This is a genomic window from Bacillus sp. NPDC094077 (assembly GCF_050279465.1).
Taxonomy (GTDB): Bacteria; Bacillota; Bacilli; order Bacillales; family Bacillaceae_G; genus Bacillus_A.
In genome coordinates, this window is record NZ_JBNNUF010000008.1 from 114591 (window position 1) to 172261 (window position 57671).

The 57671-nt window shown below is 34.7% G+C and carries 65 protein-coding genes and 1 pseudogene (2 of these 66 cut by a window edge); 51 read left to right on the forward strand and 15 right to left on the reverse strand.

What is annotated here, in order from left to right; genetic code table 11:
* Positions 1–341: the 5' portion of a GNAT family N-acetyltransferase gene (locus ACQKNR_RS19285; RefSeq protein WP_427319696.1), read on the reverse strand. 130 nt of this gene lie to the left of the window's left edge; only the first 341 of its 471 coding nucleotides appear in the window; it begins with the start codon at positions 339–341; its stop codon lies off the left edge, out of view.
* Between the two features lie 137 nt (positions 342–478).
* The gene (locus tag ACQKNR_RS19290; protein ID WP_427319698.1) at positions 479–1429 is read right to left on the reverse strand and encodes a metal ABC transporter substrate-binding protein; all 951 of its coding nucleotides are present in this window, start codon (positions 1427–1429) and stop codon (positions 479–481) included.
* A gap of 266 nt (positions 1430–1695) precedes the next feature.
* On the opposite strand from ACQKNR_RS19290, the gene ACQKNR_RS19295 reads away from it, so the two are divergent.
* Both ACQKNR_RS19295 and ACQKNR_RS19300 read left to right on the forward strand, forming a co-directional pair.
* Positions 1696–1845, forward strand: a complete 150-nt coding sequence (locus ACQKNR_RS19295; protein ID WP_427319700.1) for a hypothetical protein — start codon at positions 1696–1698, stop codon at positions 1843–1845.
* A 115-nt stretch (positions 1846–1960) separates the two neighbouring features.
* Positions 1961–2620: an oxidoreductase gene (locus tag ACQKNR_RS19300; RefSeq protein ID WP_427319702.1), complete on the forward strand. Its 660-nt coding sequence runs from the start codon at positions 1961–1963 to the stop codon at positions 2618–2620.
* Positions 2621–2649: 29 nt separating this feature from the next.
* On the opposite strand, the gene namA is transcribed toward ACQKNR_RS19300, so the two are convergent.
* Positions 2650–3687, reverse strand: a complete 1038-nt coding sequence (namA, locus tag ACQKNR_RS19305; RefSeq protein WP_427319704.1) for an NADPH dehydrogenase NamA — start codon at positions 3685–3687, stop codon at positions 2650–2652.
* Positions 3688–3820: 133 nt separating this feature from the next.
* On the opposite strand from namA, the gene ACQKNR_RS19310 reads away from it, so the two are divergent.
* The 6 genes and pseudogenes from ACQKNR_RS19310 (at position 3821) to ACQKNR_RS19335 (ending at position 8689) form a co-directional block, all read left to right on the forward strand.
* Positions 3821–4273: a methylated-DNA--[protein]-cysteine S-methyltransferase gene (locus ACQKNR_RS19310; RefSeq protein ID WP_427319706.1), complete on the forward strand. Its 453-nt coding sequence runs from the start codon at positions 3821–3823 to the stop codon at positions 4271–4273.
* A gap of 25 nt (positions 4274–4298) precedes the next feature.
* Positions 4299–5296, forward strand: a pseudogene (locus ACQKNR_RS19315) (DUF2628 domain-containing protein).
* A 71-nt stretch (positions 5297–5367) separates the two neighbouring features.
* Positions 5368–7029: a peptide ABC transporter substrate-binding protein gene (locus ACQKNR_RS19320; protein WP_427319708.1), complete on the forward strand. Its 1662-nt coding sequence runs from the start codon at positions 5368–5370 to the stop codon at positions 7027–7029.
* A 59-nt stretch (positions 7030–7088) separates the two neighbouring features.
* On the forward strand, positions 7089–7505 hold the full coding sequence (fosB, locus tag ACQKNR_RS19325) for a FosBx1 family fosfomycin resistance bacillithiol transferase (protein ID WP_427319710.1): 417 nt from the start codon (positions 7089–7091) through the stop codon (positions 7503–7505).
* Positions 7506–7518: 13 nt separating this feature from the next.
* Complete coding sequence (locus tag ACQKNR_RS19330) at positions 7519–8064, forward strand: short-chain dehydrogenase (protein ID WP_427319712.1); 546 nt, start codon at positions 7519–7521, stop codon at positions 8062–8064.
* Positions 8065–8077: 13 nt separating this feature from the next.
* Positions 8078–8689: a phosphoserine phosphatase 1 gene (locus tag ACQKNR_RS19335; protein ID WP_427319714.1), complete on the forward strand. Its 612-nt coding sequence runs from the start codon at positions 8078–8080 to the stop codon at positions 8687–8689.
* 47 nt (positions 8690–8736) lie between these two features.
* Here ACQKNR_RS19335 and exsB read toward each other — a convergent pair whose 3' ends face one another.
* Positions 8737–9315 (reverse strand): exosporium protein ExsB, encoded by a 579-nt coding sequence (gene exsB, locus ACQKNR_RS19340; protein WP_427319716.1) that lies wholly within the window; start codon positions 9313–9315, stop codon positions 8737–8739.
* 181 nt (positions 9316–9496) lie between these two features.
* Here exsB and cotH point away from each other — a divergent pair, with 181 nt between their 5' ends.
* The 8 genes from cotH (at position 9497) to ACQKNR_RS19380 (ending at position 17268) form a co-directional block, all read left to right on the forward strand.
* Entirely contained in the window at positions 9497–10573 is a 1077-nt protein-coding gene (gene cotH / locus ACQKNR_RS19345) for a spore coat protein CotH (protein ID WP_427319718.1), read from the forward strand.
* 94 nt (positions 10574–10667) lie between these two features.
* The gene (locus ACQKNR_RS19350; RefSeq protein WP_427319720.1) at positions 10668–11285 is read left to right on the forward strand and encodes an NUDIX hydrolase N-terminal domain-containing protein; all 618 of its coding nucleotides are present in this window, start codon (positions 10668–10670) and stop codon (positions 11283–11285) included.
* Between the two features lie 104 nt (positions 11286–11389).
* Positions 11390–11992, forward strand: coding sequence for a DedA family protein (locus tag ACQKNR_RS19355; RefSeq protein ID WP_427319722.1), 603 nt, complete (start codon positions 11390–11392; stop codon positions 11990–11992).
* 96 nt (positions 11993–12088) lie between these two features.
* Positions 12089–13468 (forward strand): putative polysaccharide biosynthesis protein, encoded by a 1380-nt coding sequence (locus ACQKNR_RS19360; protein ID WP_427319724.1) that lies wholly within the window; start codon positions 12089–12091, stop codon positions 13466–13468.
* A gap of 184 nt (positions 13469–13652) precedes the next feature.
* Entirely contained in the window at positions 13653–14594 is a 942-nt protein-coding gene (locus ACQKNR_RS19365; RefSeq protein ID WP_000932389.1) for a magnesium transporter CorA family protein, read from the forward strand.
* Between the two features lie 198 nt (positions 14595–14792).
* On the forward strand, positions 14793–15689 hold the full coding sequence (locus tag ACQKNR_RS19370) for a permease (RefSeq protein WP_002171532.1): 897 nt from the start codon (positions 14793–14795) through the stop codon (positions 15687–15689).
* Between the two features lie 3 nt (positions 15690–15692).
* Positions 15693–16562, forward strand: coding sequence for a TIGR03943 family putative permease subunit (locus tag ACQKNR_RS19375; protein ID WP_427319725.1), 870 nt, complete (start codon positions 15693–15695; stop codon positions 16560–16562).
* A gap of 199 nt (positions 16563–16761) precedes the next feature.
* Positions 16762–17268, forward strand: coding sequence for an acyl-CoA thioesterase (locus ACQKNR_RS19380; protein ID WP_375809921.1), 507 nt, complete (start codon positions 16762–16764; stop codon positions 17266–17268).
* A gap of 126 nt (positions 17269–17394) precedes the next feature.
* Here ACQKNR_RS19380 and ACQKNR_RS19385 read toward each other — a convergent pair whose 3' ends face one another.
* Positions 17395–17481: a YjcZ family sporulation protein gene (locus tag ACQKNR_RS19385; RefSeq protein WP_000505094.1), complete on the reverse strand. Its 87-nt coding sequence runs from the start codon at positions 17479–17481 to the stop codon at positions 17395–17397.
* A 160-nt stretch (positions 17482–17641) separates the two neighbouring features.
* Between ACQKNR_RS19385 and cls the strand changes: the two genes are divergently transcribed.
* From cls to ACQKNR_RS19405, 4 genes are all read left to right on the forward strand, one after another.
* A complete protein-coding gene (gene cls / locus ACQKNR_RS19390; RefSeq protein WP_427319727.1) occupies positions 17642–18826 on the forward strand; it encodes a cardiolipin synthase in 1185 nt (394 codons plus the stop codon).
* Between the two features lie 31 nt (positions 18827–18857).
* Positions 18858–19316 (forward strand): spore coat protein, encoded by a 459-nt coding sequence (locus ACQKNR_RS19395; protein WP_427319728.1) that lies wholly within the window; start codon positions 18858–18860, stop codon positions 19314–19316.
* Between the two features lie 182 nt (positions 19317–19498).
* Positions 19499–19678: a hypothetical protein gene (locus ACQKNR_RS19400; RefSeq protein WP_427319729.1), complete on the forward strand. Its 180-nt coding sequence runs from the start codon at positions 19499–19501 to the stop codon at positions 19676–19678.
* A 101-nt stretch (positions 19679–19779) separates the two neighbouring features.
* Positions 19780–20400 (forward strand): NAD(P)-dependent oxidoreductase, encoded by a 621-nt coding sequence (locus tag ACQKNR_RS19405; protein ID WP_427319731.1) that lies wholly within the window; start codon positions 19780–19782, stop codon positions 20398–20400.
* Between the two features lie 24 nt (positions 20401–20424).
* On the opposite strand, the gene ACQKNR_RS19410 is transcribed toward ACQKNR_RS19405, so the two are convergent.
* From ACQKNR_RS19410 to ACQKNR_RS19420, 3 genes are all read right to left on the reverse strand, one after another.
* Entirely contained in the window at positions 20425–20907 is a 483-nt protein-coding gene (locus ACQKNR_RS19410; protein ID WP_427319733.1) for a DUF456 domain-containing protein, read from the reverse strand.
* Position 20908: 1 nt separating this feature from the next.
* On the reverse strand, positions 20909–22216 hold the full coding sequence (locus ACQKNR_RS19415) for a hemolysin family protein (RefSeq protein ID WP_427319735.1): 1308 nt from the start codon (positions 22214–22216) through the stop codon (positions 20909–20911).
* 208 nt (positions 22217–22424) lie between these two features.
* Positions 22425–23294, reverse strand: a complete 870-nt coding sequence (locus tag ACQKNR_RS19420; RefSeq protein WP_427319737.1) for a hypothetical protein — start codon at positions 23292–23294, stop codon at positions 22425–22427.
* Positions 23295–23549: 255 nt separating this feature from the next.
* Between ACQKNR_RS19420 and cbpA the strand changes: the two genes are divergently transcribed.
* The 4 genes from cbpA to ACQKNR_RS19440 all read left to right on the forward strand — a co-directional run bounded on the left by cbpA (position 23550) and on the right by ACQKNR_RS19440 (position 26913).
* On the forward strand, positions 23550–24197 hold the full coding sequence (cbpA, locus tag ACQKNR_RS19425; protein ID WP_193410974.1) for a cyclic di-AMP binding protein CbpA: 648 nt from the start codon (positions 23550–23552) through the stop codon (positions 24195–24197).
* A gap of 436 nt (positions 24198–24633) precedes the next feature.
* Entirely contained in the window at positions 24634–25971 is a 1338-nt protein-coding gene (gene brnQ4 / locus ACQKNR_RS19430) for a branched-chain amino acid transport system II carrier protein BrnQ4 (protein ID WP_427319915.1), read from the forward strand.
* 66 nt (positions 25972–26037) lie between these two features.
* Positions 26038–26367, forward strand: a complete 330-nt coding sequence (csaA, locus tag ACQKNR_RS19435; protein ID WP_427319739.1) for a chaperone CsaA — start codon at positions 26038–26040, stop codon at positions 26365–26367.
* 18 nt (positions 26368–26385) lie between these two features.
* Entirely contained in the window at positions 26386–26913 is a 528-nt protein-coding gene (locus ACQKNR_RS19440; protein WP_427319741.1) for a DUF1572 domain-containing protein, read from the forward strand.
* Here the strand turns inward: ACQKNR_RS19440 and ACQKNR_RS19445 are convergent.
* Both ACQKNR_RS19445 and ACQKNR_RS19450 read right to left on the reverse strand, forming a co-directional pair.
* Positions 26886–27191 carry a permease gene (locus ACQKNR_RS19445; protein WP_427319742.1) on the reverse strand — a complete coding sequence of 102 codons (306 nt, stop codon included), beginning with the start codon at positions 27189–27191 and terminating at the stop codon, positions 26886–26888. The two genes, ACQKNR_RS19440 and ACQKNR_RS19445, sit on opposite strands and share 28 nt — an antisense overlap.
* A gap of 4 nt (positions 27192–27195) precedes the next feature.
* Positions 27196–27501 (reverse strand): hypothetical protein, encoded by a 306-nt coding sequence (locus ACQKNR_RS19450; RefSeq protein ID WP_427319744.1) that lies wholly within the window; start codon positions 27499–27501, stop codon positions 27196–27198.
* Positions 27502–27590: 89 nt separating this feature from the next.
* Here ACQKNR_RS19450 and spoIIP (ACQKNR_RS19455) point away from each other — a divergent pair, with 89 nt between their 5' ends.
* From spoIIP (ACQKNR_RS19455) to ACQKNR_RS19475, 5 genes are all read left to right on the forward strand, one after another.
* Complete coding sequence (gene spoIIP / locus ACQKNR_RS19455; RefSeq protein ID WP_427319746.1) at positions 27591–28745, forward strand: stage II sporulation protein SpoIIP; 1155 nt, start codon at positions 27591–27593, stop codon at positions 28743–28745.
* Between the two features lie 194 nt (positions 28746–28939).
* Entirely contained in the window at positions 28940–29437 is a 498-nt protein-coding gene (locus ACQKNR_RS19460; RefSeq protein WP_427319748.1) for an N-acetyltransferase family protein, read from the forward strand.
* A gap of 11 nt (positions 29438–29448) precedes the next feature.
* Positions 29449–30189 (forward strand): M15 family metallopeptidase, encoded by a 741-nt coding sequence (locus ACQKNR_RS19465; RefSeq protein ID WP_427319750.1) that lies wholly within the window; start codon positions 29449–29451, stop codon positions 30187–30189.
* A 23-nt stretch (positions 30190–30212) separates the two neighbouring features.
* A complete protein-coding gene (locus ACQKNR_RS19470) occupies positions 30213–30659 on the forward strand; it encodes an NUDIX hydrolase (protein ID WP_427319752.1) in 447 nt (148 codons plus the stop codon).
* Between the two features lie 183 nt (positions 30660–30842).
* A complete protein-coding gene (locus tag ACQKNR_RS19475) occupies positions 30843–32318 on the forward strand; it encodes an amidase family protein (protein ID WP_427319754.1) in 1476 nt (491 codons plus the stop codon).
* A 50-nt stretch (positions 32319–32368) separates the two neighbouring features.
* Here ACQKNR_RS19475 and ACQKNR_RS19480 read toward each other — a convergent pair whose 3' ends face one another.
* Positions 32369–33586 carry an MFS transporter gene (locus ACQKNR_RS19480; RefSeq protein ID WP_427319756.1) on the reverse strand — a complete coding sequence of 406 codons (1218 nt, stop codon included), beginning with the start codon at positions 33584–33586 and terminating at the stop codon, positions 32369–32371.
* Positions 33587–33874: 288 nt separating this feature from the next.
* On the opposite strand from ACQKNR_RS19480, the gene ACQKNR_RS19485 reads away from it, so the two are divergent.
* From ACQKNR_RS19485 to ACQKNR_RS19575, 19 genes are all read left to right on the forward strand, one after another.
* Positions 33875–34303, forward strand: a complete 429-nt coding sequence (locus ACQKNR_RS19485; RefSeq protein ID WP_427319758.1) for an NfeD family protein — start codon at positions 33875–33877, stop codon at positions 34301–34303.
* A gap of 2 nt (positions 34304–34305) precedes the next feature.
* The gene (locus tag ACQKNR_RS19490; protein WP_427319760.1) at positions 34306–35274 is read left to right on the forward strand and encodes an SPFH domain-containing protein; all 969 of its coding nucleotides are present in this window, start codon (positions 34306–34308) and stop codon (positions 35272–35274) included.
* A complete protein-coding gene (gene spoIIP, locus ACQKNR_RS19495) occupies positions 35252–36499 on the forward strand; it encodes a stage II sporulation protein P (RefSeq protein WP_427319762.1) in 1248 nt (415 codons plus the stop codon). Before ACQKNR_RS19490 ends, spoIIP (ACQKNR_RS19495) begins: the two co-directional genes overlap by 23 nt.
* A gap of 172 nt (positions 36500–36671) precedes the next feature.
* Positions 36672–38144 carry a 4-hydroxyphenylacetate 3-hydroxylase family protein gene (locus ACQKNR_RS19500; RefSeq protein ID WP_427319764.1) on the forward strand — a complete coding sequence of 491 codons (1473 nt, stop codon included), beginning with the start codon at positions 36672–36674 and terminating at the stop codon, positions 38142–38144.
* A 149-nt stretch (positions 38145–38293) separates the two neighbouring features.
* Positions 38294–39040 carry an IclR family transcriptional regulator gene (locus ACQKNR_RS19505; RefSeq protein WP_427319766.1) on the forward strand — a complete coding sequence of 249 codons (747 nt, stop codon included), beginning with the start codon at positions 38294–38296 and terminating at the stop codon, positions 39038–39040.
* A 16-nt stretch (positions 39041–39056) separates the two neighbouring features.
* On the forward strand, positions 39057–39587 hold the full coding sequence (locus ACQKNR_RS19510) for an FAD synthetase (protein WP_427319768.1): 531 nt from the start codon (positions 39057–39059) through the stop codon (positions 39585–39587).
* Between the two features lie 46 nt (positions 39588–39633).
* Positions 39634–40173, forward strand: coding sequence for a 3-hydroxyanthranilate 3,4-dioxygenase (gene nbaC, locus ACQKNR_RS19515; protein ID WP_193410961.1), 540 nt, complete (start codon positions 39634–39636; stop codon positions 40171–40173).
* Positions 40158–41195 (forward strand): amidohydrolase family protein, encoded by a 1038-nt coding sequence (locus ACQKNR_RS19520; RefSeq protein WP_427319770.1) that lies wholly within the window; start codon positions 40158–40160, stop codon positions 41193–41195. Before nbaC ends, ACQKNR_RS19520 begins: the two co-directional genes overlap by 16 nt.
* The gene (locus ACQKNR_RS19525; protein ID WP_427319772.1) at positions 41173–41631 is read left to right on the forward strand and encodes a RidA family protein; all 459 of its coding nucleotides are present in this window, start codon (positions 41173–41175) and stop codon (positions 41629–41631) included. Before ACQKNR_RS19520 ends, ACQKNR_RS19525 begins: the two co-directional genes overlap by 23 nt.
* A 12-nt stretch (positions 41632–41643) precedes the next feature.
* On the forward strand, positions 41644–43113 hold the full coding sequence (locus ACQKNR_RS19530; protein ID WP_427319774.1) for an aldehyde dehydrogenase: 1470 nt from the start codon (positions 41644–41646) through the stop codon (positions 43111–43113).
* Positions 43114–43255: 142 nt separating this feature from the next.
* Positions 43256–44035 carry a 2-keto-4-pentenoate hydratase gene (locus tag ACQKNR_RS19535; RefSeq protein WP_427319776.1) on the forward strand — a complete coding sequence of 260 codons (780 nt, stop codon included), beginning with the start codon at positions 43256–43258 and terminating at the stop codon, positions 44033–44035.
* A gap of 30 nt (positions 44036–44065) precedes the next feature.
* The gene (locus ACQKNR_RS19540; protein WP_427319778.1) at positions 44066–44965 is read left to right on the forward strand and encodes an acetaldehyde dehydrogenase (acetylating); all 900 of its coding nucleotides are present in this window, start codon (positions 44066–44068) and stop codon (positions 44963–44965) included.
* Positions 44952–45977, forward strand: coding sequence for a 4-hydroxy-2-oxovalerate aldolase (gene dmpG / locus ACQKNR_RS19545; RefSeq protein ID WP_427319780.1), 1026 nt, complete (start codon positions 44952–44954; stop codon positions 45975–45977). The genes ACQKNR_RS19540 and dmpG overlap by 14 nt, the downstream gene beginning before the upstream one ends.
* A 3-nt stretch (positions 45978–45980) precedes the next feature.
* Positions 45981–46769, forward strand: coding sequence for a 2-keto-4-pentenoate hydratase (locus ACQKNR_RS19550; RefSeq protein ID WP_427319782.1), 789 nt, complete (start codon positions 45981–45983; stop codon positions 46767–46769).
* Between the two features lie 19 nt (positions 46770–46788).
* On the forward strand, positions 46789–46983 hold the full coding sequence (locus tag ACQKNR_RS19555; protein WP_427319784.1) for a 4-oxalocrotonate tautomerase: 195 nt from the start codon (positions 46789–46791) through the stop codon (positions 46981–46983).
* 118 nt (positions 46984–47101) lie between these two features.
* The gene (locus ACQKNR_RS19560) at positions 47102–47692 is read left to right on the forward strand and encodes a histidine phosphatase family protein (RefSeq protein WP_427319786.1); all 591 of its coding nucleotides are present in this window, start codon (positions 47102–47104) and stop codon (positions 47690–47692) included.
* 6 nt (positions 47693–47698) lie between these two features.
* Positions 47699–48475 carry a Cof-type HAD-IIB family hydrolase gene (locus tag ACQKNR_RS19565; RefSeq protein ID WP_427319788.1) on the forward strand — a complete coding sequence of 259 codons (777 nt, stop codon included), beginning with the start codon at positions 47699–47701 and terminating at the stop codon, positions 48473–48475.
* A gap of 142 nt (positions 48476–48617) precedes the next feature.
* Positions 48618–49163 (forward strand): MarR family winged helix-turn-helix transcriptional regulator, encoded by a 546-nt coding sequence (locus tag ACQKNR_RS19570; RefSeq protein ID WP_427319790.1) that lies wholly within the window; start codon positions 48618–48620, stop codon positions 49161–49163.
* Positions 49164–49366: 203 nt separating this feature from the next.
* Entirely contained in the window at positions 49367–50563 is a 1197-nt protein-coding gene (locus ACQKNR_RS19575; protein ID WP_427319917.1) for an MFS transporter, read from the forward strand.
* On the opposite strand, the gene ACQKNR_RS19580 is transcribed toward ACQKNR_RS19575, so the two are convergent.
* Entirely contained in the window at positions 50532–50993 is a 462-nt protein-coding gene (locus tag ACQKNR_RS19580; RefSeq protein WP_427319792.1) for a DinB family protein, read from the reverse strand. The two genes, ACQKNR_RS19575 and ACQKNR_RS19580, sit on opposite strands and share 32 nt — an antisense overlap.
* Before the next feature lie 171 nt (positions 50994–51164).
* Between ACQKNR_RS19580 and alr the strand changes: the two genes are divergently transcribed.
* On the forward strand, positions 51165–52340 hold the full coding sequence (alr, locus tag ACQKNR_RS19585; protein WP_427319794.1) for an alanine racemase: 1176 nt from the start codon (positions 51165–51167) through the stop codon (positions 52338–52340).
* A gap of 49 nt (positions 52341–52389) precedes the next feature.
* Here the strand turns inward: alr and ACQKNR_RS19590 are convergent, their stop codons facing one another.
* Positions 52390–53265 carry a GNAT family N-acetyltransferase gene (locus tag ACQKNR_RS19590; RefSeq protein WP_427319796.1) on the reverse strand — a complete coding sequence of 292 codons (876 nt, stop codon included), beginning with the start codon at positions 53263–53265 and terminating at the stop codon, positions 52390–52392.
* A 23-nt stretch (positions 53266–53288) separates the two neighbouring features.
* Positions 53289–54167 carry a phosphotransferase gene (locus tag ACQKNR_RS19595; RefSeq protein ID WP_427319798.1) on the reverse strand — a complete coding sequence of 293 codons (879 nt, stop codon included), beginning with the start codon at positions 54165–54167 and terminating at the stop codon, positions 53289–53291.
* Between the two features lie 417 nt (positions 54168–54584).
* Between ACQKNR_RS19595 and ACQKNR_RS19600 the strand changes: the two genes are divergently transcribed.
* Positions 54585–55793 carry a macrolide family glycosyltransferase gene (locus tag ACQKNR_RS19600; RefSeq protein ID WP_427319800.1) on the forward strand — a complete coding sequence of 403 codons (1209 nt, stop codon included), beginning with the start codon at positions 54585–54587 and terminating at the stop codon, positions 55791–55793.
* Between the two features lie 179 nt (positions 55794–55972).
* A complete protein-coding gene (locus tag ACQKNR_RS19605) occupies positions 55973–56818 on the forward strand; it encodes a YitT family protein (RefSeq protein ID WP_427319802.1) in 846 nt (281 codons plus the stop codon).
* A gap of 103 nt (positions 56819–56921) precedes the next feature.
* Here ACQKNR_RS19605 and ACQKNR_RS19610 read toward each other — a convergent pair whose 3' ends face one another.
* On the reverse strand, positions 56922–57671 hold the 3' portion of the coding sequence (locus ACQKNR_RS19610) for a PLP-dependent aminotransferase family protein (RefSeq protein WP_427319804.1). Its footprint extends 651 nt past the window's final position; only the last 750 of its 1401 coding nucleotides appear in the window; its start codon lies beyond the right edge, outside the window; it ends in the stop codon at positions 56922–56924.

The window sequence follows — 57671 nt, forward strand, 5'->3', positions numbered from 1 at the left end:
TGTAAACTTAAGTAAATTATTTTACATTTAAATTGTTGTTGCAAAAATTGAAGGAGTAAGCGCAGGAAACGTTTTGCGTATCCTTTTCCTTGATACTGTTGATCAATCATAAAGCGATCTAACCATATGCTTTTATATTTTTTCGAATACCATCCATACATTGCATATCCAACAAGTGCTTCTCCATTATATAAACCTACTGACGTCCCGTTCTCTTCATATAATGACTCGGCTAAAGAAAACGCATTACTTTCAATAAATTGCTGCTGGTCTTTTACGACGTTTAAAGCAGCCACTGAACGCCAGTTTTTTGCTGTTACTTCACAAATGTGAAGATTCATAATTCCAACTCACCTTCTAAAATAGTATAGCTGAAAGCTAATATGGATAATTTTACTTGTTATTTTGGTCAAGTCAAGGATAAATACATAAAAAGGCAGCTGAATGACATATTCAGCTGCCTGGAAAATATAGTTAATTAGTTTGTTGCTTCTTTCAATGTATTTACGTTTTCTTCCATTAAAGTGAAGTAATCTTTATTATTTTTCGCATCGTCTTCAGAAATAGTAGCTAAGTGATTTAAGCGTAAAATCTTTGTGCCTGTTTCTTTTTGAATAACGGACGCTACTTTTGGAGTAGAGAATGTTTCAAATAAAATATATTTTAAGTTATGTTCTTTTGCTGTTTTTGCAATATCAGCAAGTTGCTTTTGAGATGGCTCATCAGAAGCTGAAATTCCAGCGATAGGAATTTGTTTCAGGCCATAGCGTTGTTCCCAGTATCCATAAGCAGCATGAGAAACTAAAATTTCTTTCGTTTTCGCATTCGCTACAGCAGCTTTAAATTGATCGTCTAAATCAGTAAATTTTGTTTGCAGTGCTGCAAAGTTCTTTTCGAATTCTTGTTTATGATCAGGTTGTAATTCTACAAGAGCATTTTTAATTTTTTCTGCTTGTTTCATCGCAAGTGTAGGATCTAACCATACGTGTGGGTCTTTGTCGTGATGATGTTCTTCTTCTTTATGGCTATCTCCATGGTCGTGATGTTCCTCTTCAGTCGAAGTACGAAGTTCGATACCTTTTGATGCATTTACAATTTTAACATTTTCTTTTTGTAATGTTTTTTCCATTTTCTCAGCAAATGGTTCTAATTCAGCACCGTTATAAACGAATAAATCAGCTTTTGCAACTTGTACTGTTTGTTTTTGACTTGGTTCAAATGTATGTGAATCGGCACCAGGTGGGTAGATTGCTTCAACCGTTACATAGTCGCCACCAATTTTTTTTGCGAAATCAGCAAGAGGGAAAATGGTTGTATAAACAGTTAGCTTTCCATCTTTCTTGGCAGTACCTTCTTTTTTATTTGAGCAGCCAGTAAAAATTAAAGTGAAAATAAGTAAGAATGAAAATATAGTCAATCTTTTAGGCATGAAGTTCTCCTCTTTTCTTTTTATACGGATATATTTTCCCCAATTATAGAAAAAAATATCATTTTAATACAAAACGGAATAATTACGTTTTAGTTTGCGAACTTAGTATAATACATCTTTAATAAAGTTGCAATAAATAATAATCATTACGATTTGTTTTTGTTATAAAGTTTTCAAATATAGATGTATTATTTTTGTAAATGCATGCATATGTGACAATGCTTTTTTCATATATTTGAAAGGAGGATGAAGAGGGGGCTGAGTGCTTGGATTACTTAATGGAAGCTATTTTATTGATATTAGCAGTAGTATTGCCATTATCTTTTGTATTAATATTTTTAAGAAGATTAATAAGTAATTTAGGAGACGCTACAACAATAACGAAATTGCCAGAGAAAGATGAGAAAAAAGAGTAAGTAAAGCACTATGCATACGCATAGTGCTTTACTTATGGTAAAATAAGAAAAGGAAACTCCTAAAAGTTGTATTTTGCTGAAGGAGAGAAAAGTAAAATAAGAGGTATATGCATATATGAATAAGCGAACAGCGTTAGTACTTGGTGCAAGTGGTTTAGTTGGACAAGAGATAACGCGTCTATTACTTGAATCAGATTACTACGATTCGGTTACTATTTTTGTAAGAGAACCAATGCAATGGCAGCATGAGAAGTTACAGCAAAAGCAAGTAGATTTTTCGTTATTAGAGGAATATAAAGAGTTTTTTGCTGTAGATGATGTTTTTAGTTGCCTAGGAACGACAATAAAAAAAGCAAAAACAAAGGCAAATTTCAAAAAAGTAGATTATGAATATACGTTACGTGCTGCTTGTTTAGCTGAAAAACAAGGGGTGCAAAATTTTCTTGTTGTGTCTTCGATGGGAGCAAATCCAAAATCATTTTTCTTTTATTCCCAAGTAAAAGGAAAAATGGAAGAGGAGTTGCAAAAGTTAGTGATCGGTGGTATTCACATTTTTAGGCCATCATTATTAGTAGGAAATCGACAAGAATTTCGTTTTGGTGAACGAATGGCTGAAAAGGTATCTCGTATTATTCCTTTTATATTTAAAGGTGCTTTTAAAAAATATAAACCTATATCTGCTAAAGATGTGGCAAAAGGGATGTATATAACTGCGCTGCGAGAAGAATCGGGTCACCATATTTATAATTCAAATGAAATCACAACGATAGAATAAATGAAACCGAGAAGAATGACTTCTCGGTTTCATTTATTCATATTGATTTTCCCAGGTGCTCGCTTATATTGATACGGTTCTTGTAATTCAAAGCCAAGTTCATTGGCGGCAATTCTTGGGAAGTACGGATTGCGAAGCAGCTCACGTCCGATAAATATTAAATCTGCTTCGTTATTATTTAAAATTTGCTCTGCTTGTGAACCAGTCGTAATCAATCCAACTGCACCAGTTGCAACCTTAGCATGCTCCTTAATATGCTTGGCATATTGTACTTGGTAACCAGGATACACATCGATATGTGCCGGTACAACTGCACCAGAACTACAATCGATTAAATCTACCCCTTGTTCTCTCATCCAACATGTATACTGCACATAATCTTGAACCATTAACCCGTCAGGATGATAATCATTTGCTGAAATACGAACAAATAACGGTCCGTTCCAAACTTCATTTACAGAGTCAATGATTTCGCGTAAGAAACGATAGCGATTTTCAGATGAGCCCCCGTATTCATCCGTCCGCTTATTGGAAAGCGGGGAAAGGAATTCATTAATAAGATAACCGTGAGCGCCGTGTAATTCAATAACATCAAATCCGGCCCGTTTTGATCGTAACGCGGCCTTTTGAAAAGCTAATACGGTGTCTTTAATTTGCTGTATACTCATTTCTACTGGTATTTTCATTACATCATTAAACGGAATTGCTGATGGAGCGAATGCATCCGTTTCTAATTCAGCTTTTCTTCCGGCATGAGCAAGTTGAATAGCTGCTTTTGCACCGTTATCATGTATAAATGTTGTCGTTTTATGTAAGCCTTCAATTAGGTTATCATCCCAAATTCCTAAGTCTTTGTTAGAAATTCGTCCTTCAGGTAACACAGCTGTTGCTTCAATCATAACTAAACCTACTTGGCCGGCAGCGCGAGTTCCATAATGAATAAGATGAAAATTCGTTACTCGGCCATCCTCATTCTCCGATGAATACATGCACATAGGCGACATAACAATACGGTTTTTTAGCGTAACGTCCTTAATTGTATAAGGTGAAAAAAGTTGGGAATTCATCAAATAGCCTCCTTGATTGAATTTTCTTACATTGTATCATTCTCTTTTTTGTTTCTCTAATAAAACGCTTATACGAAAAATTTTGTCTATTCGTGTTACAATGACTAATATGAAATGAATTGGAGGATGACATATGTACCAGGCCTATTATGAAAGTAAATTAGGTTTGCTGGAAATTACAGCGAACGAAGAAGGAATTATGTCTGTTATATTTGTTGATGAACGACAAGAAGAAAATACTAATGAAATGATAGATCAATGCATAAATGAGCTGGATGAATATTTTAAAGGAAAAAGAAAAGAGTTTACTGTGCTGTTGTCTGCGGAGGGAACACCATTTCAAAAAAATGTATGGGATGCACTTTATACTATTCCGTATGGCGTAAGTGCTTCATATTTAGATATTGCAGAGAAGGTTGGAAATACGAAAGCTGTACGAGCGATTGGAGGAGCAAATAGCCGTAATCCAATTTCAATAATCGTTCCGTGTCACCGGGTAATAGGAAAGAGTGGAAAGCTTGTTGGGTATGCGGGTGGTTTATGGAGGAAAGAGTGGTTGTTAAAACACGAAGGTATTTTGAAATGAAGTATGGGTGGAAAGAGGGATTGTTTTGGAATGTATAAATTGTGGGCAACCTTGCGCGAATGACCAGTTAAACTGTGCAAGTTGTCAGCGTAACTTGCATAATTCACAAGGTGAAGGAAGCTCGCTAATAGACAAAGAATTAGAAGAATATGTAGGGAGACAATATCCGTATTACAAAAGAAAATGGGAGCTTGAGAATAAGCGAATTGCAAGGTGGAGTTGGAATGGTTGGGCTGCTATTTTTAATATAGGTTGGCTTGGATATCGTAAGTATTATTTACCTGCCGCTTTATTTTTGCTGCTATTAGTAGCATGTGATGCGTTTTCTTATTATATGGGGTTCAACGTGGCATTACCCATCATTAATATGGTACCTCTCACGTTTTTATTACTCATTTTTATTTTATTTGGAATGGGGATTTTTGCAAATGGATTGTATTATCAATTTGCAGAAAGGCGTATATACCGGATAAAAGCACGGGGAATTAAAGATAAATCGGTTGAAAATTATCTCATTCGTGATAGTGGCGGAACGAGTAAAATGGGAGCGACAATCGTTACTATTTTAGCAGTTGCCAGTATTTTTTTCAGTCATTTCTTTTTTCCAACTGATCGAGATATTATTCAAAAAGTTCGTACTAGCTCGCTTTATGAATATCCTTTCTTTTCAATTGGTGAATCGTTCGAAAATTATTTTCAAAATTCAGGGTGGATATATTATCGTGGGACGGAAGGGTTAGAATTAGTAGAGTTTCAAGGATATAGCGCCGGGATGCCAAAACAAAAGGTGACGATTCAATTTGTTGTTGATTATAAATTGGGTGAAGTTGAGCCATACTCACTTACGATTAATGGTGAATCTAAAAATGAAGAAGAGTTCTTGAAGATGATGGACGATATATTTAAAGTTCAAAATCCATTTGACGTAGAGGATGGATTACAAGTGAATGCTATACAAAAAGTGGATGGAAAGTAATTTCTGACCGCTTTTTTCTTTTTTATCAAAATAAATATTTAAAATAATCTGAATCTTTTGTATAATGATATGTATTATACAGGCTTTCATTTATACATATAGATTGGGGGAAGGAAGAATGAAGAGGAAGGTAACAATGATTGCTGCACTTGCGTTATCGACTAGTGTATTGGTTGCGGGATGTGGGAATGGGGAGAAGGCCTCGACAACGAAGAAAGAATCAGATAAGGGAGTGGCAGATAAACAAGTTTTAAATTTACTAGAAACAGCCGAAATTCCTTCAATGGATACATCTAAATCAACGGATTCTGTATCTTTCCGTGTATTTGTAAATGCAATGGAAGGATTATATCGTCTAGATAAAGATAATAAACCAACTCCAGGTATGGCAAAAGATGTGAAGATTAGTGAGGATAAAACGACATATACATTTGAATTACGTGATGCAAAGTGGTCAAATGGCGATCCAGTTCGAGCACAAGACTTTGTCTATGCATGGCAACGTACATTAGATAAAGCAACAGCTGCAGAATATGCATTTATTTTATTTGATGTGAAAAATGCACAGAAAGTAAATAAAGGGGAATTACCGTTAGATCAATTAGGTGTAAAAGCGAAGGATGATAAGACGTTAGTTGTAGAATTAGAACAACCAGCACCATATTTCCTTGAGCTTACTTCGTTCCCTTCATTTTTCCCATTAAATGAAAAATATGTGAAAGAACAAGGGGATAAATACGCATTAGAAGCGGATAAATTATTATACAATGGTCCGTTTACTTTAAGTGAATGGAAACATGAGCAAAGCTATCAGTTAAAGAAGAACCCGAATTATTGGGATAAAGATGCTGTAAAGTTACAAGAAATTAATGTAAGTGTTGTAAAAGAAACGAGTACAGGGGTAAATTTATATGACAGTGATCAAGCAGATCGTGTTATTTTAAGTTCTGAGTTTGTTGATAAATATAAAAAGAATAAACCAAATGAATTTAAAACGAAGCTAGATCCGCGTATGTATTTCTTACGCTTTAATCAACAAAATGCAACATTTAAAAATCAAAAGGTTCGTGAAGCAATTGATTTAGCATATGATAAAAAAGGGATTGCGGATGTTATTTTAAATGACGGTTCTCTGCCAGCATATTTCTTAGTACCTGAAAAATTTACGACAGGTCCAGATGGGAAAGACTTCCGCTCTGTAAATAAAAACTTCCGTGACAGTAAAGATAATGCAGCGAAAGCTAAAAAACTATGGGAAGAAGCGAAGAAAGAGCTTGGGCAAGATACAATTACAGTAGAATTACTAAATGATGATAACGGTAGCCGTAAAAAAGTGGGCGACTTTATTAAAGAAGAACTAGAGAAAAACTTACCTGGCATTAAAGTGAATTTGAAACAACAACCGTATAAACAAAAACTAGATTTAGAGAAGAAGTTACAATATGAATTCTCGCTATCTGCATGGAGCCCAGATTATCCAGATCCAATGACTTATATTGACATGTTCGTGACAGGAAGCACATTTAATGAAATGGCGTATTCTAATCCGAAGTATGATGATTTAGTAGCGAAATCCAAAGGAGAACTACTAAAAGATGATACAGCCCGTTGGAAGGCACTTGCAGAAGCTGAAAAGATTTTAATTGGTCAAGATGCTGCTATCTCTCCTACGTATCAACAAAGTACAGCGTATTTAGAGAAGCCATATGTTAAAGGTATTGCTAATCATACGTTTGGTGGGGACTTTAGTTATAAATGGGCATATATTACAAAAAAATAGTATAATGAAAGATGAGTGAATTTTCGCTCATCTTTTGTTTGTATAAGGAGGAACTACAGTTGCTAAAGGGAATCAATCATCTTTGTTTTTCAGTGTCTAATTTAGAAGATTCTATTAAATTTTATGGGAAAGTACTAGAAGGGGAATTATTAGTTAAGGGGAGAAAACTGGCGTATTTTAACATATGCGGAGTGTGGGTAGCGCTTAATGAAGAGGCGCATATTCCGAGAAATGAGATTCATCAATCGTATACGCATCTCGCATTTTCTGTAGAACGAAAAGATTTTGAACGTCTGTTAAAACGATTAGAAGAAAATGATGTTCATATTTTACAAGGAAGGGAACGTGATGTGAGAGATTGTGAGTCTATATATTTTATTGATCCTGATGGTCACAAATTTGAGTTTCATTCAGGAACGCTACAAGACCGTCTAAATTATTATAGGGATGAGAAACCTCATATGACATTTTTTTAAGGAGGGAGAACATTTGCATGCACTTGTAATTGGTGGAACAGGGATGTTAAAGAAAGTTTCTATGTGGCTTTGTGATCAAGGGTTTCATGTCTCTATTATTGGGAGAGATGAAGTGAAATTAGAAAACGTTAAACGAGCGAGTTCTGCACCAGAAAACATTACATGCCTTCCGTTAGATTATCATAATGATGACGATGTAAAGCTAGCTATTAAAAGTGCAATTGAGAGAATTGGTCCAATCATACTAGTGGTCGCATGGGTACACTCAAGTGCAAAGTATGCGTTATCACTCATTTGTAAAGAGTTAGAATTGTCGTTTGGAACATACAGTTTATTTCATATTTTAGGCAGTAAAGCATCGCGTATGACCGCACAAAAAATAGGTGGCACACGATGTAATTATCATAGAATTATATTAGGTTTTATGTTAGAAGGTACATACGGAAGGTGGCTTACCCATGATGAGATAGCTGATGGGGTAATAAAAGGAATTGAAAATAAACGTGCGGAATGGGTTGTAGGGAGCGTAGAACCGTGGGAATTACGGCCAAACTGGTAAGGGGGAATAGGAGATGAAAACAACTGTATATGTAACAAGACATGGCGAAACGGAATGGAATGTAGCGAAGCGAATGCAAGGTCGGAAAAATTCAGCTTTAACTGAAAAGGGTATGTTACAAGCGAAACAATTAGGGGATCGAATGAAAGATTTATCGATCCATGCAATCTATAGTAGTCCGAGTGAAAGAACACTCCATACTGCGGAGTTAATAAAGGGAGAGCGTGATATACCGATAATAGCTGATGAGCATTTCTATGAAATCAACATGGGTATATGGGAAGGACAAACAATCGCTGATATAGAAAAGCAGTATCCAGAAGAAGTACATTTATTTTGGAATGAGCCACATCTTTTTCAGTCAACATCAGGAGAAAATTTTGAGGCCGTTCATAAAAGGGTTATTGAAGGGATGCAGCTGCTTTTAGAAAAGCATAAAGGAGAAAATGTATTAATTGTTTCTCATGCGGCAACGGCGAAATTACTTGTTGGTCATTTCGCTGGTAATGAAATAGAAAATGTGTGGGATGATCCATTTATGCATAGCGCTAGTCTTAGCGTAATAGAATTTGAAGAAGGTAAGGGTAAAGTGAAGCAATTTGCAGATATAAGTCACTTTCAGTAAACATGAAAAAAGGCCGTAAAAACGGCCTTTTTTCTGGACATAAGAAACTAGCAATTACGTTTTTTATGCCAGAAGTGATCGAATTTCTTATTTTTGCAAGATGGGAAATGATGTCTGCCTTTGCAATCATTCCATTTGTGCCCGCAATCGTGACAGTCCTTACCATGATCCCATGAATCATCGCAAGAGCCACCATGACCATGAGGGAAAAATACACATTTTTTACAGAAACATCGTTTTGTCCAGAAACATTTCTTTTCAAAGCGTATGCATTTTGTAACGAAAGTACAATGTTTTCTGCGAGTACGTTTTGTAACTAAAACGCATTCTTTTCTACGCGTCACTTTCGTAACGAACGTCCATTTTTGAACGCGTACACGAGTACATTTTGTAACAAATGTCCATTTTTTCACATGAGTACATTTTGTAACGAAAGTACAATGTTTCACGCGAGTACATCTTGTTCTTGGACATTTATGCCCTGTTGTACATTTACATTCTGTTGTACATTTATGATGAGAGAATTTATCATCATCGCATTCAAAAGTACTTGGATCTTGATGTAAGAAATCCTCCATCCCTGCACTTTTGATTTCTTCAACAGCTTTTCTAATATCACGTTTCATAGAAATCCTCCTTATCAGGTATTAAATTGAAAAGGTCTTCTTTTTCCTTAACATGATATGAGATATGAAGTCTTTCTGAATGGGACAAGAGTGTAATTTTATATAAATAGATGATAGCGGATGTATGGACAAGACAAGGCGCATACATTGAATGAAGAGAACTGAGAAGGGATGAGAAGACATGCTACCTTCATATGATTTTTTTGTTCATCCAATGTACTTAGTGGAATTGAAAAAAGACATTTGGTCAGATAGTCCAGTGCCAGCAAAATTAACTTATGGAAAAAAGAAGTATGACATTGATATTGTCTACCGTGGTGCTCATATTCGTGAATTTGAGAAAAAATCTTATCATGTTATGTTTTATAAACCGAAAAAATTTCAAGGTGCGAAAGAGTTTCATTTAAATTCTGAGTTTATGGATCCGTCTATCATACGAAATAAATTATCTCTAGATTTCTTTCATGATATTGGTGTACTTTCACCAAAGTCACAACATGTATTTATAAAAATTAATGGTCAAATTCAAGGGGTATATTTACAGTTAGAATCAGTTGATGAAAACTTTTTAAAAAGTAGAGGATTACCGGATGGTTCTATTTATTATGCGATCGATGATGATGCGAATTTTTCTTTAATGAGTGAGCGAGATAAAGATGTTAAGACAGAGCTCTTTGCGGGGTATGAATTTAAATATTCGAATGAAAATAGTGAAGAGCAACTGAGTGAATTTATATTTCAAGCGAATACTTTGTTGAGGGAAGATTATGAAAAAGAAATTGGGAAGTTTCTAAATGTAGATAAATATTTACGGTGGTTAGCTGGAGTTATTTTTACGCAAAACTTTGATGGTTTCGTTCATAACTATGCACTATATCATAACGATGAAACAAATTTATTTGAAGTCATACCGTGGGATTATGATGCGACTTGGGGACGAGATGTACAAGGGAGACCGCTTAATCATGAATATATTCGCATTCAAGGGTATAACACGTTAAGCGCAAGGTTGTTAGATATACCTGTATTTAGAAAGCAATATCGAAGTATTTTAGAAGAAATATTAGAAGAACAATTTACAGTTTCGTTTATGAGGCCGAAAGTAGAAGGAATGTGTGAATCGATTCGTCCGTATTTACTACAAGATCCATATATGAAAGAAAAATTAGAAACATTTGACCAAGAAGCGAATATGATTTATGAATATATAAATAAAAGAAGAAAGTATATACAAGACCACTTACATGAATTGGATTAATTTTGAAAGAGATTGAAATATTATCAATCTCTTTTTTGTATAATAAAGATGCAACAATAAAAAGTGATTTGATAAAGAATGGAGTTGTGTAGAGATGACGGTTAAATGGATTGATTGGGCAAAGCAAATACAATCTATAGCTCAAGCGGGTTTAACGTATTCTAAGGATGTATATGATATAGAGCGTTTCCAACAATTAAGGGATATTTCAATTTCAATGATGTCATATTACACAAAAACAGATTGGGAAATCGTGGAGAAATTATTTGCAAGTGAGACAGGCTATCAAACACCAAAAGTTGATATACGAGCAGTTATTTTTCAAAATGAAAAACTATTATTTGTGAAAGAAAAAAGTGATGGAAAATGGGCATTGCCAGGTGGATGGGCTGATGTCGGTTATACACCAACAGAAGTCGCATCGAAAGAGGTTTTAGAAGAGACAGGTTATGAAGTAGATGATTTTAAGTTACTAGCTATATTTGATAAAGAAAAACATCAACCATCTCCTTCAGCAACACATGTATATAAGATTTTTATTGGATGTGAGATTGTGGGTGGAGAAAAGAAAACTAGCATTGAAACAGAAGAAATAGAGTTTTTTGGTGAGAATGAATTACCGGATTTATCAATTGCTAGAAATACAGAGGCGCAAATTAAAGAAATGTTTGCCTACATGAAAGATCCACAAAAAGAAAAACTAATAGACTAGTAATGCTTATGCTGTACATATTGTTAAAATGAAGATATTGGCAGATTGCAACCTTTATGTAATAATGGGATGGTATGTGAAGAAAAAAGGAGATAGAAAAGAATATGTTAGCAAATATAATAGAGCAGTTATTGCAATTTTTTGCAAGCTTAGGATACTTTGGAGTAGCACTAGGTTTAATGATTGAAATTATCCCAAGTGAAATTGTACTTTCATATGCTGGTTTTTTAGTGGCAGAAGAGAAAATTAGTTTTGTAGGTGCTGTTATTGCGGGAACAATCGGTGGTACGCTAGCACAGATCTTTTTATACTGGCTTGGATACTACGGAGGGCGTCCGGTTGTCGAGAAATACGGAAAATATCTGCTTATTAATAAACACCATTTAGACATAGCAGAAAATTGGTTTAAGCGTTATGGAGCTGGAGTTATATTTTCTGCGCGCTTTATCCCAGTAGTACGTCATGCCATTTCTATTCCAGCAGGGTTAGCTAAGATGCCATTAAAACTTTTTACACTGTATACAGTTGTAGCGATCATTCCATGGTCAATCCTATTTATTTACTTAGGTGAAAAGCTTGGCGGAAATTGGCGACACATTAAAGAGTATGCATCTGATTACACACATTACATAATTATAGGAGCTGTTTTCTTTATTGCTCTATACTTCGGTTTAAAGTATTTGAAAAAGAAAAAAACAACGCGTTAAAGTCAATGGTTTTCATTGGCTTTTTTTTATTGTTTCGGTTCTAAATAAAGGGAGTTGTCCATAATGTGTAATAATAAAGCGTAGCGGAGGAATGTGATGAAAGGGTCACCGTTTATACGTGGAACGATATTTTTAACGATGGCAACGATGATATCTAAAATGTTAGGGTTTATATATGTTATACCATTTACAGCAATGGTCGGTACGAGTGGGTACGTTCTATACACATATGCATACCGTCCTTATACCATTATGCTTAGCATAGCAACGATGGGATTACCACTTGCTGTTTCAAAGATGGTATCAAAATATGATCAACTAAATGATTATCATACGGTTAAGAGAGTACTAAAGAGTGGTATCGTTTTTATGTTAATAATGGGAGTTATATCGTGTTTTACGCTATATATATTAGCTCCGCATTTAGCTGAACTTGTAATCGATGGAACTGATCAAACGGGGAATAGTGTAACGGCGGTCACTATTAACATTCAAATTGTAAGTTTTGCGTTAATACTTGTACCAGTAATGAGTTTATTAAGAGGGTTTTTTCAAGGGTTTCAATCGATGGGACCTTCTGCGCTAAGTGTAGTTGTGGAACAGTTTTTTCGGGTATTAACCATTTTGATAGGAAGTTTTTTCGTTTTATATATTTTAAAAGCTTCCGTGTCTTTAGCAGTTGGTATTTCAACGTTTGGTGCATTTATGGGAGCTATAGGTGGGTTAAGTGTTTTAAGTGCGTATTATGTAAGAAGGAGAAGGCACTTAAAGAAAAAAGAGATGGCAAGTATACCACAAACAACGAAATCTTTTTTCTCATTGTATAAGGAGCTCTTTACATATTCAATACCGTTTGTTGTGGTTGGCTTAGCGATACCGTTGTATCAGACAATTGATACTTTTACAATTAATAAACTACTTATACAAATTGGATATATGCAAGGGGAAGCGGAAAAAATCAATGCGATCATTGGTCTTGTCCAAATGGTTGTGCTTATCCCAGTTTCCGTTGCGACCGCTTTTAGTATGTCCCTTGTTCCAGAGATGACAAAAGCTTATACAGCAGGAAATGCGAAGTTGCTGTACAAACATTTTACGAGGACGAATGTATTAGTAGTAGGGATTACGGTACCAGCGGCAATTGGGATGATGTTGTTAGCAAAGCCGGTATATACTCTTTTATTTGGTTCTGGAAATGATCCGGAAATGGGGAGTGTTGTTTTACAGTATTATGCTCCAGCTTGTATACTATTTTCTCTCTTTACAGTAACGGCCGCGATGCTACAAGGAATAAATCAGCAGCAGAAAACAGTACTAGGGTTAGTAATGGGAATTGTTGTTAAGATAATTTTGAATATTGTATTGCTTCCTTATTTCGATTATGTAAGTTTTATCATTTCAACATACGCTGGCTATACGATTTCAGTTGGTTTTAACTTGTGGATGCTTTCTAAATATGTTATAAAGGCAACATAAGCTTTTTAAGGCAGAGAACACTCTGTCTTTTTCTATGTTTTTAAGATTTTTCTTATAAAAACGTTTTCAAAATAATTTTTCTATTGAAATTTAAACGTATGTTTCATATGCTGAGAATGGCGGTTCAAAAACTGTTATTTAAGAGAGGTAGATTCCTACATGTAAAAAGAATCGGGGTGATAGTATGTTAAATATTTATTTAACAGACCGAAACGGAAAACTACAAGAGATTGAGGAAATGCAAAAGGGTTGCTGGATTAATGTACTTCATCCAACGGAAGAAGAAATTCAGTATTTAGTACAAACTTTAAATGTAGACTTAGATTTCATTAAAGACCCTTTGGATGATGAAGAACGCTCTCGTATTGAAAAGGAAGACAATAATACTTTAATCATCGTGGATATTCCGACAGTTAGACATGATGAAGAAGGAAATTCGATTTATGACACGATTCCAATAGGTATGATTGTAATGCCAGATTGTTTTGTTACAATTTGTCTAGAAGAGAATCCAATTTTTGAACGTTTTATTAATCAACGTATTAAAGAATTTTATACGTTTAAAAAGACGCGTTTTGCACTTCAGCTCTTATATACGATTTCTACTTATTATTTAAGATACTTAAAGCAAATAAATCGAAAAACAATCGATTTGGAGCATCAATTAAATCAGTCAATGAAAAATAAAGAGATTTTTACATTGTTAGGCCTTGAAAAAAGTTTAGTATACTTTACAACATCGTTAAAGGCTAATAAAATTGTAATTCAAAAATTAATGCGTAATAGTACATTTTTAAAAATGTATGAAGACGATCAAGATTTATTAGAAGATGTATTAATTGAAAATAAGCAGGCTATTGAAATGGCGGAAATATATAGTCACATTTTAAGTGGAATGATGAATACTTTTAGCTCCGTTATATCAAATAATTTAAATAGTGTTATGAAACTGTTGACGTCTATTACAATCATCTTATCTTTACCAACGATGGTTTCGAGTTTCTTTGGAATGAACGTAAAGGTTCCGTTTGAAGGTGAGGCTCATGGTTTTGTAATTGTATTAATAATATGTGTAACATTATCTTTCACTTTAGCATTTGTTTTTTGGAAGAAACGTTACTTTTAACGTTAAGAAAGCTGCTCTAGCATAGTTATAAAACTGCGCTAGAACAGCTTTTTTGCTATAAAATCTCAATTTTGAAATAGAATATAGCTTATAAAATGTAAAGTGTATAGAGGTTATGAATTCTCTATAAGCCTTGTCCAATTAATAAAATAGGGTTAAAATTACATATTGTTAATGAAAAGTTGGAGGAAATACATCATGGAATTGTTTCAATTACCGAAAGCATTCCTGCAAATGAATACAATATTTATCTCAATATTAATCGAAGCACTTCCTTTTGTGCTAATTGGTGTATTTATTTCAGGATTCATTCAAATGTTTGTGACAGAAGATATGGTGGCAAAATGGATGCCAAAGAACCGATTTCTGTCTGTTTTATTAGCTACTTTTTTAGGTATGATGTTTCCAGGGTGTGAATGTGGAATTGTTCCGATTGTAAGAAGGTTAATCGGAAAAGGCGTTCCACCATACGCAGGAATTGCATTCATGCTAACTGGACCAATTATTAATCCAGTTGTATTATTTGCAACATATGTTGCCTTTGGGAGTAGTATGCACATGGTATGGTATCGCTCTATTGTAGCGATTGTCGTAGCAATTATTGTTGGAGTTATATTATCATTTATGTTTAAAGAGCATCAATTAAGAGATGACCACTTCCCAGAAGTGAACCATAAACGTCCATTACGTAAAAAAATGTGGGATGTATGTACACATGCTGTTGAGGAATTTTTCTCAATGGGTAAATATTTAGTGTTAGGAGCGTTAATTGCTGCCGCAGTTCAAACGTTTGTACAAACTTCAACGTTGCTTGCTATTGGGCAAGGTCCGTTTTCTTCATCAGCTGTAATGATGGGACTTGCTTATATATTATCACTTTGTTCAGAGGCAGATGCATTTATTGCTTCTTCGTTCCAAAGTACATTTTCAACAGCGTCACTTGTCGCGTTCCTCGTTTATGGACCGATGGTGGATATTAAAAATATGTTTATGATGCTTGCGACATTTAAAACAAGATTTGTAATTGTTGTGATAGTTACAGTTACACTTGTTGTTTATGCAAGCTCACTACTCATTTATGCGATGGGGTGGTAGGTTATGTTTCGGGTATATATCTTACTAGGTTTCACAATTTTAATTGGGCAGCTTCATATTTCCGGTAACATTACGAAATATATAAATATGAAGTATGCTTATTTATCAAAAACTGCAGCTATTATTTTAGGTTTCTTAACGCTTGTACAAATTATTATCGTTTTCCAGAAAGAGCATCAAAAGGAAAAAGAGAAACAAGATTGTAGTTGTGATCATAGCCATTGTGGGCACGATCATTCGAAAGATGAAAATACATGGTGGAAAAAAGCATTTTCGTACACATTGTTCTGTTTCCCGATTATTTCAGGATTATTTTTCCCAATTGCAACATTAGATTCGGACATTGTTAAAGCGAAGGGGTTTCATTTTCCTGTTGCACAAGCGGAAAGTAAAGATCCATTTATGACAAGACAATTCTTAAGACCAGATACGAGTATTTATTACGGAAAAGAAGGATATCGTGGTGTAATGGAAAAAGGGAAGAAAGAGTTTGTTACAAAAGACAATATTGCATTAAAAGATGAGGATTTCCTCAAGGGTATGGAGACAATTTATAATTATCCTGGTGAGTTTACTGGAAAGACTTTATCATTTAAAGGGTTTGTTTTCCGAGATGATTCTTCTAAAAAAGATCAATACTTCTTATTCCGCTTTGGTATTATACACTGTGTAGCAGATTCTGGCGTATACGGTATGTTAGTGAAAAAGCCAGAAGGTGTAGAATGGAATAATGATGACTGGATTCAAGTAGAGGGAGAAATTTCAACTGAGTTTTATCAACCGTTCCATGCAAATATTCCTGTTTTAGAAGTAACGAAATGGAATAAAGTTGAACAGCCGAAAGAACAATATGTATTTAGAGGAGCCGATTGATAACATCGGTTCTTTTTTATGGACTAAAAGTTCTGAATGTTGTTAATATTAAGCGTGTAGTTCACTTAGTGTAGTGATTATTGGGATATTTTTGGAACCAATCGGGCGTATACGGGTAGCCCGACTCCCGCCTAACTTCTTTGTTTGGGAGTATTGCTACTCGCAAATAGCGGGATAAATAATCAAAGGGGCGATAACAATGACTGAAGTAAAGGGAAAAACAGTTAATGAGTCAAGAGTGTTTAAAACGAGCCGAGTATTTCCAACAGATTTGAATGATCATAATACGTTATTTGGTGGAAAGATATTAGCGGAGATGGATATGGTTGCTTCTATTTCAGCAACGAGACACGCAAGAAAAGAATGTGTCACAGCGTCTATGGATTGGGTTGATTTCTTACACCCTGTTCGTTCTTCAGATTGTGTTAGTTATGAATCTTTCGTAATTTGGACGGGGAGAACTTCTATGGAAGTATTTGTGAAGGTAGTAGCAGAAGACTTAATTTCAGGTGAGAAACGTATAGCAGCAACGTCATTTGTTACTTTTGTTGCACTGAGTAAGGAAAATAATCCGGTTCCTGTGCCGCGTGTAATCCCTGAAACAGAAGAAGAGAAAGAATTACATCGTATTGCTGTGTTACGTGCAGAACAACGTCATATTCGTAAGGCGGAGAGTAAGAAAGTAGCCACATTGCTAACTTTTTGAAGTAAATACTTAGCCATTAATGTTACCATGATAGACAGGAATGGTTTTAATATGAAAAGCGGACACCTAAAATTAGGTGTCCGCTTTTATAGTTTTTTCATCCACTTATCGCGTGACAATAACTACTTAGCAGAAGCAAGCAGCACCGACGATGATTAAGAGGATAAATAATACGACTAATAGCGCAAATCCATTACCATGTGCGAAGCCCATTGTTATTTCCTCCTTTTATTTTAAGATACAACATACAATATGCAAATGGGCTCTTGTTTGATATGGACATATATCATGTAAGGACATATTTTCTTGAATCATAATGTATTAAAAAAGGAAAGATATAGGAATAACAGTAAGTGGAGAAAGGAAAGTATTCATGAAGTACTTTTTCACTGTAATCTTTTGCTTAATAGGTGTATTCATTTGGATGAACATCGATGTGGAAATGGGGAAAAAAATGGCTAGTGAATATGAAGTGGGACAAGTTCGATTAGGCGAATTTCAACTATATACGAACGGAGAAGAGTTATATAGGAATTTATTTGTGGATATAAAGCATGCAGAAAAGTATATATATATTCATTTTTATATTGTAGGTAAAGATGAAATAAGCCAAGAATTTCTACAGTTATTAGAGAAAAAAGCATCTAGTGGAGTAGAGGTGAAACTATCAGTCGATCGAATAGGTGGATTTAAGCTGAAGAAAAAGATAATTAATCAATTAAAAAGTAATGGTGTTAAGTTTACATTTAGTAAAAAACCAAAACTGAAAAATGTATTCTATTCTTTGCATCAGCGGAATCATAGACGCATTGTTACGATAGATGGAAAGGTATCATACATCGGTGGCTTTAATATTGGAAAGGAGTATCTTGGACAAGATCCGAAATTTGGTCCATGGCGTGATTATCATGCACGCATCGATGGGAACGGTGCAACGGATATGGAAAGAAGGTTTGCTAAAGATTGGGAAGAAGATACTGGAGAAAAAATACCTGTACATGAAAGCCTACCTGCACAAGGAAATGTAAAGTATCAATATTTATTTTCAGATGGAAAAGGTTTATGGCAGAAATATGGGGCGCTTTTAAAACAGGCTAAAAAGTCTTTAATCATCGCCACACCATATTTTGTACCAAGTAAAGAAATGATAAAAGAGTTAAAAGATGCATTAAATCGTGGTGTCAATGTGAAAATTCTCGTGCCATTTAAAAGCGATGCCGTATTATTAAAACAAGCTGCCTATCCGTATTTAAAAGACATGTTACATGCTGGAGCGGAAATTTATCAATATCGAAATGGATTTTTTCACGGGAAAGTAACAATCATTGATGGAGAAATTGTTGATATTGGTACAGCGAATTTTGATAATAGAAGCTTTTATTTAAATTGCGAATCTAACTGTGTTATATATGACAAAACAGTTGTTGCTAACGTATGGAGTCGATTAAAGGAAGACTTTCATAAATCAAAACGATTTTTTGAAGAAGATTTTGAGAAAATTAGTAGATGGGATTGGTTTTTAGCAAGAATATCGAATGTTATTGCATCATACTTATAGCATATAGACAATAGAGAAGGGAGGCACTTTAATGGACTGTATGAAAGATTTAATGAGATATAGTTACATGCTCATAAATAAGGTTGGAGAATATACTGGAAAAGTCAGAGATGAAGAATTAAAGAAGCTATTACAGCAGCATTTACCGTATATGTTACAAGCATATAATGAACAAGTGAATTTTCAAGAAGGAGAGAATATACAGCATATAACTTGTGAACCGATATCGTTTCATTTGCCTGAAGTGGAGAAGGAAACAGATAGTACATATACAGAAGATATCCATATTGCAATCTGTTATATTTCACATTTGAAACGATTAGCATTAAAGTTTGCTCAAGTTGCAGTGGAAGTTGCAAATCCAGAATTTCGCTCGTTTTTGGAAAATTGTTTCCTGAAAATGAACCGTTACGTTTATAGTGTGTGGCAATATGTTGTAAAGAAGGAATATAAAATTACACATGTATATGAAAATGAGAAGTTTGCATAAGAAACTAAGGCGGAACGAGAGGCGCCTTAGTTTTTTTATTTCATGGAGAGAAAAGAACTACGTGTATCTATTATCAGTAAATTTACAAATATTTACCGTATATTTACTATTTTTCAATTTCTCCTTTAAAAATAGAGAGTAATATGGGATTGTACATATTCTATCAAAAGGAGGAAGCGCAAATGAACAAATGGGTTAAATCATTAACTGCTATGGCACTTGCAAGTTCTTTATTAATGGTAGGTTGTAGTAAAGGTGAGGACAAGAAGAAAGAGGACGATAAAACAACACAACAAGATGAAAAAAAGGATAAAGAAACAAGCGGAACTGAACAGTCTTCTGATTCTAAAGAAAAAAAATAAAGTGAAAATAGAGCTTCCTCAAGTATATGGGGAAGCTTTTTTGTTGAATATTAATTAATTTTACGGAAAAATAGAAAGAAAGAATGAAAGAGGAGAAAATAATGAAAGTATGTATATTAGGAGCGACAGGTCGAGTAGGTTCAAACATAATAAAATTAGCATTAAAGGATTCAGCTGAAGTGACGGCACTAGTTCGTGATTTGAATAGAATGGAAATAAAGCATGAAAGGTTACAAGTTATAGAAGGAAATGTATTAAACAGAAACGGTATAAAGGAAGCGATAAAAGGATGTGATATTGTAATTAGTGCTCTTGGAACTGATCGGAATGGGACATTAGCGAAGAGTATGCCAAACATTATAAAGTATATGGAAGAAGAAGGCATTAAGAAAATCATTACAATAGGAACAGCTGGTATTTTACAAGCAAGAACAAATCCAAGTATATATCGTTTCCAATCAACAGAATCAAGAAGGAAAACAACAACAGCAGCAGAGGATCATTTAGCTGCATATGAGGCACTTAGTCATAGTGAATTATGTTGGACAGTTGTTTGCCCGACACATTTAATAGACGGTGATATGACAGGGATATATCGAACTGAAAAAGATATATTGCCAGAAGGTGGAGTGAAAATTACAGTTGGTGATACAGCACATTTCACATGGGATTTGTGTAATAAAAACATATATGAAAATAGTCGGGTAGGTATTTCGTATTAAAAAACCATCCCAAAATCGGGATGGTTAAAAGATGATATAACATACGAAGATGATAATCATAATGATTTGGAGAATTGCTTTCGCTACTGTACTACTTAAAAAACCAACTACAGTAGCGACTCCTACTAGAAAGGCGTCTTTTGGCGCCTTTTTATGCATGAGCTCTGTTATAAATACCGATAAGAACGGTATAATAATTAAACCAAATGGTGGGAAGAAGAACGATCCGACAATGATAGAAATCATACCAACACGTTCTCCCCACTTAGAACTTCCATATTTTTTTAAGAAATATCCATTTGCAATAAAATCAGCAACGAAAATGAATAATGTGAAAATGACTTGAATAATCCAAAAAGAAGTTGTCAACTCTCCTCCATTTATACCAAAATGGTAAATGAGATATCCAGCCCATACAGCTAGAATGCCTGGGATAATAGGGTAAATGAAGGCGAGAAATGAAACAATGAAACAGGCAATGATACAGAGTGTTAATAAAACCGTCACTTTATAACTCCTTTTTTGTATCTAATTTATGTACAGCAATTTTCTTGATTTGATGTCCATCAAGTTCTATTGCTTTAAATTGAAAACCGGCATATTCAATGGAATAACCAACTTCAATATTTAAGTCAATCGCTTGAGAGAGAAGCCAGCCTCCAATTGTATCTAAGTCGCTATCATCAATATGCAGGCCAAACATATCATTTACTTCAGAAATTAGTACTTTGCCATCTAAAACAGTAAGCTTAGGAGTTCGCTTTTCAATCATTGGTGATTCATCCGCATCAAATTCATCTTGAATCTCTCCAATGATTTCTTCAAGAATATCCTCCATTGTTAAAAGTCCAGCAGTACCACCATATTCATCCACAACAATTGCCATCTGAACGCGATTCTTTTGAAGATGTACTAACGTTTTGCGAATTGGAACTGTTTCAAACACAGTTAGAACGGGATGTATATAGGATTCAAGTGGTTTATAAATCCCTTTAGTTTGATCGTGAAATACTTCTTTCGTATTTATCATGCCGATAATGTCATCTTTATCTTTTTCAATTATAGGATAGCGTGTATACTTTTCAGTTGCGACGATAGTCATATTTTCTTCTAACGTATTTTCGATAGATAAGCAAATCATTTCAGTACGAGGAACCATGATTTCTTTCGCAACTCGGTCATCAAATTCGAAAATATTATTTACATATTTATATTCTGTTTGGTTGATTTCACCGCTTTTAAAACTTTCACCTAAAATGAGTCGTAATTCTTCTTCAGAATGAGCAAGTTCATTTTCTTTCGCAGGCTCTAAACCAAATAACTTTGTGAAAAATACAGCTGTACTATTAAGTGACCAAATGAATGGATACATGATTTTATCAAACAAAATAAGCGGTTTAGCAAACTTAAGTGTAATTGCTTCTGCTTTTTGAATTGCGAAAGACTTTGGAACTAATTCACCTAATACGACATGGAAAAAAGTAATAACACTAAAAGCAATAATAAATGATAACGTGTTCGCCATTGCTCCAGTAATATTAATTTTTTCAAAAAGCGGTCGTAATATATGCTCCACTGTTGGTTCACCAAGCCAACCAAGCCCTAAAGATGTAATAGTAATCCCAAGCTGACAAGCTGATAAATAAACATCTAAATTAGATAGGACACTTCTTGCAGCTAAAGCTTGTTTATTACCTTCATTTGCAAGTTGGTCAATTCGACTTTTTCGTACTTTTACAACAGCGAATTCTGATGCAACGAAAAAGCCGGAAATAAGGATAAGTACAAAGATGAGAAAAATATTTAATATGTCCAAGTGTGTTCTCTATTCCGAAGTTTGGAATAAAGATGTCACCTCCTGCAATTATGTTATACTTTTATAATAAATCCAAATGAAAAGAATAGTCAAAGAAAAAGGGCAAATATTGGTATGTTTCTATAGTAGTTTTTGAATTTGCTGTTATTTTGTCCGCTATACAAAAGGAATAACCCCCTACTTTCGGAATATAGGGGGTTATTTTAAATTACGGTTTTGAAATACTTCTCGTTAAAGTATATGTTTGCTGTTTGAAGTAGTTTGTCGTCCATAGTGTTTGAAGAAAAGAGAGTATACTGTAAGGGATGTACAATAGTAATAAACCAATTGTAACAATTACAGGTGTACTTCCGCCATATTGAACGATAAATTGTAATAGTCCATTCGCATGAAAGACGCATTCCATAAAAACGAATGAAAGAATAACGGAACCTAAAATGGATTTATGATTCGAAGTAAGCGCCAAAAATAATGTATCCACAAGAAAAGAAAAGTTTTTTATTTCATATTCATTTGTGTTGTTTAAGAAAGGAATCCATTTTTTTATTGCTTGCATAACGATAATCATGGAAGTACTACATACGATGATAAAAGAAGAGTAGTAAGGAATTTTGATGAATTTTGCGCTGTATAGGAGTAGTAATAAGGCTGAGCATTGTAATAATACAGTGCAAAAAGAATAAGGAATCCAGCTTAAAAAAGAAGCAAACCTTTTAAAACAATTAGGAGCTTTAATAAATAAATAGCCGACACCTAAACTTATGAAGAATCCGATTGCAAGAGTAAAGGTAAAACGAACAGTCGATAAAAAATATATTTCCCAAATGTAAGGGAATAACGGTGTATCATGGTTAGAAGTATGTATCATCTGATTTGCTGAGAAAAAAATAGATTCATGCATCCAGTCAATTTTTGGAATAGATATAGAAGAAAGGTGTGAGAAATTCTGAAATATACTTATGAATCCAGTTAAGTATGAGTATTTATGTGTAATGAGTAATGCTGGAATAGGGCTAATAATAAAAATAATGAGAACACCAATGAAAAATTTATATATATGTGAGCGCAACAAAGTCATATAATCACCTACTCTTAGAATATTCAGAAAATTCTTATTCTTATTTTAGCTTTTTTCAGAGTAAGTTACAATATATTTTTCTTAAAGAAACTCAGAGAGTGTTTGAATATATGGGTTATAGAAGTGAATGAATCGTGAATAAATTATGACAAGAAAATGAAAAATTTTCAGAAAAATAAAATAAATTATTTATTTTTTTCTGAAAATATAATATAGTTATGGCACAGAAAGTATTTTAACATAAGGAGGCTTTTTATGAGGATTAAAGGGAATTATGTGCCGAAAAGGGAAGTTTTACTGTGCTCAAGTTCAATTACGATAGGGGAAGCGCTGGAGCATTTGAATAAAACCGGGTATCGTTGTGTACCAGTTTTAGATGAAAAAAAAGAGAAATATTTAGGGAATATATATAAAGTAGATATTTTAGAATATAAAGGTTCACTCGACGAGAGTGTATTACAATTATTGAACGATAAAGATGGATATGTGAGAGAAGATTCTTCCTTCTTTAAAGTATTTTTTACAATAAAAAAATTACCTTATTTATCAGTAGTTGACGAAAAAGGAATTTTCCTTGGAATCTTAACGCATAAAAAAGTATTTGAGTTATTAGAGGATGCTTGGGGAGTTCATTCTAGTAAATACTCTGTCATGATTGGAACACAAGACTATAATGGCGCAATTCAAAAGTTATCGACAGTTTTAAAGAAATATACTGGTATTCAAAGTTTAATGACTTTTGATAATGATGCTCTATTAGTTCGTAGAATTATGTTTACATTAGGAGAAGAGTTTGAAGATATTGAATTAGAAACGTTATTAAAGGATTTAGAAGATCATGGGTTTAGGGTTGTGTATGTAGAAGAGATGAATAATCCACGTGAAGTTGAAACGATAGAGTAACATACAAAAGCCATCTAATTTATGTTGGATGGTTTTTGCTATGTTATCTATATAAAGTTATTGTTAGATAACAATATAGAAAAGATGTAGTGCCTGAATAAAATTTGTGTAAAAGAATAAAAAAGTAGATAATTTTGATTTTCGAAAAAATCAATTTGAAAATATGTTTTTATTTTTCAACTAAATATGTTACTATATGTGTGATAAAAACAAAGAGGTCTGACAACTATACTCCACGTAATAACACTCTAATGATTTAAATATTCAAAAAAATCAAAATTTAATATTTAGAGTAATGAAAAGGGGAATGGAGAAATTATGGAGAAAGACGCTACTTTGTAAGGGGCATATTTTATCATCTTGAGCAGAGAGGAGGGTGCATAGCATATTGTGAAAATAGAGATAAACAATGAGAAAGTGCTATGCAATGAAAAGTATGAAGGGACGTTTAAGGCCAGGTGATACAGTAGCAATTGGTTTAATGCTATTTGCATTATTTTTAGGAGCAGGAAATTTAATTTTTCCGCCAGTTTTAGGTCAACAAGCAGGAGAGAATGTATGGATTGCTACAATTGGATTCCTCGTAACAGGAGTCGGTTTACCCCTATTAGCTGTAACAGCTGTCGCGTTTGTAGAGGGGGACTTGAAAGCGTTATCTTCTAGAGTTCATCCTGTATTCGCGTTTATTTTTCCGCTAGTTAGTTACTTAGCAATTGGGCCATTCTTCGCGATTCCGCGTACTGGAGCTGTTTCGTTTGAAATGGGAATGAAGCCGTTTTTATCAGAAGCAATGGTTTCAGAATGGTACATGCTATTCCTTTACACTGTAGTCTTCTTCGGAATTACGTGGTATTTATCATTAAATCCATCTAAATTAGTCGATTGGTTCGGGAAGTTTCTTACCCCATTATTAGTATTAATTGTTGCTGTTATTGTTGGAAAGGCAATAATTGATCCGATTGGAGCACCAGCTGCGCCGTTAGCTGCTTACAAAGAAAATGCTTTCTTTGGTGGATTTATTCAAGGGTATTTAACGATGGATGCGATTAGTGCGCTTGTATTTGGAATTGTTGTTGTGCAAGTTATTCGCTCTAAAGGAATAAAAGAGAGTGGACAAATTGCAAAAATAACGGTCGTATCAGGTATTATTGCTGTATTAGGTTTAACGTTAATTTATTTATCACTTGCTTATCTTGGCTCAACAAGTACATCACTTGGTGTCTCAGAAAACGGTGGTCTTATTTTAACGAATGTTGTAAATGAGTTATATGGGACGAGCGGAAAAATTTTATTAGGACTTGTAATTACACTTGCATGTTTAACAACTTCTGTTGGATTAACATCTGCTTGTGCAGGGTTCTTTTCAAACTTATTCCCGAAATTTTCGCATAAAACGATTGTAACGTTAGTATGTGGATTTAGTTTAATTGTATCAAATCTAGGATTAACACAATTAATCACAGTAACTTTGCCAGTATTAATGATCATTTATCCAGTTGCAATTGTATTAATCGTTCTTTCGTATTTCCATAAATGGATAGGAAAGCGTAATACAATTTATATTGGAGCTATTTTAGGTGCGTTGTTAATTAGTTTCTTTAATGGTTTAGAAAGTGCGAACATTAAAATTGACGCGATTTCTAACGTTTTACAAATGTTACCATTATATGAAGAAGGAATAGGATGGTTAATCCCATCATGTATTGGAGGGGTTCTCGGTTTCTTCTTCTATAAATCAAATGAATCAAGTGAATTACAAAAGAAAGGTGCTTAGGCATCTTTCTTTTTTTGAAGGGGATTTTTGTATTTTGTCTAAGTAATAATTGGGAGGAATGATAAAATGGCTAATTTTGAAGATTTTTTAAATTTGGATTTACGGATTGGAACTGTAACACATGCAGAGGAATTTAAAGAAGCGAGGGTCCCAGCAATTAAACTAGAAATTGATTTTGGAGAACTTGGAATAAAGCAGTCAAGTGCTCAAATTACGAAGAGATACAATCCTGAATATTTAGTCGGTCAACAAATCGTCGCGATTGTAAACTTTCCGCCGAAGCGTGTAGCTGGATTTAAATCAGAAGTGCTTGTATTAGGCGGAGTCCCTGAGGCGGGTGATGTGGTTTTACTTCAACCGAATATGGAACTGCCAAATGGAACGAAAATTAGTTAGTGGAAAGGTGGAGGGAATTTGGATATCGGACGAGAATATTTACAATGTGCAATTTCGAATTTCAAAGCAACACAAAAACAAGGAGAACGAGTACTTTCTCAATTAACTTATGAACAAATTATATGGTCTTCTCATGAAGAATCAAATAGCATTGCGATTATTATTAAGCATTTACATGGTAATATGCGTTCGAGATGGACAGATTTTTTAACATCTGATGGCGAAAAAATAGATCGTAACCGAGATAGTGAATTCGAAGGTGGCTATAGTTCAAAACAGGAAGCTTTACATGCGTGGCAAGAAGGATGGGAATATGTTTTTAAAACAATGAATACTATAACGCCAGACCACTTATTGAAGCTAGTATACATTCGCGGTGAAGCACTTACTGTCATGCAAGCGATTGAAAGACAAATTTCTCATTATGCTTTACATATTGGACAAATTATTTACATTGGTAAAATGTTAAAAGAAAATGATTGGGAATGTTTAAGTATTCCTAGAGGTCAATCTACCCTTTATTTAGAGAAAAAACGTTCAACATAATAATATGAAAGAAAGCGATAGAAGGTAGGAAGTAAAAAAACAAACCAAATGATAGATGGCTCTGTAATCATAAGAATGCTCCCAACAATAAGTCCATATATAATAAGAAAGAAGCCAAAAAGAGTATTTATAGGGATAAATCGCGAGATGAGCAGTTGCTGCTGTTTAAAACAATTGTTGTGAAATAAATAAAAACGGAAGTACCATGTCGCCGTAATAAGATCTTTCTTTCTTGCAATTCTTTTATTGCATGCATGACAGATGTAAGATGATTGCATTTCATTACGCTCCATTTTTTATAGTAGTTAGTTTTGTAATAATGTGAGACAACAGTAGGTACAAAGTGAATATTCCTATATACGCTCCTGATATAAGGAAAAATGGATTTAGCAAAATTCCATGAATGCTTGTCATGAAAACTAAATCTTGTATTAAAACATCATATATATTAATAGAAATAATTGTACCGAGTACATATAGTGCCAAGTACGCAGAAATATGCAACACAATATAGATTTTAGGATGCTTAGCAACGAAATAAAAAATGAATGATAGAACGATTGGTAATGCTCCTACTAGTAGCTTCAATTCAATTCACCTCGTTAACAATATAGCCGGAATTTAAGCGGTCTATTCTCTAGAGCTTGTACATAACTTGAAATAGAGAGGGTGATAGTATGAATCGAGGCTTTTTTTATGTGAAGTTCACAAGTATGCGTAAGTTCATTTTATTTGTTATTACTACGGTATTAGCGACTTTCTTTCTTATTAGTATGATGGTAACTTCCTTGAAAGAGACGAAGTCAACGTATTTATATAACTGGCTAAATGAGTTATCGATGAATGGATATATGTACGTTCTTGGGAAAGAAAATCATTATTTTACACAGGAGTATCGGAATTTGAATCAAGACTTTTCAATCTCTTCATTCCTCTTTTCTATGGCTACAAATATTCGTTTTGATGATGTGCGTAGTTTTGTAGGGAAAGAACTTCCTGGATTTGGTAAGTATGATACAGAAATCGTTATAGCAGGTGAGGGAACAAATTACTCCAACTTACCGATAGAGTCAAGTGTTCCTCTTGAAGAAGTTGTGAAAGAACGGATTGGAGAAACTGGACAAGTTCCAAAGCCCGATACGAACAAAGAGAAGAAACAACCAGCTCAAACAACGGGGAAGAGGCAAGTTGCATTTATTTATCATACACATAGTTGGGAATCTTATTTGCCGCTACTTAACTTAACGAATGATCCAGATCCGAATAAAGCAACGAGTTCTGCAACGAACATTTCGATAGTCGGCGATCGATTTCGTGAACAGTTAGAAAACGAAGGTATAGGGGCTACTAACGATAAGACTGATGTCGGTCAAAAGTTGATAAGTAAAGGATTAAATAGTAATAGTTCTTATAAAATGTCACGAGAAATTGTACAACAAGCTATGACTGGTAATAAAGAACTCCAATACTTTTTTGACTTGCATCGTGATAGTGCACGGAAAAATGTTACAACAAAAACAATTGGAGATAAATCATACGCGAAGCTTGCATTTGTGGTTGGAAAAGGTAATAAAAATTATGAAAAGAACTTACAATTAGCAACGGCTTTACATGAGACGATTAATAAGAAATATCCAGGGGTGAGCCGAGGAGTAATTCAAAAAGGCTTTCAATCAGGAAATGGAGTTTATAATCAAGATTTATCAGGACAAGCGATATTAATTGAAGTTGGCGGAGTAGATAATACCGAAGAAGAATTAAATCGATCGATTGATGTACTTGCTAAAGCATTTGGTGAATATTTTTGGCAGGCAGAAAAGGTGAATGGCTAAACGTAAGTGTAAAGCTTACGTTTTTTGTTTTGGAATGATAAGACGTCACATAATAGACATAATTTGTCATTGTTATAGTGATATCGAAATTTGTCAATTTATACTGGTAGATTTAGAAAGGAATTTTCGAAATAGTAGAGAAAATCTTTTTACAAGGAAAATTTTTTAAATATGAAATTGGCAGGGTGATTTAGGTGATTAGGGAGATCAGAATAGAAGATGCTGCATCATTTTTGCAATTAAGTAAGCAATTAGATGAAGAAACGAAATTTATGTTATATGAACCAGGAGAAAGAAAAATTACAGTCAAGAAACAAGAACAAATGATTCATCGATTTATAGAGAATGAAACTGCAATCATATTTGTAGCAACTGAAGATGAGAGAATAGTAGGGTTTATTTTAGTGAATGGAAATAACATTCAAAGAAAGAGGCATGTGGCAACCATTGTAATTGGAATTTTGCAAGAGTGTAGTGGGCGAGGTATTGGGACGAGATTGTTTAAAGAGGTTGAGAAGTGGGCAAGATTACATGATGTATGGCGTTTAGAATTGACGGTAATGGCCCACAATACAAGAGCTCAGGCACTATATAAAAAAATTGGATTTGAGAAAGAAGGTGTCAAAAGAGCTGCTCTTATTATCGATGGAAAGGACATCGATGAGTATGAAATGGCCAAATTATTAAAATAAGAGGTCGTTATATGAAAAAAAGATGGACACTACTTGGTATCGTAGCGGCGATACTCATTGTTGGAGTAGCAGGAATCAATTATAAAATGTATAAGGATAAGCAGGCGCGGGAAGTGAATGTAAATAACATATTTCCGAAAGCAAAAGAAACGATTGCTAATATGGATGGGGATATCGCAGTAATTAGTAATCCGAATTCGATGCTTGTACTTGTAAATAAAAGTAGGCGTTTACCTGATGGGTATAGACCGCCAGACTTAGTTGTTCCGAAAGTGCGTTACTCTAGTGAAGGTGATCAAGAAAAGAAAAAAATGAGGAAAGAAGCAGCCGGGGCGCTTGAGGAAATGTTTCAGCAAGCTGATAAGGAGCGTATTTTCCTTTTTGCAGTCTCTGGATTTAGATCCTTTGATCGACAAAAAGCATTAAATACGATGTATAAAAAACAAGATGGAGAAGCGAAAACAGCGATGTCTAGCGCGGTGCCTGGTACGAGTGAACATCAAACTGGACTCGCTATGGATATTACATCTCAATCTGCTAAGTTTCAGCTAGAGACTGTTTTTGGAGAAACGAAAGAAGGTCAGTGGCTTTCTGAAAATGCTCATAAATTTGGTTTTGTGATTCGATATACAAAAGAGAAAGAATCGATTACTGGCTATCGGTATGAGCCTTGGCACGTAAGGTATGTGGGTAATCCACAAGCTACATATTTATATGAAAATCAACTGACGCTTGAAGAAGTAACAGGGTAAACAATTGAGGGGAGAGAAGTACAATGACGATGTTATATAAGAAAAAAGTACATGCGTATGTGACGAGAGAAAAAGAAGGGGTTATGCAATTACTTGTTTTTAAACATCGTGATATACCTGAAGCTGGTGTTCAAGTACCAGGTGGAACAGTTGATGAAGGAGAAACGTTAGAAGCAGCGGTATTGCGTGAAATACAAGAAGAATCTGGATTACGTCATTTATGCATAGAGCGTTTACTAGCAGATTACATCATACATGTGAAGGAAAAAAAGGAGTATCAAAAACGCCACTTTTTCCACGTAACTTTACCTACGGATGTAAAAGATACTTGGGAACATATAGTAAGTGCCGGTGAAGAAGATCAAGGGCTAGTATTTTGCTATGAATGGATTGATATTGCGAAATCCCCTGAATTAGCTGGAAAACAAGGGGAGTTTTTACATCTGTTAGATGAGATATATGTAAAGTGATAAAAGAGTCTGGAGCGGAGGTTAATTCGTTTCAGACTCTTTTTATTTTTCGGGAAATGAAAGGCTTTTTAAATAGATGAGTGGAATTCCTTTAAGGGGATATTAGTGCTTAATGCGAGGGGCGAGGGAAATGAAAAGTTGCTAGATATATGATATGAAAAAAGCTTATGGAGGAGAAGACAAATGGAAATCCAGTTTAGTACAATATTACAAAAAGAATTAACAATTCATGATATACAAACAGCGATGGAAGCTGGGAAATTAACTTCAAAAGAATTAGTCATGTATTATCTTCATAGAATTGCAAAGTATGACCAAGACGATACGAAAATCAATTCAATTTTAGAAATAAATCCAGACGCTATCTTTATTGCAGAAGCGTTAGACCATGAAAGAAAGACAAAAGGTGTAAGAGGACTATTGCATGGTATACCTGTTTTGCTAAAGGACAATATTGAAACGAATGATTCAATGCATACAAGTGCAGGTACGATTGCCCTAGAACAAAATATAAGTAGGGAAGATGCATTTCTCGTTAAAAAACTGCGAGAAGCAGGAGCGGTGATAATAGGAAAAGCAAATATGACAGAGTTAGCAAATGGAATGTCCTTTGAAATGTGGGCTGGATATAGTGCAAGAGGTGGTCAAACAATAAATCCATATGGAACGGGCAAGGATGATATGTTCGTTGGGGGCTCAAGTACAGGGTCTGCCGTAGCGGTTGCCGCTAATTTTACAGTAGTATCTGTTGGGACAGAAACGGATGCTTCTATATTGAGCCCGGCTGTTCAAAACTCTGTAGTAGGTATTAAACCGACTGTTGGTCTAATTAGTCGTAGAGGAATTATTCCGTTCACATATTCACAAGATACGGCTGGACCATTTGCTAGAACGGTGACAGATGCGGCTATTTTGTTAGGGAGCTTAATGGGAGTGGATGAGATGGATGCAGCTACTCACAAAAGTGAAGGAAGGGCAGAGCAGGATTATACAAAATATCTTGATGTTAATGGCTTAAATGGAGCGAAGATTGGTGTATTTAGCAATGCACCAAAAGAATATTATGAATCTGATGAGTACGATGAAAAATTGTTTAAGGAAACAATCCAAGTATTACGTAGTGAGGGAGCGACGGTAGTAGAAGATATTGATATTCCAACTTTTCATAGAGAATGGAGCTGGGGAGTATCGCTTTATGAACTCAAGCATAGTTTGGATAACTATCTTTCTAAATTACCTTCTACTATTCCAGTACATTCTATTTCGGAGTTAATGGAGTTTAATAAAAACATAGCAGAAAGAGCTTTGAAATACGGACAAACTAGGTTAGAAGTAAGAAAAGATTTTCCTAATACGTTAAGTAATCCTGAATATATAAATGCAAGGTTAGAAGATATATATTTTTCACAAGAACAAGGTATTGATTTTGCATTGGAAAAATATAATCTTGATGCGATATTGTTCCCTTCCTATATAGGGTCTACTATATGTGCGAAAGCAGGTTATCCGTCTATAGCAATACCTGCGGGATATATGGAAAGCGGGAGACCTTTTGGAATTACGATTGCAAGTACTGCCTTTTGTGAGGGGGTATTAATTAAACTAGCATATGCTTTTGAACAAGCGACAAAGCATAGAAAAATTCCCAACTTGTCATGAATAGAATATACAAAAAGGACAGGAACTCCCTGTCCTTTTTGCTTTATTGATTAAAGTGAAATATCTTTCTGCTCTGTCTTATGATATTTTAATAAGCTAAAAGATAAACAAGCAGAACATAAAATAAGAAAAGAAGCAATGATATAAATTGTACGAACACCGAACGTATCTGTAAAAATTCCAACGCTTAGCATAGATAATCCAGAGGCTGTTGAAAGAAGAGCGCCATGTGCTGTATACATTTTTGATAATAAAGAAGGGGCAACACTTGATTGTAAAACTGTCGTTTGAGAAATATCTCTAATTTGATAACATGGTCCCATTAGGATGCAAAGAAACAGGGCAATAAATGCATTACTTGTCATACCAAATAAAAATGTAAGAATACTAAATAAAAGAGAGCCAATCGCCATGGAGCGTATTAAATTGTTTTGAATATATGAACTCATCCTCCATGCTAATAGGCCACCCAATAACGTGCCAACATAATAACTTGTATTAATATATCCCCACCATTCCTCTCCTTTATGAAGAATCGTCGTTACATATACCATCGTAATAGCACCGATCCATATTGCCCCTGCAAAAGTTTCAATTAAGTCCATAAATGTAACGGTACGGAGAGATGGATTTTGAAATAAGAGTTTCCAACCTTCTAATAAAGCAGTCCTTTTTGAAGAGGAGGGCTCTATTGCTCGTTCAGTATGTATGAAACGTAATGAAAAGTGTAATGCAACACATCCAAAAATCATCAAAATGTTATTAATCATGAGTGTAGAAGTAGGACCAATGAGAAGAACTATAATACTTGTAAATGAATAAGCGGCCGCTTGTACAATTTGTGTTGAAAAGGAAAAGATACTATTTACTTTTACTAAGTTCTCTTTTGGTGTTAGGCGCGGAAGAATGCCGTATAATAATGGGGCGCTCCAGCCACTACATAATGAAATGAAAAAAATGAAAGTTAATAGGGCTAAAATGTTCGTGGAAAGGACAGGAAATAAAATCATTAATAGTAGTAAAAGAGTTGTTTTAGTCCATTGCAGAGTATATAGCAACGTATAAGATGGAAAACGATTCATTATAAGTGGCGCAGATGTGTTAGCAATCAGATTTGTGATAACTTGCAATAATGGGAAAAGAGCAGTAATTGTAGCTGATTTAGTTGTGATATAGATGTGAGTTGTAATAATCATTATGTATACGATGTCAGCGAGAGTGATGCATATTTTGGAACCTAAATAGTAAGCTAGTGAGCGATTTCGCAATTAGAACACAACCTTCTTAATAAATAATACTTTTGTAGTTAGAATTATTATAGTTTGAAAATTAAATTTTCGAAAGAATTTAATTTTTTGTCACTTTTTTTGTCGCTTTTTGAAAGGGATTTTCATGTATAATGAAGAATATATTAATATAGTATTTTAATAATGCTAATTTGTAATAGCGAATAGGTACAATAGCTTGTAGCAAACGCCCAAGTATGAGAAAGGGCGGATAAACCATTCTTTTCTTCATATACATATAGAAAATGAGAAAGAAAGTGAGGGTTGCATATGGCTGGTTGGGTAATTTGGTTTATAATAGCTGGTATTTTATTTATCGCGGAAATGTTGTCGATTACATTTTATATGCTTTGGCTTGGAATTGGAGCTGTTGTCGGAGGTCTTATTGCTTTATTTGCTCCTGACGCACTATTTTTACAGGTCGTTGCTGGTGCGATTGTAAGTTTAACATTGACATTCTTTACGAAAAGAATTTCAAAAAACTTTCGAGCAGCAAAAGGTTTTACTGATACAGTAGATATGCTTGTCGGTAAAAAAGGAACTGTTATGCAAGCGATTACAAAAGAAGCGAACGGTATTGTGAAAGTGGATGGAGATACTTGGACAGCTATTGCAGATGCTCCAATTGATGCTGGAGAAAAAGTCGTTGTTATAAAGAGGCATAGTACTATATTACAAGTGAAAAAGGAGAGTGAATAAATATGGTAGCATTAACGTTAACGATTATATTCGCACTAATTGTAGTTACATTTATCGCATTAACAATTAAAATTATTCCTCAGCAAAAAGTTGGGGTCGTTGAAAGATTTGGTAAGTTTCAACGTATAATGCACCCAGGATTAAATATTTTAATCCCGATTGTAGATCGCGTTCGTGTATATCATGACTTACGTATTCAACAAACGAATGTACCACCACAAAAGGTAATCACGAAAGATAACGTACAAGTAGAAATTGATACAATTATTTTCTATCAAATTGTTGAACCAGAACTTGCGACATACGGTATTTCAAATTATGAATATGGTGTTCGTAACATTACTTCTGCAACGATGCGTCAAATTATTGGTAAAATGGAACTGGATGAAACGTTATCTGGTCGTGAGAAAATTTCAACAGAAATCCGCTTAGCGCTTGATGAAGCAACAGAAAAATGGGGCGTTCGCATTGAACGTGTTGAAGTTGTCGATATTAACCCGCCGAAAGATGTGCAAGCATCGATGGAAAAACAAATGAAAGCAGAACGTAATAAACGTGCGATTATTTTAGAAGCAGAGGCAGCAAAACAAGATAAAGTCCTTCGTGCGGAAGGGGAAAAACAAAGTAAAATTTTAATGGCTGAAGGGGATAAAGAAGCGCGTATTCGTGAAGCTGAAGGTATAAAAGAAGCAAAAGAATTGGAAGCAAAAGGGGAAGCAAGAGCGATTGAGGAAATCGCAAAAGCAGAACAAAACCGTATTGAATTACTTCGTGCAGCAGATTTAGATGAGCGTGTACTTGCTTACAAATCATTTGAATCATTAGCTGAAGTTGCAAAAGGGCCAGCAAATAAAGTCTTTATACCGTCTAATGCAATTGAAACACTTGGTACACTTGGGGCAATCGGAGAAATTTTTAAAGAAAAACAAACGAAGAAATTACCTTCAAATGATGCAGGAAAAGAACAATAAGGATGATGAAGAGAAATGGGATGCCATTTCTCTTTTTTGTACGTATATTAAGAAAGGCTTGTACATATCCATGTATAAAGAAGGTGATTCAGTGAAAAAGTATGCAACTCGTATACATGGGAAGAAGCTAGTCTCGTTGCTCTTTTTATATGCACTAGTAGTAATTATTATTGCGTCAATTTTGACGTCTCTTTTACATACAATGAAATCGAATTATGCGAATCAATGGTTTGGAAAAGTGTCTATGCAAGGTTTCGTTCAAATGATAGAAAGTGAGAATCATTATTACGGATTTGATTATTTTAAGCAAAATAAACGGGAGTCAGTTGGGAATTTAATGTTCTCTATTGCGACAGACTTGAAAATAAAAGATTTAAGAACATTTGTCGGTAAAGAAGTACCTGGTATGTCAAAGTATTACTCTAATATTATCGTAGCTGGAGAAGGGACAAACTTTACGAATATCCCAAATGAATCTAGTGTACCGATTGAAGAAGTAACGAAAGAGCGAGAAGTAGCAAAAGAAAAAATTACAGAAGCGGAAAAGAATAACCCAGTGCAAAAAAAGAATGGGACAAAAAAAGGAGAAAGCGCGGTGTATATTTACCATACACATAGTTGGGAATCCTTCTTTCCGTTATTACCGGGGGCTACTGATCCATCGAGCCCAGATGTAAATGTGTCTTTACTAGGAGATCGTTTGAAAGAACAGCTAGAAGGACAGGGAATACCAGTAATTCATGATAAAACGAATATGGGAGATTTATTAGCGAGTAAAAAGTGGAAATGGTATCAAGCATATAAAGCGTCTCATGGATATGTAAAAGAAACATTGGCGCAGAATAATAAAATCGCGTTTCCAATTGATATACATCGTGATGATCAGCGGAAGAAGGTAACAACAAAAGTAATTAATGGGAAGTCGTATGCAAGATTATATTTTATTATTGGAATGGAAAATGGAAATCATACAGAGAATGAAAAAATTGCAAGGGCAATCAATAGTTATATAGATGAAAACTATTACGGGTTAAGTAGAGGGATATTCCCCAAATATAAAAAAGACGGCGATGGTGTTTATAATCAAGACTTATCTAAAAATGCAATGCTAATTGAAGTTGGTGGTATCGATAATACGTTAGATGAATTATATAATACGATTGATGTGTTAACGGAAGCGTTTAGTAAGTATTACTGGAATGATGCGGAAAAAGTGAATGGATGAGGGACGGGAAACCGTTCCTTTTTCATGTTCACTAAAAAAAATTAAGATTTCATAATGTGAAATAAAGGAGAAACTGCAAGAATTAAAATTGATATAATGATTGAAAATTCAGTCATCTAATAGAGTTTCTAAACTTTTTAGTATATTATTTTGGGAAATCGGAGGGGGAAGAATGGCAATTAGAACAGGGGAACAGTATATTGAAGGATTACGAAAAAGAAATCCTGAAATTTGGATTGGCGGGAGAAAAGTAACGGATGTAGTAAATGAAGATGTTTTTCGTGAACCTATTTTACAAATTGCGAACTTATATGATATGCAGCACAATCCAGAATATCAAGATAAGATTACTCATATATGCGAAGAGACTGGAGAAAGAGTCTCGAATGCATTTTTAGTTCCAAAAAATTATGAGGACTTAAAAGTACGTCGTGAATTGTTTGAAATATGGGCGAAAGCTACCTTTGGTTTAATGGGAAGAACACCGGATTTTTTAAATGTAACAGTTACTTCAATGGCAAGTAATGCGTGGTTCTTCGAGAAATTTAACCCAGAATGGGGAGCGAATATAAAGAATTATTATAAACATATACGGGATAATGATCTATTTTTAACACATGCGATTATTAATCCGCAAAATGATCGGAGTAAAGCTTCTCACCAACAAGAAGATGAAACGATGCATTTAGGTGTAGTAAGTGAAACAGCGGAGGGGATGTATGTTAGCGGTGCTAAAATGTTAGCGACACTTGCTCCAATTACAGACGAAGTAATTATATACTCTTATCCAAGTTTTAAACCGGGTGATGAACGTCATGCAATTTCTTTTGCAGTTCCAATTGACGCACCAGGCCTAAGAATTCTATGTCGTGAGCCAATGCAAGATGGAAAACGCTCTCTATTTGATCATCCACTTGCATCAAGGTTTGAGGAAATGGATGCATTACTAGTATTTCATAATGTGTTTATCCCATGGGATAAAGTATTTATTTATCAAAGTGTAGAAGCTGGGAATCAATTGTATCCTAAAACGGGAATTGGTCATCAGCCAGCGCATCAATCTGGAGTAAGAGGGTTAGTAAAATTATCATTCGCTGCTGAAGTAGCTATGAAATTAGCAGATTCGATAGGGGTAGATGGATTTTTAAATGTACAAAACCAGTTAGCAGAACTTATGCAAGATGTCGAAACGATACGTGCGCTCTTACAAGTAGCTGAGTATGAATATGAAACGAATCCATATGGAGAAGTTGTTCCTGCAAGGTTGCCGCTTGATACGATACGCAGTTTATTACCTAAAATGTATCCACGAGCTATTGAAATCATTCAAACCATTGGTGCTGGTGGATTATTGATGTCACCGACAGGTGCTGATTTTATGAATCCTGAGATTCAAGATGATATGAATAAATATTATATTGGGCGTGAAGGTGTCTCTTCTGAGGAACGAGTTCGTTTATTTAAATTAGCATGGGATTTATGTGGAGAAGCTTTTGGACAACGATTATTACAATATGAGCGTTATTATTCAGGAGATCCGGTGCGTAAAATGGGAATGTTTTATAATGCGTACAAAAAACAACAAACTTTTTCCCTAGTAAACAATGCTTTGCAATCAAGTTCATCTGAAGGTGCTTTGAGCTAAGCAATAATGTTTACGCTTACATTTTTGCTTGGAAAAGGAAGGAGCAGCAGATGATAACAAGAATTTTACTGATAGGACGTAAATCTTCTAAACTTTTTAGCCACATTTAAAAATAGAGAAATATAACTGAAATAGGGGAGGTAAATGATTTGATCGCTTCTATCAGTAAAATTTGCAAAATTCTAAATTGTTTCACAAGTGATGAACCTGTACTAGGGAATTCTGAAATAGCAGAAAAACTAAATATGAATGCAAGTACGGTTCATCACCTTGTGCGTACGTTATGTGCTGAAGGAATGCTCATACAAGATGAGCAAAGAAAATATAGACTAGGTTGGAAATTGTTAGAGTGGGGAAACCAAGTCATGTTTCAGCAAGAAATTTATAGTGGAGCAATTCCGCTTGTAGAAGAGCTTGTAAGAAATTTTAGTGGAACTGTGCATATTGGCATGTTTGATCGTGGTGATGTTGTATTTATTATGAAAGTTTCATCAAAGGAGTCTGTTCAAATTTCAACACATGTTGGATCTAGAGAACCTGCATATTGTACAAGTACTGGGAAAGTACTGCTTTCATTTCATTCATCTCCCTTAGAATATACTTCAGAAAAAGGACTTTTACCACGAGCCCCCAATACAATTACTTGTATAAAACAATTTCAGACAGAGTTACAGAAGATTCGTAAGCAAGGTTATTCAATTAGTGACAATGAAAATGAGCATGGCCTGTATGGGATTGCAGCTCCTATTCGATCTTATACTGGGAGAACCATTGCGGCACTTAATATTGTTGGACCTATATCGTATATGCAGGGGAGTAATCGTGAAATCATAATTCAAAGTGTGATGAATACGGCAAATTTGATCTCGAAGGAATTTGGCTATTTGGAAATTTAACTCTAGAAGAAGAGAGATGAGAATCATTTATATACATGAGCAGTGTATACCTGAATTAACGAAATCCATTGTCTCAATTGGTGCTTTTGATGGTGTACATAAAGGCCATCAAGCTGTTATTAAAAATGCGATTGAGAAGGCAAAGGAATTAAAGATAGCAAATGTTGTGTATACATTTGATCCACCGCCACGTTCTTATTTTCAAGGGGCGCAAGTATTAACGTCTATTGATGAGAAGGTAAAACGTCTTCAAAATCTTGGTGTTGAACACGTAATTGTAATTCGGTTTGATGAGTCATATGTAACAAAAAGTGCGAGTTGTTTTGTTCAAGAGTTAAAAAGGTTACGTCCTGTAGAAATTTATATTGGACAAGATTTTAGATTCGGAAAAAATAGAGAGGGTAACATAGAGTTGCTAAGAGAACACTTCAATATTTCTATAGTGAAAGATGTTTGCTGTGAAGAAGGGGAGCGAATATCTTCAACGAGAATTAGAAATTATGTATGTCGTGGAGAGTTGCAAAAGTCTAGCGCTTTACTTGGTTGATCTATGAAAACAATTTAAATAGAAGGAAAAATGAGGAGGAAATAATATGTCTAAAACATTACAATCTTTTAATTTAATAAAATGGATTGATGAGAATAAGGAGTTATTGAAGCCGCCAGTAAATAACAAGGTTATTTGGCAAGATTCGGAATTTATCGCCATGATATTAGGTGGTCCAAATAGAAGACGTGATTTCCACGTAGATCCTTCAGATGAATTTTTCTACCAAATTAAAGGTGACTGTTATGTGGAATGTATTACAGAGGAAGGTAAGCGGGAAGTCGTCACAGTAAAAGAAGGGGATGTGTTTATGCTACCAGCTATGGTACCACATTCACCACATCGTGTTGCTAACACATTTGGGCTAGTAATTGAAAGAAAACGTAGCCAAGGAGAACTTGAGGATTTCGTTTGGTTCTGTGACGAGTGTAATCATGAAATGCATCGTGTACGTGTTCAATTAAATGATATTGAAAAACAAGTAAAAGAAGCAATTCATAGTTTTAATTCAAATAAGGAAATTCGCGCATGTAAAAACTGTGGTTACATTATGCCAGAAGAAGTGGAGGAATGGAAGTGCGAATAGATTTTCATACACATATTATTCCTGAAACTTTTCCGGATTTTGAAGAGAAGTTTGGTGGCGGTCGTTGGCCAATATTAAATCGGACTTGTACATGTGGTGCAAGTATTATGGTTGGTGGTAAAAATTTTCGTGACGTTACAGATCAAGTATGGTGTCCTGAGAAAAGAATTGAAGATATGAACCGTGAAGGTGTTGATATTCAAGTTTTATCGCCAATTCCTGTTACATTTTCGTATTGGGCAAAACCAGAGGAAGCCGAAAGTATGGCGCGTATTCAAAATGATTTTATTGCAGAAACAGTTTTAGCATATCCAGATCGTTTTGTTGGATTAGGAACGGTTCCAATGCAAGATGGAGAAACTGCGGTTCGTGAAATGGAGCGTTGTATTACGGAATTAAATTTACATGGTATTGAAATTGGTACAAATGTGAATGGGAAAAATTTAGATGACCCATCGTTTATTGAATTCTTTCGAATGGCTGAAAAGTGGCAAGTTCCAATATTTATTCATCCATGGGAAACATTAGGGCGCGATAGAATGCCTCACCATAATTTTATGTACACAGTCGGGATGCCAAGTGAAACGGCACTTGCGGCAGCTACACTAATATGGAGTGGAATAATGGAAAAGTTTCCACGGTTGAAGGTTTGTTTTGCGCATGGCGGCGGATCTTTTCCATATATTTTGCCAAGATTAGATCAAGGCTGGAAAGTATGGCCGCATTTACGGTTGACTACACACCCTCCTAGTTATTATGCAAAGAAATTTTATTTTGATTCTTTAAATTATGATCCTATTAATTTGAAATATATGATTGAAAGATTTGGGCATGAAAAGATTTTCATGGGTTCGGATTATCCATTTTTATTGCGAGAAATTGATCCCGGCAAAGTGATTGATGAAACAGTCGGTTTATCGGAGGAACAAATAGCAGCAATGCTTGGGGGAAATGCAGCAGAATTTTTAAATATTGATATAAAAAAACGAGGTGTAACATATGCAGAGAGTACAAACACCTGAGGACAAATTAAGTGAGTTGGGAATTACACTACCAGCTATTCGTCCAGTAGTTGGGAACTATGTTAGTTGTGTAAAAGTAGGTAACTTATTGTTTACTGCTGGACAAGGTGTAGATGAGTATCACGGGAAATTAGGAAAGGATATATCAATTGATGAAGGGTATAAAGCAGCGAGACAATCAATGTTGAATCTGTTAAGTGTTGTGAGAAACGAACTAGGTGATTTAAATAAGGTAAAACGAGTTGTAAAGCTACTTGGTTTTGTAAATAGTACGGAAGATTTTATTAATCAGCCAAAAGTAATGAATGGAGCATCGGATGTATTAGTAGATATATTTGGAGAAAAGGGAAAACACGCTCGCTCTGCGGTCGGAATGGCTCAATTACCTAATAACACAACAATTGAAATTGAGATGGTTTTAGAAGTTGAGGAATAGGAGGTAAGGAAGGTGAATAAAGAATTATTATCTGACAAGCTGAAAGTAAAAGATGCGAAATTGTTTATTGATGGGCAATATGTAGATTCCATATGTGGTGAAACGTTTGATACGTTCAATCCAGCGACAAATAGAAAGCTAGCTTCTATAGCAAAGGCAAATGAAGAGGACACAAAAAGAGCAATTGATGTGGCAGAACGTACATTTAAAAGTGGCATTTGGAGCAAAATGCCTGTTGAAGAGCGATCAAATATTTTATGCAAAATGTCAGATTTAATTATGGAAAGAGTGGATGAACTAGCGTATATAGAAACTCTTGATGTTGGAAAACCAATTAAAGAAAGTAAAGGATTCGATATACCACGCTCGGCTCATAATTTTCGCTTCTTTGCTGAAATGGCTAAATATTTGGTACATGAGCATTATGACAAACATAATTTTATGTCATATGCAAAGTACGCTCCGGTGGGAGTAACTAGTTTAATCATTCCTTGGAATTTGCCATTTATGCAAATGACATGGAAAGCATCAGCTGCACTCGCTTCTGGTAATACTGTTGTTGTCAAACCAGCCTCCTATACGCCATTAAGTGCAATTATGCTCGGTGAAATTGCAAATGATGCAGGATTACCTCCAGGTGTACTTAATATTATTACAGGTCCAGGTAATATTGTTGGGACAACAATGACAACACATCCAGCTGTAAGAAGAATTTCATTTGTTGGAGAAAGTAGTACTGGAAAAACAATTATGCGTAATGCATCAGAAAATCTAATTCCTGTTTCATTAGAATTAGGTGGTAAATCAGCAAATATCGTATTTGAAGATGCAGATTTAGATGAAGCGGTACAAGGATCGATTGAAGCTATTTATCGGAACCAAGGAGAAATTTGTTTAGCTGGTTCAAGATTACTTGTGCAAGAAAGTGTATATGAACAATTTTTAGAGAAATTTGTAGCGGCTGTACAAAAAATAAAAGTTGGAGATCCACTTTCTGAAGATACCGATATGGGAGCACTTGTATCAAAATCCCATTTAGAAACAGTTGATCGTTATGTAGAAATTGGCATTTCAGAAGGTGCAAAATTAGCCTATGGTGGAAAAAGAGTTGAAAGTTTAGTAGAAGGGAATTTTTATGAACCTACTATTCTATATGATGTTGATAATAGTATGCGTGTAGCGCAAGAAGAGATATTTGGTCCAGTTCTAGTTGTTATTCCGTTTAAAACGGAAGAGGATGCGATTCGTATTGCGAATGATTCTATTTATGGATTAGCTGGAGTTGTTTGGACAAATGACCTTAGACGAGCACAGCGAGTGGTTTCACAAATCGATTCAGGTTTACTATGGATTAATTGTTGGTATGTTCGAGATTTACGCACTCCATTTGGAGGTTCAAAGGCTAGTGGAATTGGTAGAGAAGGTGGGCGTCATAGTTTCGAATTTTATACGGAAGCTAAGACAGTTACGATGAAATTATAAGGTCAATGTTGTAACAATGGCACTTAATCCGGCTGTAAAGCTCCTACCCAAAAATTTTGTGGAGACAAAGAATTTAGGTGGGGGCTAATTAAGGTTTGGCTGATTTGTAATAAATATAAAATTGAAAAATGAGGTGAGATGAATGAAGTTAATGATTAAAGGATTAGCTGATGAACTAATACAAGCTGAAAATTCGTGTGTAGGGATTAGTCCTTTTACAGAGAGATATTCTAATTTATCAGTTTTAGATGCTTATAATATTCAACTTGAAGTTGTGGGGAGAAAGTTAGAGAGCGGACGTAGCGTAATTGGGAAAAAAGTTGGACTTACGAGTGTTGCGATGCAGCAGATGCTCGGGGTAAATGAGCCAGATTATGGACATTTGCTAGATGATATGAAATTAGAAAATGGTAGTGAGGTTTCAATAAAATCCTTTGTAGCTCCAAAGATAGAAGCAGAAATAGGATTTGTTTTAGCAGAAGACTTAAGCGGACCTAATGTTACATATGTTGACGTACTAATGGCGACGAAATATGTCGTGCCTACACTTGAAATTATTGATAGCCGAATTGCCGATTGGAATATTAGGCTTGCTGACACAGTTGCGGATAACGGATCGTCGGCAAAAGTGGTAATTGGTGATACATTCTCTAGCGTTGATAAAGTAGACTTACGTACAACTGGAATGACACTTTATAAGAATAATAGTTTAATTGCAACGGGAGCTGGCGCAGCTGCATTAGGACATCCTGCGCAAGCTGTTGCTTGGTTAGCTAATAAACTTCATGAATTTAATATTGGATTAAAAGCAGGGGAGTTAATTTTACCAGGTGCGTTATCAGGTGCAGTATCAGTGCATAGTAAAGATAGTATTCAAGCTGATTTCGGTTCACTAGGTGCGGTTTCTGTTACGTTCATATAGATTAAAGCGTTGAAAAGAGGGGGGATAAATGTGGGAAAAGTAAAGGTGGCCATTATTGGGTCTGGTAATATTGGCACAGATTTAATGTATAAATTAAGAAAAAGTGAAGTCATAGAGCTAAATGCCATGATTGGAATAGATTCAGAATCGGATGGTCTAAAGCGAGCAAAAGAAGCCGGATACGAGGTCTTTGATAATGGAATACAAGCAATTATAGATAAACCAAGTATAGCTGATATTGTATTTGATGCAACCTCAGCGAAAGCTCATAGTTATCACGCAAAAGTGTTAGAAGAGCTTGGGAAGATTGTAATTGACTTAACACCTGCTGCATGTGGCCCATTTGTTTGTCCAGCTATACAAAATAATGATTTTATTAAAAAGCAAAACGTGAATATGATTACGTGCGGAGGACAAGCAACGATTCCGATTGTTCATGCTATAAATGAAGTAGCAAATGTTACATATGCAGAGATCGTTGCTACAATTTCAAGTTTAAGTGCAGGTCCAGGTACAAGGGCAAATATTGATGAATTTACAATTACGACGAGGCGTGGAATTGAAGAAGTTGGCGGGGCAGATTATGGGAAAGCACTTATTATTTTAAATCCTGCAGAGCCACCTATATTAATGAGAGATACAGTATATTGTGAAGTTAAGTATATGGATGAGGATTCTATCCGTGAAGCAATTCATAAGATGGTTGAAGTAGTTAGGACGTATGTCCCAGGTTACTCTTTAAAACAAGAGCCGATGTTTGATGGGAATTGTGTAACTGTATTTTTAGAGGTTGAAGGAGCTGGAGACTACTTCCCTTCTTATGCTGGTAATTTAGATATTATGACAGCAGCGGCTTTAAAAGTAGGTGAAGAATTTGCGGCGCAAATCATTTCAGAGAAGAAAAGGGGTGTAATGAATGAGGCGAAATAGTGAAATGCCAGTGAAAATAACGGAAGTTTGTTTACGTGATGGAAGTCATGTAATGAAACATCAATTTACAGAAGAACAAGTTCAATCTGTAACTAGGGCATTAGATGAGGCTGGTATGCATTATATCGAAGTGAGTCATGGAGATGGTTTAGGTGGTTCCACATTACAATATGGAAAGTCATTAGTTAACGAAATGAAGCTGATTGAAGTAGCGGTAGAGGAGTGTAAGCAAGCTAAAGTAGCTGTTTTGTTAATTCCTGGAATTGGAACGATCCATGAATTAAAGCAAGCTAAAAATGTTGGTGCGAAACTTGTTCGTGTAGCAACGCATGTAACAGAAGCGGATGTTTCAGCTCAGCATATTCAATTTGCACGTGAGTTAGGTATGGAAGTGTGCGGTTTTTTAATGATGGCACATTCGGCGCCAGTTGAAAAATTAGTAGAACAAGCAAAGCTTATGGAGGATTATGGTGCAGAAGCGATTTATGTGACTGATTCAGCCGGTGCTTTATTGCCTCACGAAGTACGTGAGCGTATTCGTGCATTACGTCAATCTTTAAATGTTGAAATTGGATTCCATGGACATAATAACCTTTCTGTTGCGGTAGCGAATACAGTGGCGGCAATTGAAGAAGGTGCGACACGTATTGACGGAAGCGTGCGCTGTCTTGGAGCTGGAGCTGGAAATGCCCAGACGGAAGTATTGCTCGCTGTTTTAGATCGTATGGGATATAAGCTAGATATAGATTTATATAAGATGATGGACTTAGCTGAGGATGTTGTTGCGCCTTTATTGCCAGTACCACAAGAAATTCAAAAAGGTAGTCTTGTAATGGGATATGCTGGTGTATACTCTAGCTTTTTATTACATGCTGAAAGAGCGGCAAAGCGTTTTCGTGTAGACGCTCGTGATATTTTAATAGAACTTGGGAAAAGAAAAGTAGTTGGTGGACAAGAGGATATGATTTTAGATGTAGCGGCAGAATTAGCAAAGATAAAAACGGAGGTGTAAAATATGGCTTTAGTGAAAGGGGCAGATTTAGAAATTGTGGAGTATTTACTCCAGGCTGAAAAGGAAGGAAAAGAGGTAGTGAAAGTAACGGATAAGCATCCTGATTTAACTGTGGATGATGCTTATAGATTGCAAAAATGTTTAATTGAGCAAAAAGTGAAGGAAGGTTCTAAAAGAGTTGGTGTAAAACTTGGATTAACGAGCAAGGCAAAACAACAAATGATGGGGATTGATGAAGCCATTTACGGATATTTGTTACATGATATGTTAGCGTTCGAATGGGAGCCGTTGCGATATGAAACATTGATCCATCCAAAAGTAGAACCAGAGATTGCTTTTTTAATAGGAGAAGATTTACAAGGTACGAATGTTACAGCCGATGATGTATTAAAGGCAACAAAATATGTCGCTCCAGCTTTAGAGATTATTGATAGCAGGTATTTAAATTTTAAATTTACATTACCTGACGTAATAGCAGATAATTGTTCCTCTTCAAAGTTTTTATTAGGAAGTAAATGGATTGATGCTAAAGAAATAGATTTAGCTAGTGTAGGGATGGTTATGTCGAAAAACGGTAAGATTGCTACGACTGGGACGGGGGCAGCTGTACTGGGACATCCAGCAGAGGCGATTGCTTGGGCGGTAAATAAACTTGGTTTACAAAATGAAGGATTGAAAAAAGGTGATATCGTATTAAGTGGAGCATTATCAGAAGCGATTGCTTTTAAAGCAGGTGATTCTATAATTGCACAATTTGATGACTTAGGAAGCGTTTCAATGTTTTGTGAATAAATAGAAAGGAGAGATAGAAATGCCAATTATACAAATTCAAATTATAGAAGGTAGAAGACAAGAACAGATTCAAAACCTTATCTTGGATGTTACAGAGGTAGTTGCAAAAAATTTAGACGTAGATATTGGGCGTATACGTGTTTTAGTAAATGAAATACCTAGTTCACATTGGGGAGTTGGAGGAAAGTCGAAAGCTAGTTTAGGAGGAAGTTAGTTGGTAATAAAAGCAATTTTCATTCTTTTAGGAATGGAGATTGCTTTTATTATTTTGAAAAATTTTGATAGTATGTTAAAATTTAGTTTTGGTTTAAAGGAGATAAGGGGGAAGAAACATGCAAATACTACTAATACGCCACGGAGAGTCAGAGGCTGATATTTTAAATGTACATGAAGGGCGAGCTGACTTTGAATTAACAGAAAAGGGAAGACAGCAAGTACAAAAGCTTGTACAAAAAGTGAAAGCGGACTTTCCGCCAGATTTCATTTGGGCGAGCACATTAAAGCGTGCCCGCGAAACTGCTGAAACATTAGCTGAGGCGATCGGGTGCCCAATTCAACTAGAAGAGGAATTAATGGAGTTCAATAATGGAGTGCAAGCTGGTTTATCATTTGAAGAAGCGGAAAAATATCCAGAGCCAAAGTTTCTTCATGACCGTTTTGAAAATGGAGAATCATTTATTGAATTTAGAATGAGAATAGAAGGGATCTTTTCTAAAATCGTGACAGAGAATACATATGATCGAATTGCAATTGTTGCCCATGGAGGCGTAATTAATAGTATTTTACGTGCGTTTTTCAAAATGCCAATTAGCATGGACTATTATTTTATAATGGGAGATACGGGGATTAGTTTGATTGAACTTACAGATAAACAGAAAACTATTCATTTTATAAATGATACAAATCATTTAGATGGAATGTAAGTAGATATGTACAAAGTTGTATTTTTCGATGTTGACGGTACGCTTTTGAGTGAGATTGATAGAAGTATGCATAAAAGTACAAAAGAAGCGATACAAAGATTAATAGATAAAGGAATTCATGTAGTTGTTACAACAGGGAGACCATATAGTTTATGCTCACAATTTAAAGAGCTGGGCATAGACACATTTATTTCTGCAAATGGCGGACATATAAAGTGTAAGGAAGAAGTTATACATAAATCGGTACTTTCAAGTGAAATTGTTTATGATATTTCAAATTTCGCTGAATTACATGGTCACAGTGTTTCTTACTTTACAGAAGAATTTGCAATGAATGGTATAGCCTCAAAAGATGAACGTGTAATACGAGCATTAAACGAAACTTTAAATTTAGACCGGTATCCTAACAAAGTTAGAAACTTATCAGAAGAGATTTATTGTGTATGTCTATATGCTGATGAAATAGAAGCCCAAAAATTCTTTGAAAGATATCCAACGCTTACGTTTGAACGTTTTCATGGTTACGTTATGAATGTGTTGGAAGATAATCAAGTATCGAAGCTAACTGCAATTCAAAAAGTATTGGAACATCTAAATATTTGTAAGTCAGAAGCATTGGCATTCGGAGATGGTGGAAATGATATTGAGATGTTACAGTATGTAGGTTTAGGAATTGCGATGGGGAATGGCGGAGAAGAGTTAAAAACAAAAGCTGACTTTGTTACAAAGAAATCAAGTGAAGGTGGCATTTCTTTTGCTTTAAAAGAGTTTGGGATTATTTGAAAAAATAATTAGTCAGTGTAAAAAATCCTGTTTTAATAACAGGATTTTTTTGTCTAACAATATTCTTGCAATAAAAGGAAGAATGTGAGTATAATGAAAAATAGTTAGGTAAGCTAATTAAAAGAAAGGAGAGTGAAAATGAATGGATTCAAAAAAAGGTGCTATTCCTTTAGGGATTGAGCCTTATGCAGAGTTAATAAAAAAGACAGCATCAGCGGATACGGATCCAATCGCAGCAAAACTTGGTTTGTTAATGTTATGGACGTCTGATAATGTTCTAGATGCTGTTGACGTAGATTTAGCGCCGCTTGGTATTTCGGAAAGTAAATTAGATTTTTTACTGTTGTTTATTTTGCGTGAAATGGAATCGAATGGGGAAGAAGTGAACATGAGTCCTTCGGATATTGCGAGCCGATTAGGGATTACACGTGCTTCTGTCACTGGCTTATTAGATTGGATGGAGAAACGAGAGTTAATCGTAAGATTCCATCATTCTGAAGATCGAAGAAGATTAAAGGTGAAAATTACTCCGAAAGGAAAGGAACTAGTTGCGCATTCTTTACCGACTTTTTGGTCATCTTGCGCTTCATTAATTGATGAATTTAGTCAAGAAGAACGTCAAGTGTTAGAGAAGCTATTAAATAAAATGCAAGTAACTATGCAGATGAAATTAGGAGAAGGTAGGTAAATAAGTTGATTGTGAGAGTCAACTTTTTTATTTAAATATATAATTAGGTTAGCTTATTATATGTTTAGCTAATTTAAGGAGGGTGGTGATATTTCTTTTAACGTAAACAAATTAAGTGAGTGTTGAAGGAATGTCATTTTAAATAATTTGCTTTAGATGTTTTAAACCGATGGGGAAAATCATGATAAGGGGGAGATTTTATGATGGAAATATCAAAAGAAGTAAATAGTGAAAGGAATTATACAGTAATGACAGCGGTGTTATGTTGGACAGGTATGGTAGTTATGTCTAGCCTATATGTGACGATTCCTTTAATCGCTCTATTTTCAGACCTTTTTAAGGTTTCATTAGCGCAATCTGCGGCTATAGGCAGTATATTTTCTGTAGGCTTTGCTATAGGTTGTTTGTTATTTGGGGCAATCTCTGATAAATATGGGCGAAAAAAAGTGATCTTTATTGGATTGCTTGCACTGTCGATTGTTTCTTTTTTCTTAGGGTTTGTGGATAGTTTATTTTGGCTTGTTATTCTTCGAGGGTTACAGGGTATAGCAGCAGCTACATTTTCTCCAGTAGCGTTAGCTTACGTTGTAGAAATGTTTCCAGTAGAAAAAAAGGTTACAACAATAGGGTTTGTTAGTACCGGTTTTTTAGTAGCTGGAATTACAGGGCAAGTAATAAGTACTGCTGTAAGTCAGCATTTCGGATGGCATATGGTGTTCTTTCTTCTTAGCATTGTCTATATCATTACTGCAATATGGGTTCATTATTCTCTTCCGAAAGGGGAAATGTCTCAATCCTATACTGATATTTTGGGATCCATTAAACAGATGGGTAAAGTTTTTACACATAAAAGCTTAGTATTGAGCTATATGATTGCGTTTGTTTTATTAATGGCTTTTGTTAATATGTATACTGTTTTAGGGAATTATTTGAGCTCTCCTACTTACAATTTAAATGCAGAACAAATTCTTTATTTTCGCTTAGCAGGGTTATTTGGTATGTTGCTGTCACCACTTGCAGGTCGTTTAACAAAGAGGTTCGAAGTAAAGCAAGTTCTTCAAGGAGGATTGTTGGTCGCTATTTTTAGTCTAAGTTCAATGGGATTTATTTCGAACCTGCCGTTACTTGTAATGATGAGCGTCTGTTTCGTAATAGGTATTGCTATAGCGGTTCCATCTTTAGTTTCTCTTGTTGGCCAATTAGGAGGGAAAGCAAGGGGAATAGCAGTTTCTATTTATACTTTCGTTTTATTTTTAGGAACTAGTATAGGACCTATTATTTCTATTTGTCTTATGAAAATAGGGGACTATGCTCAGACGTTTATTTTATTAGGATTGATACTCTTTATTGGCTTTGTTTCTACTCTTTTTATTCGAATAAAGGAATGCAGGGATCTTTAATATGGTCAACTAATAAAATATGAATTTGACCGCGATGATGATAAAAGTGTGCAACGATTTCAAGCAACCATTCAAATCGAGAATAAGAAATACCCCAATAAGCAGTCATAATTTCTGCTAATTCTTCATTGGAATAGGATAAAAAAGTTTTAGAAAGTAAATCGTACCTTTGTATCATCATTTGTTGCATTTGAGTAATTGTTTCTGGTGTTTGTTCTATATAAAAGGTATGTAATTCTTTTTCCGTAATACCATTTAATATGAGTAAATCAGCGTGGCAAATAAGGGAAAGATGTGTACACATTTCAAATAATGACCGCTTTGATTCAATCGGTTTTATTTTTAAATCACTTTCAGTATATTGGTTCAGTATTTGAATAGAAGTATCAACAGCAACTTTAAGTTGGTGCAACGCAGATTGTACAAACATTGTAATTCTCCTCATCTCCGTATATAATAGTTTCTTAAGGGTATTATATCATACTCAAAATTCCGAAAATTCTAGTAGTTTGACTAGCATATGGAAAAGTATTATATTGTAAAAGGTCATATGAAACGTGAAATAGAATGGAATGTAATTATTGAGTTAGGAGTTAGACCAATGAGCTTGAAATATGGAAGAGATACAATTGTTGAAGTTGACTTAAATGCTGTAAAACATAATGTAAAAGAATTTAAAAAACGTGTGAACGATGAAAATATCGCGATGATGGCTGCTGTAAAAGCAAATGGGTATGGACACGGGGCGGTTGAAGTTGCGAAATCTGCTATCGAAGCAGGAATAAACCAGCTTGCAGTAGCATTTGTAGATGAAGCAATAGAATTAAGAGAAGCTGGAATTACCGTTCCAATTTTAATTTTAGGCTATACATCAGTAGCAGTTGCGGAAGATGCAATTCAATATGACGTGATGATGACTGTTTATAGAATTGAAGATTTACAAAGTATAAATGAAATTGCAAAACGCCTTCAAAAGAAAGCGCGAATTCAAGTGAAAATTGATACAGGAATGAGTCGTATCGGTTTACAAGAAGAAGAAGTTAAACCATTTCTAGAAGAATTAAACCGTGTGGAGTATGTAGAGGTAGTAGGGATGTTTACACATTACTCTACGGCAGATGAAATTGATAAATCATATACGAATATGCAAACAAGTTTATTTGAGAAAGCTGTAAATACAGCAAATGAATTAGGAATTCAAATACCATATATTCATAGTTCAAATAGTGCAGGATCAATGGAACTTAGCAACACATTTCAAAATATGGTTCGTGTCGGTATTGGAATTTATGGAATGTATCCATCAAAAGAAGTTGATCATACTGTTGTAGCTTTAAAACCAGCGTTGTCATTAAAATCAAAAGTAGCTCATGTTAAACATGCGAAGAAAAATCGTGGTGTTAGTTATGGAAATACGTATGTAACAACGGGTGAAGAATGGATTGCAACTGTACCGATTGGTTATGCTGATGGTTATAATCGTCAGTTGTCTAATAAAGGGCATGCATTAATAAACGGAGTTCGAGTACCTGTTGTTGGCCGTGTTTGTATGGATCAGCTTATGCTAGATGTTACAAAAGCGATGCCAGTACAAGTAGGAGACGAAGTTGTATTCTACGGTAAACAAGGTGAAGAAGAAATTGCAGTAGAAGAAATAGCTGATACATTAGGTACAATTAATTATGAAGTTACATGTATGTTAGACAGAAGAATTCCTCGTGTGTATAAAGAAAATAATGAAACGACTGCGGTTGTAAATATATTAAGAAAAAACTGAATCGATATGATTCAGTTTTTTTCTTTACTTTTCATAAATGAAAAGTGGGCTATTGGTGCTTCTTTAACAAGTCATAATAATTATGCTTCATTATAATTTCAAAGCCACAATGTGTATATAACTTTAAAGCATTGTTATTTTTCGTTTCGACGTCTAATTCAATTGTTGAAACTCCTTCTGTAATAAGTGTATATACCATATAACTTAGAATATCTTTACCATATCCTTTACCTTGATAAGAAGGATGAACTGCGAAGCCTGAAAGTGTAGTAGATCGCTCTTGGTGAGTAACTGTAATCGTTCCAACTGATTTTTCATTAATGAGAGCAATGTAAACTTGATGAGAAGGTGACTTCATCATTTTTTGTAACCATGCGGATGTATTTGCTACAGAATCTCCGAAAGCTTTACTAGAGATTTCTATAAGGTCAGGAAGTAATTCTGAAGATGCGATGGAAAGTTTAATATTATTCTCCATTGTTTTTTGTGTTTCATTTGATTTGCACGTCATATTGTATTCGCTGTATAGATAAGATAATTTCATTTGATTTGCAAATGCTTTCCCAGATGAGGAATCACCGTTAATGATGAGAAGAGCTTCGTCTGTTTCTCTTTTTTGTATTTCGTTCATTGCAGTTTGTAAAAGGGTAGTGCCTATATGTTGTTTTCTATAGTTTGGATGCACAAATCCTATTAACTCCAGTTTAGTCGGCCTTTCAAAGTCATACATACTTAATGCACCGATTAATTGGGTATCATCATAAAATAGAAAATCATTTATCTCTTTTTTATTACGAGCAGTTAAAAAGTTAACATGTAAATCTGATGAGTAATCAATTTGATCGTATTGTCCGCAAATATGAGCTAAATCTTTCATTTGCTGAATTTCGTTTGCTGTTAAAGATTTCTTTTTTTCAATATTCATTTCATAATCCCTCGCAATCGTTTTTAAAAATAGGATGGGTGACGTAACCACTTTTCTAATTCCACACTACCTTGAACAGATAATAACCGATACAAATATCGATAAGGCTGTCTACATTTTTCAAGACGAGGAATGGGCATAATGGTCTCATAACCTTGTTTAAAAGCGCGAGCCTCTTTTTCTGTAAGTACATATTCTAGTCCGATAAAATCAAATTCTCGTGGAGCAACTGCATAAGCTTCTGTATCTACTAAACCTGTAATAGTTGTCCCATCTGATAAAAACTGAGTAGGGTCCATATCAATTAAGACGAGTGTAGATTCCTCGGGTCCTGGCAAGGTAGAAAGCTGTAACTCAAAAGTATGAAATGCGTTATGTATGCTTGCATTATCGGAATAAAACATATTTACAAGATTTTTACTTACTTTTAAAATGTGAGACTTAAATTCTTCTAGTGGAACTTGGAAAGTTCTTGCTGGGTTTCCTATAAAATCTGCTTGAAACGAATGAATTTCTGCTAGTCCTTTTCCTAGGCTGAATAAAATTGAATCAGGTTGTTCGAGAAATGATTGAAGTGTTTTCCCTTTTAATTTTTCGGCAACGACGTATTCTCGTCCATTTAAAATATGTTTCTGTAAAATAGTTGGAATAGGAAGATGTGTATGCTTTTGCAGCAATTTATGTATTGCTTCCAAATGATGTACGTTCCTTGGATCAACTCCAAAAAGATTTTTGCATCCCCACCAAAAATCATTATTTGGCTCTTCATTCATTTTAGAAGAACGAACAATAACTTCTTTTTCTTCTGTTTGAACGAGAAAAACGTCGCTTGCATGATCTTCATAGCCTGGATGTAAGGGTTGAACCGATAGAATAGGTGAAGTGAATAATTGTTGTAACATAAGAGAACCTCTTTTTTCTGCGAATTCGATAAATTCATTATATAACAGATTATATACGACGTGATTATGATAGGGAACAATATGGAACATAAATAAATGTATAGGGAGAAATCGAAGTGAAAATTATATTTTTCTAGTTTTATAAGAATTATCAAAATACTATGTATGAATGATAAACGTGTAAAAATGCTCCTATATAAAGATCGTATTTTACAGAAAATGAGGGATAGAAGGGGAATTAAGCATTCTTTTATAAGATTGTTAATTATAATAGTGTAGGCTATAGAAAATATTTCTCAATAATAAAATGAAGAGAAAAATATGAAGTAGTAGAATAGATTCCTTTATAATAGATTTAAATTAATTAATATAATTAATTATTAATTTTGTTATATTAACTGGATAGGAGAGAATATTATGGCAAATGTACTCGTAATAAATTTCCCTGGAGAAGGTCATATTAATCCGACTTTAGCAGTTGTTAGTGAGCTAATTCGGCGCGGGGAAACAGTCGTGTCATATTGTATTGAAGATTACAGAAAAAAGGTTGAAGCAACAGGTGCTGAATTTCGATCATTTGAGAATTTTCTTTCGCAAATTAATATTATGGAACGAGTAAATGAGGGTGGTAGTCCTTTGACGATGCTATCTCATATGATTGAAGCATCAGAACGTATTGTTACTCAAATTGTAGAAGAAACAAAAGGAGAAAAGTACGATTACTTGATATACGATAATCATTTTCCGGTAGGACGTATTATAGCGAATATTTTACAATTACCTAGCGTTTCTTCTTGTACAACTTTTGCTTTTAATCAGTACATTACTTTTAATGATGAGCAAGAATCGAAACAAATAGATGAAACTAATCCACTATACCAATCTTGTTTAGCTGGTATGGAAAGATGGAAAAAGCAATATGGAATGAAATGCAATAGTCTGTATGATATTATGAATCATCCTGGTGATATTACTATTGTATATACTTCCAAAGAATATCAGCCGCATTCGGATGTATTTGATGAATCTTATAAATTTGTCGGTCCATCAATTGCTACTCGAAAAGAAGTAGGCAGTTTTCCTATTGAAGATTTAAAAGATGAAAAAGTGATTTTCATTTCTATGGGAACAGTTTTTAATGAACAACCTGCCCTGTATGAAAAGTGTTTTGAAGCGTTTAAAGATGTAGAAGCGACAGTCGTATTAGTTGTTGGTAAGAAGGTAAATATAAGTCAATTTGAAAACATTCCGGATAATTTTAAGTTGTATAATTATGTGCCGCAATTAGAAGTATTACAGCATACCGATGTATTCGTGACACATGGTGGTATGAATAGTTCTAGTGAAGCGTTATATTACGGTGTCCCGTTAGTTGTAATTCCGGTAACAGGAGATCAGCCTTTAGTTGCGAAAAGAGTGACTGAAGTAGGGGCTGGGATAAGGCTTAATCGTAAAGAATTAACTTCTGAATTGTTACGTGAAGCTGTACAGAAAGTAATGGATGATGTGACGTTTAAGGAAAATAGTCGTAAGGTTGGAGAGTCGCTTCGAAATGCTGGTGGGTATAATCGAGCAGTTGATGAAATATTTAAAATGAAAATGAATTCGTACTTAAAACTTAAATAAACGTTTGAAACACACTTACTGTAATATGTAAGTGTGTTTCTGCTATTAGGCTTTAAATAAATTACATAAAAATCACCGTAAAGGTGAAACTTTTGTGTATATAAGCTGATATCTTTGTATTAGTTGTAAAATTACGGTAAAATAATACTAAGAAAATATATAAGTTTTGGGGGTAATGAATGAAGAAAGTATTTGAATACGTATTATTAACAATTGGCTCAATTATTGTAGCAGGTTCATTAGAGCTTATTTTAGCACCTAATGGATTAGTAGATGGCGGGGTAACGGCCATTGCTATTATGGCAAATAAAGTTGCAGGGTTGCCGCTTTACGGAGTATTTTTAGGACTTAATATTCCTATTTTATTATTTACAGCAAAAGTAATGGGGAAGAAGTTCTTTATCCGTACTTCCTATGCAAATGTTGTTACAACACTCGGATTGATTTATTTAAAACCATTTCCAGCAATTACGACTTCGGAATTATTAATTGTACTTTACGGAGGAGTTCTATTTGGAGTTGGTGTTGGAATCGTTGTAAAAATGGGCGGAGCAATTGATGGATCAGAAATGTTAGCTGTTTGGATGAACAAACACTTTAAAGTACCAATTAGTACATTTTTACTTGCTGTAAATGCAGTTATTTTCATTTTTGTTGCCATTTTATTTTCAATCGAACAAGCGATGTTCTCATTAGCAATTTTCTATATTGTTACGAAGATGATTGATTTCATATTAGACGGTATTAATCAAGGAAAGAGCGTCATGATTATTTCTGGGAAAAATAAAGAAATAGGCGATCTGCTTATGAAAGAATTGCAATTATCCGTTACGTATCTACATGGAGAAGGTGGTTTTTTAGGAGAGCATAAGAAAATCATTTATTGTATTACAAATCGTTTCATTTATCCAAAAATGAAAGATCTCGTTCTCTCTGTAGATCCAACTGCTATAATTGAAGCATCCTATTCAACAGAAACAACTGGTGTCAAGCGTCCGGGAAGGGCAGCTCGATCAGGTGAATAACTAGAAGAAGGTTGTCCCAAAAGATATTTTGGAACAGCCTTCTTTTTTGTTCTGTTGAATTGTTAGTGTATTACAAGTTAAACTCACTGTTAGCAATTTTCTTTTAATTATTAAACCAAACTTCGTTTAATAATTTAACCAACGTTTCAATTTTATTTTCCGGAATACTACCGAAACCGAGTAATACGTGAGATTCTTTGCGTAAATCATTTACAAAATCATATGGAGAAAGTGGATATAACTTAATACTTTGTTTCTTAGCTGATTCAATAAGTTCTTGTTCATTCATATTGTTATGGATACGTAGAACAATATGAAGACCTGATTGTTCGCCAAGAATTTGAACATTCGTACCCATTTCTTTCATAATGGATTTTACTAATGTATGATGTTTTCTTTTATATAATGTACGACTCCGGTTAATATGACGCTCCCAATTTCCACTTTGTATAAAGTTAGCAAAAGCAAGTTGTTGTATAGTAGATACTGTTTGTTTAAAAATACCTTGCAACTCTTGATAGGTTTTTAAAAGATGTGGTGGCAAAACAATATATCCCATTCGTAAAGAAGGTAAAAAGGATTTTGAGAAGGTCCCCATATAAATAACACGTTCATTTGAGTCAAGGCTTTGTAAAGAAGGAATTGGTTTACCAGCGTAGCGAAACTCCCCATCATAGTCATCTTCAATAATGTATCCATCGCGATCATTGGCCCATTTTAACAATTCCAATCTTCTAGATAAAGGCATAATCATTCCAAGTGGAAATTGGTGTGATGGTGTAACGTATGCGACATTGGAATTTGTATTGTATAAGCTAGAAATATGAATCCCTTTTTCGTCTAATGGAATGAG

Coding starts and splice junctions, on each gene's coding strand:
- ACQKNR_RS19445 (WP_427319742.1), bottom strand. CDS start 27,191: ATGCAATCATCTTACATCTGTCATGCATGCAATAAAAGAATTGCAAGA.
- ACQKNR_RS19365 (WP_000932389.1), top strand. CDS start 13,653: ATGTTAAATATTTATTTAACAGACCGAAACGGAAAACTACAAGAGATT.
- ACQKNR_RS19400 (WP_427319729.1), top strand. CDS start 19,499: ATGAACAAATGGGTTAAATCATTAACTGCTATGGCACTTGCAAGTTCT.
- ACQKNR_RS19485 (WP_427319758.1), top strand. CDS start 33,875: ATGGCTGGTTGGGTAATTTGGTTTATAATAGCTGGTATTTTATTTATC.
- ACQKNR_RS19570 (WP_427319790.1), top strand. CDS start 48,618: ATGGATTCAAAAAAAGGTGCTATTCCTTTAGGGATTGAGCCTTATGCA.
- ACQKNR_RS19310 (WP_427319706.1), top strand. CDS start 3,821: ATGTACCAGGCCTATTATGAAAGTAAATTAGGTTTGCTGGAAATTACA.
- ACQKNR_RS19370 (WP_002171532.1), top strand. CDS start 14,793: ATGGAATTGTTTCAATTACCGAAAGCATTCCTGCAAATGAATACAATA.
- ACQKNR_RS19290 (WP_427319698.1), bottom strand. CDS start 1,429: ATGCCTAAAAGATTGACTATATTTTCATTCTTACTTATTTTCACTTTA.
- ACQKNR_RS19555 (WP_427319784.1), top strand. CDS start 46,789: ATGCCAATTATACAAATTCAAATTATAGAAGGTAGAAGACAAGAACAG.
- ACQKNR_RS19520 (WP_427319770.1), top strand. CDS start 40,158: ATGGAAGTGCGAATAGATTTTCATACACATATTATTCCTGAAACTTTT.
- namA (WP_427319704.1), bottom strand. CDS start 3,687: ATGAATTCCCAACTTTTTTCACCTTATACAATTAAGGACGTTACGCTA.
- ACQKNR_RS19595 (WP_427319798.1), bottom strand. CDS start 54,167: ATGTTACAACAATTATTCACTTCACCTATTCTATCGGTTCAACCCTTA.
- ACQKNR_RS19350 (WP_427319720.1), top strand. CDS start 10,668: ATGACGGTTAAATGGATTGATTGGGCAAAGCAAATACAATCTATAGCT.
- ACQKNR_RS19575 (WP_427319917.1), top strand. CDS start 49,367: ATGGAAATATCAAAAGAAGTAAATAGTGAAAGGAATTATACAGTAATG.
- ACQKNR_RS19580 (WP_427319792.1), bottom strand. CDS start 50,993: ATGTTTGTACAATCTGCGTTGCACCAACTTAAAGTTGCTGTTGATACT.
- ACQKNR_RS19405 (WP_427319731.1), top strand. CDS start 19,780: ATGAAAGTATGTATATTAGGAGCGACAGGTCGAGTAGGTTCAAACATA.
- ACQKNR_RS19335 (WP_427319714.1), top strand. CDS start 8,078: ATGAAAACAACTGTATATGTAACAAGACATGGCGAAACGGAATGGAAT.
- ACQKNR_RS19565 (WP_427319788.1), top strand. CDS start 47,699: ATGTACAAAGTTGTATTTTTCGATGTTGACGGTACGCTTTTGAGTGAG.
- brnQ4 (WP_427319915.1), top strand. CDS start 24,634: ATGAAGGGACGTTTAAGGCCAGGTGATACAGTAGCAATTGGTTTAATG.
- ACQKNR_RS19395 (WP_427319728.1), top strand. CDS start 18,858: ATGGACTGTATGAAAGATTTAATGAGATATAGTTACATGCTCATAAAT.
- ACQKNR_RS19550 (WP_427319782.1), top strand. CDS start 45,981: ATGGCTTTAGTGAAAGGGGCAGATTTAGAAATTGTGGAGTATTTACTC.
- ACQKNR_RS19475 (WP_427319754.1), top strand. CDS start 30,843: ATGGAAATCCAGTTTAGTACAATATTACAAAAAGAATTAACAATTCAT.
- ACQKNR_RS19600 (WP_427319800.1), top strand. CDS start 54,585: ATGGCAAATGTACTCGTAATAAATTTCCCTGGAGAAGGTCATATTAAT.
- csaA (WP_427319739.1), top strand. CDS start 26,038: ATGGCTAATTTTGAAGATTTTTTAAATTTGGATTTACGGATTGGAACT.
- ACQKNR_RS19470 (WP_427319752.1), top strand. CDS start 30,213: ATGACGATGTTATATAAGAAAAAAGTACATGCGTATGTGACGAGAGAA.
- ACQKNR_RS19300 (WP_427319702.1), top strand. CDS start 1,961: ATGAATAAGCGAACAGCGTTAGTACTTGGTGCAAGTGGTTTAGTTGGA.
- ACQKNR_RS19500 (WP_427319764.1), top strand. CDS start 36,672: ATGGCAATTAGAACAGGGGAACAGTATATTGAAGGATTACGAAAAAGA.
- ACQKNR_RS19465 (WP_427319750.1), top strand. CDS start 29,449: ATGAAAAAAAGATGGACACTACTTGGTATCGTAGCGGCGATACTCATT.
- ACQKNR_RS19590 (WP_427319796.1), bottom strand. CDS start 53,265: ATGAATATTGAAAAAAAGAAATCTTTAACAGCAAACGAAATTCAGCAA.
- dmpG (WP_427319780.1), top strand. CDS start 44,952: ATGAGGCGAAATAGTGAAATGCCAGTGAAAATAACGGAAGTTTGTTTA.
- exsB (WP_427319716.1), bottom strand. CDS start 9,315: ATGAAACGTGATATTAGAAAAGCTGTTGAAGAAATCAAAAGTGCAGGG.
- nbaC (WP_193410961.1), top strand. CDS start 39,634: ATGTCTAAAACATTACAATCTTTTAATTTAATAAAATGGATTGATGAG.
- cls (WP_427319727.1), top strand. CDS start 17,642: ATGAAGTACTTTTTCACTGTAATCTTTTGCTTAATAGGTGTATTCATT.
- cbpA (WP_193410974.1), top strand. CDS start 23,550: ATGAGGATTAAAGGGAATTATGTGCCGAAAAGGGAAGTTTTACTGTGC.
- ACQKNR_RS19560 (WP_427319786.1), top strand. CDS start 47,102: ATGCAAATACTACTAATACGCCACGGAGAGTCAGAGGCTGATATTTTA.
- ACQKNR_RS19420 (WP_427319737.1), bottom strand. CDS start 23,294: ATGACTTTGTTGCGCTCACATATATATAAATTTTTCATTGGTGTTCTC.
- ACQKNR_RS19605 (WP_427319802.1), top strand. CDS start 55,973: ATGAAGAAAGTATTTGAATACGTATTATTAACAATTGGCTCAATTATT.
- cotH (WP_427319718.1), top strand. CDS start 9,497: ATGCTACCTTCATATGATTTTTTTGTTCATCCAATGTACTTAGTGGAA.
- alr (WP_427319794.1), top strand. CDS start 51,165: ATGAGCTTGAAATATGGAAGAGATACAATTGTTGAAGTTGACTTAAAT.
- ACQKNR_RS19510 (WP_427319768.1), top strand. CDS start 39,057: ATGAGAATCATTTATATACATGAGCAGTGTATACCTGAATTAACGAAA.
- ACQKNR_RS19535 (WP_427319776.1), top strand. CDS start 43,256: ATGAAGTTAATGATTAAAGGATTAGCTGATGAACTAATACAAGCTGAA.
- ACQKNR_RS19490 (WP_427319760.1), top strand. CDS start 34,306: ATGGTAGCATTAACGTTAACGATTATATTCGCACTAATTGTAGTTACA.
- spoIIP (WP_427319746.1), top strand. CDS start 27,591: ATGAATCGAGGCTTTTTTTATGTGAAGTTCACAAGTATGCGTAAGTTC.
- ACQKNR_RS19360 (WP_427319724.1), top strand. CDS start 12,089: ATGAAAGGGTCACCGTTTATACGTGGAACGATATTTTTAACGATGGCA.
- ACQKNR_RS19525 (WP_427319772.1), top strand. CDS start 41,173: ATGCAGAGAGTACAAACACCTGAGGACAAATTAAGTGAGTTGGGAATT.
- ACQKNR_RS19320 (WP_427319708.1), top strand. CDS start 5,368: ATGAAGAGGAAGGTAACAATGATTGCTGCACTTGCGTTATCGACTAGT.
- ACQKNR_RS19355 (WP_427319722.1), top strand. CDS start 11,390: ATGTTAGCAAATATAATAGAGCAGTTATTGCAATTTTTTGCAAGCTTA.
- spoIIP (WP_427319762.1), top strand. CDS start 35,252: ATGATGCAGGAAAAGAACAATAAGGATGATGAAGAGAAATGGGATGCC.
- ACQKNR_RS19375 (WP_427319725.1), top strand. CDS start 15,693: ATGTTTCGGGTATATATCTTACTAGGTTTCACAATTTTAATTGGGCAG.
- ACQKNR_RS19380 (WP_375809921.1), top strand. CDS start 16,762: ATGACTGAAGTAAAGGGAAAAACAGTTAATGAGTCAAGAGTGTTTAAA.
- ACQKNR_RS19385 (WP_000505094.1), bottom strand. CDS start 17,481: ATGGGCTTCGCACATGGTAATGGATTTGCGCTATTAGTCGTATTATTT.